The organism is Bradyrhizobium sp. Kon10 (assembly GCF_055807395.1).
In genome coordinates, this window is sequence record NZ_JBVVOZ010000015.1 from 1 (window position 1) to 56699 (window position 56699).

Sequence of the window (56699 nt, forward strand, 5' to 3'; positions counted from 1 at the left end):
GCTACCAGCAGAGCACGCCGATCAAAGGGGTCCCTTTTGGATGCCGATAGGGGGTCCCAGTCGAACGCCGATTGACATGCGGTCGGGCCGGTTGCCGTGGTTCATCTCTGTGAAGGCCATCCCCAACTCTTCCGCCGTATGCTTCGCCTTGAACTGCTCCCAACCAATCCTGAAGCGGCCCTTCGCTTCATCAAGCGAGCCGGCATCCCCATAAGGCGCCCCCGGAAGTGTCACAACGCAGGTCCACTGCCAGAGCCCGGGCGAGCGTTCGGTGGCGGCCGACTGGCTGCCGGTCCTCGTGGACGGTGTAATCATCCGTGCCGATCTGCCGCAGAGTAAGAGGCATCGTGGTTGCCATTGGCTAGCAACGAACTAAACCTCAGCAGCTGAAATTGTGCCAGCACTTCGGACCTGCTCTGATAGGAAACCGTGTGTTCGGCGGGCCGCTTCTTCTGGTCGGCTCTCCCGGACAGAGCCGGCGGAGCGGCCCCGGCGATACCCCAGCTCCCTTCAACGCCGGGGCAGTCTCTCCGGCCAGAAGACCCGAGAACCGATACGGCCTTAAGGCGGCGTTATGGCGCTCGTTCAGCTAGTGGCATTCTTGCCGGCCTTAGACACGGCTTCGATCAGGACCGGGCACTTTTCATATTCGTTGGCATCGACCTCAACGATACCGCGAAGCTCTCTGCATTCGCCGCCGTCAAAGAACCACTTCGTTCTGCCAACGGCGACGATCACTTTGCATTTGGGGCATGGCACCTGCATCCGCCAAGTATGCACGCAGAGTCGGTCTGTTTCACGGGACGAGAGTAAGCAGGCGCCGGAGTGAACCGGCGCAGGTTAGCGGGAGTTGGCCGAGGCAGCCGACTAGAGGGGCCGGCCGCCACCTGTAGGATGGCACGAAAGTGCCAGTGTGAACCGGCGCCCCCTTGCGCCCAATCACGCAATGCCACTCAGCCACTCTCCAAGCCTGTCAGAAAGGCTGTCCGGTTGCCCGGTGTATTCAACGGTGGTTCAATCTCGCGCCGGCGTTGGTCTCCTCCAAACGGCTGGCAAGGGCGGCCCCGATGCTTTGCTCCTTTGCGTGATCGGGGCCGTTCTCATGCGCACCCCATCAGATCTTTTGCCAGCGTGAACCGGCGGCCAAGCTCCTGGTCCGGACGAAATCATTTTCCGCCCTCGGCGAAATCACCGTGAAACAGAACTGTTCGAATCTAGCGACATCGAATAGCGGGGATCCCAAGATGCTAGTCCTGATGAACCTGATCTGGCGGCGCGCTGCTTACACGATGCTAGCCGGCATGCGGTCCAAGCTCGTCAGGCAATGACGCGAACAGGCCGCCAGCGTAAAGCGGCGTATTTCGTTGCCGTCCGGCGGCGTAGTTCTCTGAGATGGCTGTGCCACCGAAAAATTTCAGGTGACATCTCCGCCCCCGCTTCTGAACGGGTTTCATCTCGCCTGTGCGTTCGACCTGCACGATTTCTTCATGGCCACATCTTGCGCACCGAAACTCAATTTGCAGCGGCTGCAGCTCGTGCGGATGAAGTTGGCCGCATCGGCCAAGGATGACACTTTGGGCAATCACGTCTGGAGAGAGCACAGTCATCTCCAATAGCCTGGAACACCGCCGCTGATTGCCAACGATGTATTTTTCGGATCGTACCGATAAAAACGGCCCCAGCCAATTGGCGGCGGGCTGGGGCCGTGGGGACTCCGGTTCGCAGGGGGCTGGAGGCCGGAGCCCAGAGAGAACGGCGTGCATTTCCGTTTGTTCCCGACTCCCAAAATGCTGTCACGCTCCTATCTTTCGCCCATGCGTATGGCGTACGAGCTCTGCCTGGCCACCCCGGCAAGCAGGTCCCTTCACGACCGGAGTGGATCCATGAGGTGAAGCACGACGGCTACCGGATGCTAGTCATCCGGGAGAATGAGTGCGTGCGGCTGCTCTCGCGCAACGGCACCGATTGGACCAAGCGCTACCCCTGGATCGCCGAGGCCGCGCTGGCACTTTGTGATCGACGGCGAGCCGGTGATTTTGGAAGCACGACCATGAGGTGCAACTTTATGCGTTCGACGTGCTGGCGCTTGGCGTGGACGATCTTCGCTATCTGCCACTGCACGTGCGAAAGACAAACCTGCAGAGACTGCTAGCGCGGCGGCCGGATGGCATCACGGCGGCACCGTTTGAGCGTGGTGAGGTCGGCCCCGACCTATTCCGCGCCGCTTGCCGCATGGGTCTGGAGGGCTTGGTCTCGAAACACCGCGATCGGCCCTACGGCGGAGGCCGACAGAAGCACTGGGTCAAGGTGAAGAACAGGCAACACGCCGCCATCAATCGCGAACTGTAGCCGCGCGGCCTCTTTAACTTCCTCGCGAATCAGATTCGTATGACCTGAGGTGGAGATGAAATTCATTTTCACGGAAGCTGGCGGCAACAAGCCAGCTCGGAAGTGCGATCTTTGCTTACGGCCGATGAGGTTTTTGGGCGAACATGCGAGATCTTGGCTGTTCAGGTGCGAGGATTGCGCTCTTGTCAGCACAGACAATATTCATTCATCCTCCGCAAGCCAGCTTGGAACGGTCTCCTCGCTCGCCGCGTGCTATCTGATGGTTCGCCGCGCGACGCGTGGCATTTAAGTCTCAGGTCTTCGGCTTCGCGCAGGAATCGCGTCAGGCGGTGTTGCCTAGTCTGATCGCCCCCTGTTAGCTGCAGCGGCCGAGCATCCATTGGCCCTGGGGTTGCAGGAGGACCATGGCGCCCGGCCGCCTGGTCGCAGGCGGCTGCGACCAGGCACCATATAAGCGCGAGTCGCTGACAGATTTCGCCTTCTTGCTCCAGCAACACATTAAAATTCTGCAAAAGCCGGCCGCGCGGATCGGGAAGCGTGCGCCACGACACGCCGCCGGTAAGCCTTTGTGAGGAACGGCGTGCTCACTGCGCCGTTGGCTCACTCGCTGGCTTGCCCAAGCCGGCGGAGCGGCCCCGGTCATACCGTCCCATCCCTTCGACGCCGGGCCGTCTCTCCCTGTTCCGGAGTAAGCGTATGCGTTTCTCGCCCTCGATCGTGCCGCTGGATCGCCTCGATCGCGATCGTCTTGGAAGATTTCGGCGTGCGCGCGGGCTGCGCCTGGCGGGAGACGGACGAGCAGGACACGGACTTCGAGACGCTCATCCGCGATCTGCTGTCTGGCCAATACGCCTATCCGGTCCGTATCGTAGCCTTCAATGTGGTCGAGCGCTGGTCTCGCGATGCGACCAGTGAGGTTGCGGACGAGCTGGCCAGGCGCGACATGGGGGACGGCGAGATCGCGCCGGTGCTGCGTGCTTTCATCGAAGCGAACGCCAGCCGCCCTTTTGCTGTCCAACTGGCGCTGCCCCTGCGCGGACCTGCTTGAGCATGGCCCGCATGAACCCCGCCGACAAGATCGAGCAAAGCTATGAGCTCGCCATGATGGCGCTGGCCGACTATCTCGCCCTTGGGAATCCGCCCATGGCCGCGGACCGCACGCCAGTGTGCTGTCAGTCGATCCATTTCCGGAGGGTGGGACGAGTTTTCTAAGGCGCTAGCGATGGCTTTTGGTTTGTATTTCCCTGCCACGGCTTGGAGTGCTCGTGCTCGGCAATCCACTTGACCGCGTCGCCTTCCGTAACAAACCCCTTGATTGCTTCCGTTTCGCCGTCGGGCCACAGAATATCGACACCCCAGCCAAGTCCGGGATTTTTCCGAGCCATGAAAGTTGGTCGCTGCTCGAGCATCCGCCGAATATGCACCTATGGTGCCCAGGTTCAAGCCAGCTATCCTGCCACACCCACACTGGCCACGACGCGCAGTAGCTCGTGCGCGCTCGGAGGCCCAAGCTGTTGACGATTTGACTCGTGCCACGGTCAAGGTTCGATGGCGCCATGACCAAGGCAGAGAACCGCGCGGCTGCAAGAGCCTACCGCGACGAGCAGGAACGGAAGCGCCGCGAACTTGCGCGGGCTGAAGCCGTCAACGCGGATCTGGTCGAGCTCGAGCGGCTTCGGCGTACCTGATGTTCGGCAAGAAGGCAGGCGAACCGGCGCACGAGCTTGTCGACGCTATCGACGACTATGTGCAGAAGCTGACCGGCGATCGCACGATGCTCCACGCGCACAACCATCCCTGCGCATGAGTTGGTCCCGCGCGTTTTCCTTTTGCAGTTCGCGGAGCGGACGGCGGCGGAAAGTCAGTCTTCCGACTGCTCCACCTCCGGCGCGTGGGGGCTGGTTTCGGGGGCCTCTTCGCTCTTGGACGAAAGATCAGCTGCCTTGGAAAGAAGGCCCGCCGCAACGTCTGGACTGGTCGTGGCCTTCGCAAACTTCAATAGCGTTGCTGCTTGGTCCACCAGGTATTTCTTACTCAACACTCGTGGAGTCCTCGTCATTAACCGTGCGATTTATGCCGAGGTGTTTCGTTCCGGGAACTGTTCAAAAATGCACAGAAGGATGGCGCGCCTCCGAAAAGGCGCCTAGTTCATGTTGCGGTGGAGCTTCTCGGCAATCGGCCGCTGCTCGGCAATGTATTCTTGGACGAGCTGCCGACGGCGCGTGACGATCGGGCTGACTTTTGTATGAACTGTTGGCTCCGCTCTATGAGCAGCCGGCTTGCGTTGGACTTTATTCAAGGACAAGCGGCAAGTCCGAGAGTTCCCCGCGCTTCCCAGCGGCTTTAGACAGACCGCGGGTAACGACGATGATCATCACTACGGTTCCAGTCAATACCACCAGCGTCTCCATGTTTGTCCCGCATATAAACTCAGGCAGTCAGGTTGCTGTTCCTAAACGACAGGAACCCATTGCCGGCTATCGGGTTTTCCTGACGCCCTTCCCCAAGGGCGGCCCCGATGGGCCCCAGCTCCATCGTTCCCATTGCCCCGGAGCTGGGGCCATTTTTTTTGCGGCGGGTCGGCCACTGCAAATGCGACAGAGAACTGGCCCGCCAGCGTGAACCGGCATTCCCTCTCGCTACCGGTACGAAGCCATTTCGCACCCCGGCGAAATCCTCCTGAAACAGACGGGGTCAGCGGCATCCAAGACGGGGAAGCCAACATGCGAGTCCTGATGAACCTGATTTGGCGGCGGCTTGCCTACACAGTGCTGATCGGCATGCGGTCCAAGCTCGTCAGACCGTGAGGAGAAAGTCAGGGGGACTGACGCGGCGGGCAAGGACGGCCCCGGCCATCGGGGCTTTTGCGATTCCGGGCCGGGGCCGCTGGAGGTGCTTGGATCTGAGGAGGCCAAGCATCGCGATGCTAGGACAAATCGGTGATCAGCTGTATTCGTTTCGGAGGGAACTTGGCGAGTTGTCCCTCCGGATTCACATGGGCAAATGCAATGCGTAGCTTGCTTCATTCCGAATACTAACGAACGGCAGGGCAATTCGGAGAGTACGATCGTGAATGAGAGCGCGCGTTCACAGTCCAGGTTCTTAATACGGGAGGGAAGCGTGGGCTGGATGGTTTATGATCGAGAACGCAAGGGCCCAGCTCTGATTGAGGCCGGCGGTTGGGCGGCCAACCTTACGAGGGAGGAAGCCGAACGCCTGAAGCTGACGTTGATTGCTGAGGCCTAGCCGCTAGCCGCGGAAATTTCCCCAAAAAAACCGCCGGCATTTGCGCCGACGGGCTATTATGTCCGATCGCGAAAGGGGTGGTTGAGGAACTCTTCCCGCGATCTCTTGAGCATCGACCCTCAATCCTTGAGAAAGTCTTTCGGCTTCCCTCCCTCGCATGCCGTTCCTCGCGCTCGGCTGTATCACCGAAAAATCTCAGGTGACCATCTCCGCCGCTTCTTAACCGGCTTCATCTCGCCTGTGCTTTCGACCTGCGCGGTCTCTTCATGACCACACCTTGCGCACCGAAACTCAATTTGGGGCGACTGGCTTGGCCAGATCGGGCGGATGAAGTTGGCAGGCATCGGCCAAGCATGACAATTCGGGCAAGCACGGAGGACATGATCTGGAGAGAGCACGGGCAGTCATCTCCCAACAGCTGGAACGCCGCCGGTGATTGCCAACGATGCCATTTTGGGATGGTTCCGATAAAAAACGGCCCCTGCGTCGGGGAGGCGCAGGAGCCGGGGATCAAATACTCCGGTTTGCAGGGGGGCTTGAAGCCGGAGCACAGTGAGAACGGGGTGCGTTGCCGTTTGTTCCCGACTCCCAAAATTGCTCTCACGCTCCTATCTTTCGCCCATGCGTATGGCGTACGAGCTCTGCCTGGCGACTGCCGGCAAGCAGGTCCCATCAGGACCGGATTGGATCCACGAGGTAAAGCACGATGGCTATCGGATGCTGGTCATCCGGGAGAACGAGCGCGTGCGGCTGCTCTCGCGCAACGGCACCGATTGGACCAAGCGCTATCCATGGATTGCCGAGGCGGCGCTGAAGAACCGACAGACCCATTTCGTGATCGACGGCGAGGCGGTGATCCTCGGCATCGACGGCGTTTCCGATTTCAACGCGCTGCACTCCCGGAGGCACGACCATGAGGTGCAGCTCTATGCTTTCGACGTGTTGGCGATGGGTGGTGACGATCTTCGCAACCTGCCGCTGCACTTGCGAAAGACAAATCTACAGCGCCTGTTAGCGCGACGGCCGGATGGGATCACGGTGGCGCCGTTCGAGCGCGGCGAGATCGGCCCCGATCTGTACCGCGCCGCCTGCCGAATGGGCCTCGAGGGGTTGGTCTCGAAACACCGCGAGCGGCCATACCGGGGCGGCCGGCAGAAGCATTGGGTCAAGGTGAAGAACCGGAGCCATCCCGCGATGGGACGGGAGCTATAACCCGAACCGCGCCCAAGATCATCGACGCAACGTCCGCTCAATTTCACCGGCTGCCCAGGTCGCTACGATCATCGCGAACCGGAAGCGAGCACGACCAGCGTAGTACCGAAATAAAAATCCACCATTTTCCACCTGCTTGTTTGGGCCACCTTGCCTGTACACGCCGGAGATATCCAAAAATCGGCAAAGTCGTCCGAGACGCGAACCGCTGCGGAAGGGCGCCCCCCTGAGTCGCGGCGACGCAATGGCCGTTCAGAGTAAATATCTGTATAGGAGGCCATTGCCTTTCCGCGCCCGTTCAGGTTGAACCCTGCGAGGAGCTGCAACAATGGATTTGAGTACACTGGTCGGCCCCGCACTTGTCGCGGCGGTTGTGTCGGGGGCGTGACCATCATTGGGCACTACTTGTCGAGCGCGCGTCTCAAGTCATCAATCTCGAAAAGATCACCTCTGAGAAGGAATTGGCCGAACGCAAATTGGAGGCGGAGGCGAGCCTTGCTGAGCGCAGGTTTAGATACGAGCAGAGGCTTCATGACTACCGCCGCACCGTCGAGTTTGGTGAAGATCTTCTCGCATCGTTCTACAAGCTGAAGGATGTTGTTCGCGCCGTTCGCGGTCCATTTTCATTTGGCAATGAAGGCAAAACTCGAGAGCGGCGGCCCCACGAGGCCGAACCTGAAGCTCAGCGCCGAGATGGGTACTACGTTCCGATTGTCCGCCTGCAAAAGGAGATGGACTTTGTATCTGAGCTCCTGAGCAAGAAATACCGGGCGCAAGCCCTATTCGGGACCGATGTTCCGCGCGCATTTGAACTGATAGTGCAGACGCTTAACGCGATTCAATTGGCAAGCAATATGCTCAGGGAAAACGTCGGTCAGCCTCGCAGCGACCCTGAGTTCTGGCGGGAGTTGGAAAAGGATATTTGGGACTTGTCGAAGCCAGACAGCCCTGATCGGCGCTCTCAGGACATCCACGCAGTTGCGATCATTGAGAGCGCGGTGCGCCCCACGCTTGGTGCCCAACCTTCCCAGATGTAGCGGGTGCTGGAGAGCGCCCAAGCGTCAACGGCTGCCGATATATTGGATATGTAAATAGAGGGAATTTATGGGGGGCGAACGGGCCAATTTGCGTGAGTTTGCAGCCATCGCGGGGCTCATCCTCGATCAGCTTTTGGAGCAGCACCCGATTCGGGTGAATATCGACGATTATCCCGTGATGCTGATCATGGGGGTCAATGATCCGACCGCAAAACTAGAATCCGGTCGCATGTTCAAAGAAGTCTTTGGCGCAACGCTGCAATGGCTCAACGAAGAGGATTTTGTACATAGCGCGGGCCTTACTCCGCGCGAACGCCTCCGGTTAACGACCAAGGCACTTGCCGCCCTCAATGCTATGCCGCCGAACTTGGGCGGCAAGTCAATTGGAGACTCGATCGCGGAAGCAAAGGGCGCTGATACGTCCGAGGCGCGGAGCCGGATCGCCACGTTCTTTGGCGATTTTGTAGGCTCAGCGGCCGGGTCTTTCACAAAGTCGGTTGGTTCGGGCTAGCGGCGCGACGAGGAGCCTATGACCGTTTCACGTCTTACCTGGGTTCACGAGGACGGCCAGCAGCTCTGCATTGCTGAGCCGGGGCTCCCCATTCGCGGACATCTAGACCGGGACCCGTACAACGCCGGCACGATCAAGAAGATTGAGACGACGGACGCTGGCGCCGAGGTACATGTGACCGGGCGCGCTCAACCCATTCAGATTTTACGTTCTCAAATCATTCCTTAGGCAACTACTGCACCCCGAAGTTGGCGCGGATCAAGTCCGCACGTCAGCGTCGATATCAACCCGCTGCTGGGCTGCGCCTCCGACTTCAAACTTAATCTCCAATCTATGAACTAGCTCACAATTGCTTCCGTCCGCGGGGGCGCAAAACTCCAGCTTCAGCGGAGCAATTGAATCATGATCTATTCAAATGGAAAGCGCGTTCCGCGGCGCATTGTGATTGCCTGTTTGCTCGTCCTATCCGGAACAGCCTTGGTGATCGTGGCGCCCTCCTATCTGAACTTCCGAACCCATACTGTGGCGGACATGGCGTGCGCTGCTGATGGCTACTGCTGACGGATCGGCAGTCCACCACGAGCGTCGAGCGCGTCACCTTGAAATTTCACTGTAGTGGCGAATATGCGCGAACGTCTTCCGCGCCGGCTTCTTCGGCTTGGGCTTTTTCGCCTACTCAATTCGTGCAAGCTCGGCAGCAACGCTTGAGCCCGCTGATCCAGGCGCTACAAATCTGGCAATTGAAAATCGCAGAACGCGAAGCCTCTCAGTCATCGAAGCATTAATCATTACTGCACCGCGAAATCGGCGCGCCCGAGGTCCGCGTTGTCAGCGTCGAAATCAACCCGCGTCTGGATCTTCATCAAAAGTGTTCAGCCGATTAGAGCGGCTTGCGAAGTCCCCTGCCCTTGGTGTCGGGGGTGGTCGCAAATGGCGCATAGTTGTAGCTTGGCACCGTAGCTAATCACCCAACCCTCAGGACGAGACACGGAAATTGCAGAGCATCCAATGGGTTGGTTGTTCCGGCTCGGAGGAGCGGTGATCCGTTAGTGGCGGCCTCCCCAAATATTCGCCGCGACGCGCTCAACCTGCATTTCAACCTCATGGGCTTCTGCGATTCCCACTGCGACCAGCTGGCCGAGAACGCGGTCGATATGCACTCTTTTTGGATGGGCAGGTGCCAAGAGCGCGGGCTCCTCAAGCATTGTGGCCTCGAACCAAGCAACGACCTTCCGACCGACCCCGAGCGTGCCCCAAAGGCCGACGTCGGAGGGCAATCGCTCGAACCACGCCTCAACCGCCGCGAGCAAGAAATCTAAGTGCCTTGCTCGTGGCGCGACCATCAGCATGTTCATCGTACACAAGGCGACGAAGCTCGTTGGCCCACCGGACAAAAGTCGGCGCATTGGCTCAAGTAATGGGTCCAGCCTATCGGCGACCGCCGGTACGAGATAGCTGCGCGTACTTTGGAACGGGTCATGTGTATTGAGGAGGAGTTTCGCGACGATGCCCCCCGTATCGTAGTCGATCGATAGGTCGCCGGGCGCGTAGTTGTACTGCCAACGTCTCAACGAAATCGCTCGGGCCGCTATCCGTGTGCGCAACTCCACCGGCAGCTGTGGCGTTCGCGATGCCTGGTTAAAGTAGAGGACATCGGCGGCATGCAGGAGCGTCTCAGCGACATGGCAGAACGACTTATCCGGGAGATTCGTGACCTGCCCAAGAAGACCCTCAAAATATTGCGGTTCCCCATCCAACAACACCACGGCGAGTAGCGCATAGAACTCCGCGTTCCATTCGTTGGGCAAATGGTCCACCTCGGCGTTCGGTGGCAGCCCTGAGCCGTTTATTCTGCTGCTCCAGCCGGAGTATGCTTCAACGATCTCGGTAGCCCAGCCCACGCTCTTCCCGGCCGGCTCGTTAAGGAGCCGAAGCCATTTCGCCGCTGACTGGCTTTCGAGATGAACTCCTGCGCCGCCTTCGGCCATTTCCTCGGCAAAGTCCCCGTCGAGCTCCGGCTCCGTATCTCCCGGAACTCGAATCCGATGTGAGTTTCCTACAACCGGCTTCTCGTCTGGAAATGCCGGCCACGCCGGCTCCGCCCCACCGTCAAGCCAATCGATCTCGGCAGCAACGGCTGCCTTTGCGGTCGCGTCGCGCTCCTTCTCGAAGCGCTGCTGCACGGTCTTGTCGTCATTGTAGGGATGCCAGCGCCAGACGCAACCAGTCAACGCCGCGCGCATTGCTGCCTTTAGTAACCTAGCATCCTTGCCCACAATCATGGAAACTGCTGCGGCAAATGCCGGCGCGCAAGTCCCACCCCTATGCGCGGCAAGCGGTACCAATGTGTCGCGATCCGCTTTTAAATTGCGCCTGCGCCAAAGGTGGAGCAGCGTTAGGGTCGCGAGAGCGGAGCGATTGTAGCGCAGGCTTTCGCTGTGGCCGGAACGTCGGTCAGCTTTTTCCTCTAGAGCCAGTCTAATGACTTCCCGTACCCACACTTCATGCGCATCAAGGAGGTCATCGTCGCCATCGCGAGCGACCAGAAGCGCGGTTGCGACCAATCGGGTCGATCGGGATTTCAATGAGTCAGTATCACTACCGTTCGGCACCGCGCCGCTAGCATGCTCGACGGCGTCCCGCGCCGTCTCCAGCGTCGCATGCCCTGTTCCGTCGATAGCAAGCCCAATGCGTGCTTCAATCTCGCTTTCGCGTACCAGGCGAAGTCGGCGAACATCGAGGCTTTCAAGGTGCGCGGCTTCAACCGGCGGCGATCGATAAATGTAGCCTCGTTCAACCTTCTCCCAATTCTCCATATTGAGGACGTTCAGCGCGTAACGCCCCATGAACTCCGGGGTAGCAAAATCGGCGTGCCCATCATACGGCTCAAGCAATTCGACTGCAGCGTGTAAACGATCTCTCAACTTCCGCGCCTCGGTATCGGCGGACAGGAACGCTCGCAGCATGTCCTCAAGCGAGGCATTGCGCGACGGCTTGGCCTGTAAGTCCGCAAGCGTGACACTCCCAGAAGGCTCGACGCCTATCACGAAGCCCCCGCGGCCGCTTCCGTCAAGGGCGCGGCGCTGCCGCTCGACGGCAAGAAGCTCGGGGTTGGCGAGGAAGGGCACCAAGGCCGATCGCGTCGCCGGGAAATGAGATATCAAAACATCTACGGCAACTAGTAGGTACGCGGCGCAACTACCGACCGGGCCGAGAATGTCCCAGAGCACCGCTTCAACTGGCTCACCAGCATCCAGGCGATGATGCCCCCACGCCTCAAGTGCTTTGAGGCCAGACGCTGCCGAATACTCGCGCGCTTGGTCACGGGACCAGAAATAGGTTTGGGTCCAGGGAAAGAAGCGCGGACCATCATCGAATACGACCGTGAACCCGTTCTTGCCTGACTCTCTTGCGCCACTGTGAGATTCGACTGCTGCGCTCACGAGACGCCGCACTAGCGCAAGTCCATGCTCGGGCGACGCGAGAAGAAGATTCAAGAACGGCGGCTGAGCCGGCGAAGCCGGCAGGTAGTGGTCGTCGGCATAGCTGAAGGCGCGGCCATCCGCTGCGCCATAACGAGACTTACGGCCTCGCCTCTCGATGAGGCTATTGACTATCAGCTCGGCCAATTCGGCCGGAGCAGCCAAGACTAACGTTGTACTGAACTGCCGTATCGCCTTAACTTTGTAATTGTCACGCTGCGCGTCAATTTCGCGGAGGTAGGCTTTGGCCTCGTCCGGCGAATGCACGGACATTAGAAGTGCCATGGTCTGGAGATCTTCGACCATTCGACGTCGAACGTCGCTGTCCAACCGCTCAGCGGTCGGGTCCGTAGGAATCGTGACTGTCGCATCCCGCACGTCAAATTGACGCAGCCAATTGAACAGCATGGTCGCGGTTGGCGAAGCCAGCCGGGGCACCGTCAAGAGCAGCTGCAGCTGAATCTGGACGAGATTGACGACGGCGTGGATCGACTGGATCGGTATATTATCCGCGTGGGTCAACACCCAATGGAGCAGCCTGTAGCCTGAGCTGGTCGTGTTAGTGCGAAGCGACTTCGGGAGGGGTTTGTCGATCGCTATCTGCATCGAGGCATAGAGCTCGGCTGTCGATGTAGTCTCCACCGCAGCGATCACCGTTACGAGTTCAACGAAGAGCGCGCCACCACACCTGAGCAACTCATTGCTGGAGCGATCCAGAAGTTCTGTGGCAACTTCGGAGCGAACTATCGCGAGTAGTCCGTGCCTCCGCCAAGAGCTATGCGCTCCCGCCGCGGACAATCTGTTTAGCAGGCTTAACCATTGGGAGCCGTCGCGCGATGTCTCTAAAGCAAAACGCGCGGCGAACTCGATGCCACGCGCGACGCGCGGCGAAGCCGGCACAGTAAGATCGACTCGCGATAGCCTTGCGTGATCCTCGTGGAGTAGATGTCCAATCGCCCAATCTCGAAGGACATCGTGATAGAATCCAAGTTGATCGCGTCTGACCTCGGTGAGTGTCAGCGACCTGATAAGATGCGAGCGAGCGGCAGAATCCTCAATTAGCTCCATTAGGGAACCGCCTGCTAGGCTGATCCCCGCGAGATTGGCAATAATGCGCTGGCCAGCCCTTATGGAGCCGCTGGCCGCGTTATCTGCAGTGGACCACCAATGACTCGCAAGCGACGCCTCGGTCCGAATCTCACCGGATGCCGGTGCTTTGAGAAGCTGCGATAACCTGTAGAGATTGCGTGCGATGCTGCCAGCTGGATGTCCCGGCGCGAGGATCGACCGTAGTTCTGGTGCTTTTTCCGACAGAACTTTCACTTCTTCGTCGTTTAGCTCGCCGACAGCAACGGAACGGACCCCGCCGAACGACGCGATTACATCCTCCGCCATCCAGTCCCCCGCACCGACATCGTCATTGGCACGCGTGGTGGTGAGAATGAGGAAGCCTGGAATGGCTGCGGCATCGCGTAGAAGCTCGTTAACGGTGCGTTGCCTACCTAGATCAGCGAACATCTCTATGCCGTCGACGACAATCAAGGCGCCGCCGGTGACGGCTAAGTCATTGAGAAAATCTCTCGCTAAGCCAGGAACTCCTAATGCCTGCGCAAACCCGAGCCATCCTCCCGCCGGGGTCGAGACCGCATCGAGAACGATCAATTGACCCTCACGCCCGAAGCGCTCAGCCACCAGCCTCAGGATGCCAGATTTCCCGACGCCTGGCCCTCCGCGTAATTGTACAAACCTGTGTCCATCGAGCGCCTCGTTTAGGTTTGCGACCGCTTGATGGCGGGAAAGATTTACCCCCCTTACTGTTGTTCCGATGCCAGCTAGCGTCATCCTGGCCAGATCAGCCAACCGAGCGCGTGCCGATCGGTAGTCTCGATCTCCGGCGAGACGGTACCCGCGCTCCACAAGCTTCAGGCGCAGGTCGTTCCGTCTAATCGAACCTCCAACTTTAGCGATCGCGATCGAAATCTCAATGAGGTCGCTCCAGAGGCTCTCCACGCGCGAGACATCCTCGTCCGCGAGAACCTGTCTCGCCAGCGCAAGAGCCTGGAGGCGCGCAAGTGGCGCCGTCGATTCGAAGTCAAAAACGAGGATCGCGAAGCGCCGGATCAATTTCCAAACAACGTCGTCATCACCGACTGCACCGGCGGCGAGAAGATTCGTCTTAAACGTTGCGACGAAAACGCGCATTGGATCGCTTCCAACGCCCTTGGTCCCAATTCTCTTAAAGAAATCCTTGCCGCTTTCCGCTGCGCGCGCCCACATCAGAACGTCCTGATAAGGGCCAGTGATAGACTTGCTCTGGCGTTGGGTCGCAACAGCCAGCAGATGCCTGTCCTCCGGCACGTTCATCGCTCGACTGCGAGCGGCTTGCGCCACTACTTCTGCGAAAGTCGTATCTTTTGGGGAAAAGGTAATATCCCGCTTGGACTGGATTTCCAACAGCGCGTCGCCGGCCGAACCGGCCCCTTCAACGATCAGGTCATCCAATGCGAAGCCCCGATCGACGCCCTGAAAGTGCACGCCGACTATCTTCACACCCGACATTCCCCGAGCTTCCGTGTCGGCCAGCATTGCCAACAGATAATAGGCACCGAGCTCGCCCTCGATGTAGACTCCAGCGCCACCACGGGAGGCGGGGCTGGATCCCCTCCCCTTATCCTTTTCCTCTGTCATGGCTCGAATGTGAGAACCGACCGACCGTCTGTCAATGGATCGGCACCTTTGGGTCGCGCGGCCTGAACAAGGAATGCGCGCACGCTTTCATCGGTGTCGTTACCTCGGAGAGAAGCGGCGAGACTGTTCAGAACGAGCCCAAGCGAGGCTGCGAATCGGGTGCTGCCTCCGAACTACACCTTCTCGCGGCAGTCTAACGTGCGCGCGAAGTCTATCGGGCGACGTAAAGGAGGCATCCGACCTGCTCACCGTTCGTAAGTGACTTAGTTCCGTAGAGTTATCGCCATTGTCGAGGACGTCTTCCCACTCGATCGCAACAAACCTTCTTTGCAGGCTGCTTAGGCCCCTCTTCCTCTCGGCGGAGCACGGCGACCTATTTTGATGCCTGCAGTGAACCCGTAGTTTTGCGTTGGCTCGTAGCAATTCACCGTAGCTACTCGCGGAATCCCTCTACTCGAAGCCGAATTTGGCACAAAGATCATGCATTTAGGATCGACTGTGTGGAGGAGCCCCGTTCCGCTGCCCCTGGCGGTGGCCGGCAAAATTCTGGATCAAGCTCAAGAGCCGGCCCTGCGGTACACGCGCGGTGAGCCAAACGCACTGGCGGCCATTCTTGACAATCCGGCGTGCGCGCAGGCCGTGTGAAAATGGAGTCAGTCATCCTTGAGGAGGAGATAAGGATCGATCTTTAGGCCGCGGGCTATGCGCGCGATATTGTCGATCGAGACGTTCCGCTCAGATCGTTCAACGCCACTCAAATAGGTCCGGTTAATACCGCACTCATATGCCAAAGCTTCCTGGCTGAGCCCTCGCTTTGCGCGAAGGCGACGCATGTTCTTCGCCAAGACGTCCCGCAGCGGGCCTTTGTGTGTTCGTTTCACCCCTGTGATTTCGACGGAAGAACGCTTTTAAGGCGACCGCTTTTAAGTTACATTCGCTAGTTGCGGGGGAAGAATTCATGCGCTTTGGACGTTTCGCTTTGTCGCTAATGGTCGTGCTATGTGTCGGCTCTTCAGTGGAAGCCCAGGGCGTAGACTTCGATCCCCGCGCCGCTACGTCAAATTTGGCCAGATCGGTGACGGAAGATTACCAGCGGGAAAGGACCCGCCAAATACGCCGAGAGAACGAGGAGGAGCACGCGCCCGCGCTCGACTTTTCGCCGTTCGCAGTGCCAGCTCCTTCCGGGAAAGCTCCAGCAAGCGACGAAGGAATCACGTGCACTACTATCGGTTTGGGCGAGGGGGATAGCGTTACAACGTGCAGGTAGCGGCATGCGTGGTTTGGACCGTCCAGTGAAAAGGCGTGAGAACGCCCGGACTGGGAGCAATCCTCTCGGCTAGGCTCAAGGCGCCGCCGGAGTGCATGGATAACGCGGGAGCGGGAGAGCTGGTGTCGTGGGCGATATAGATGTTGGCTCCTTCATCGCACAATTGCGGCAGCATCTTCCTCATGTCCCACCTATCGCGGCGCGAAGATTAAAAGCCCTACACCGGGTGGGTGACTACGAGGGCATGGTGCGCCTCATCCGGAGGGCCATGAATCTCGACGTCCGTCTTCTGGTGGGCTGGGTAAACAGCGGTGGTCCCAAGGAAATGACTCAAGCTCCGGCGTGGGTCGAGATGCCAGCCAACGTGCCGTTCTACGGCAGCTCTGAGTTTACGAAACTCTCGATTAGAATGTTCCTTCGCAAGGAATTTCTCGAAGCGAACAGCTACGAGAAAGTCGCAATCGCCATTGCGCATGAACTATCGCATGTCGTCCTGGATTCGATCCATCATCCTTTGCGCGAGGAGGAAAAAGCGGTCGACCTTACGGCCATGCTCCTTGGCTTCAGCCGCCTCTACATGGTCGCAGCGCACACCTCGAAAGGCAGCCTCGGATATTTGACTCCATCGGAGCTGAGCGTTGCCGTCCGCGATTTAGTGCCAAAACGTTTCCGCATCGCGCGCGCGCTGTCTGCCTTTGTCCAAAGCTACCCAGGGCCACTGGCTGCAATTGTGATTGCCCTTTCGATTTGGGTAAGCGAAAGGATAAATTCGAAAATTGAGCTTCACAAAATCCTGCAAACTGAAGCCGCCGGCCTGCTGATACCAAAACCAATAAACTCCTACATGACCCTAGTTGGTGCGCAGGTTGGCTTTTTTTCGCTAACGAGGGAGTTCCTGGTCACGCGACCAACTCAGCTCGATTTGGCAGATCGTAAGCAGAAAGTACGCGATGCTGCATGCGCCAAGAGCCGGATAAAGATCGATGCGGGTGCAGTTTATGTCTATGAGTACCGCGACCGATCTGGCTCTCTCATCGGCAGATTCGAAGTTTCGTCATGCCTCTAGCGCGTGAACCTGCGTGCGTCCAATCGTGCTACTCGGAAGCCGCCTTACCATCTCGTGGAAAGTCAATAACTTGCGTCTATGCTTCCTCCCCCACTTCGAAGCGCTGATGTTGTTGTATCCTGTGCGAGCCTTACAGGAGCGCGCACTGTGCTGGGCAGGCTTCATTAATGATCAGAAAATTCGAGCCCGAGTATTACGTCCAACTCTGCGCGCACAGGTACGCTCAGATTTCGGAGAATATTGCGGCAAGCTCGTCAGCTGACCAGATCGCCGAAATGAAGGGTAAGCTCACGCTCATCAAAGAAGCGGCTCTCGAAGAGGCTGAAGCTGAGCGACGACGCAGAATACGGAATCTTCCAAACTTTCTGCGGTGCATCATCGAGCGACGAGGCGCACCGGAGGGGCCATTCGCGAGAGCGGACGCACTTGCCCTGGTTGATTTCTTCGCTGTACCTCCAGCAGGCACACTAGGCTTGCTGTCGAGTTCGCAGATGGAACATCTTGCCGACCAGTGCGACGGATGGGCGTGCACGGCGAATCTAGCGGAGTATGAAGCGGCGCGCCTAAACGGGATGGCAATAGGATTGCGTCGACTGGCAGAATACCTAGGGCCTGTTCACCAACCTCACGAGCCGCCCGAGTCACTTCATGGGCTTTTGGCGGGAAAAGCCTGAGGCAGTAGTGGCTGCGCGCGGCAGTTGCTCTGGGACCTAGCGAGCTTATCCGGTCCGCATCGTCGCATTCAATGCAGTCGAGGGCTGGTCTCCCGACGCGACCAGCGAGGTCGCGGACGAGCTGGCTGCGGATTCCGATTTATTCCGGCCGGGTATTCCGACTTGAAGCCGGCCACCGTTCCGATTTGAAGCTGGCCACGATTCCGAAATGAAACCGGCCGGCATTCCGATTTGAAGCCGGCAGGGGTTTTGGAAGTCGGCGTTTTCGTTTGGGTCAGTCCGGATGGCATCGATCGCGTGCGCAACCAACACCGCTACGCTCACCAAAATGAAAAGCACGGCAACCCAGCTGAGCATGCTGCACCTCCGAACCGCGAAAGTGAGCGCGCGGTCTCTGCACAGTCAAAGCTAGCCTGACTGACGCGCAGACTCCGCGTCAGATTGAGGACTTGCGGCAACAGGTGAACGCTGGTTTTAGCGGCAAACGCCACGAAAAGCAGCGCGCCGACCAGAACGGCCGCGAGAAGTAGCAATAGCATGCTGCAACCCTCGACTCAGGAGAGCATTACAGCGCTTTTTGCGTCATGTAACCGCAGCAGATTTGCTTTTTCCCCAGGCGGAATAGCCGTGTTACCTCATCGCTCGATCGCCCGCTCAATCAGGCCATGATGCAGGTTTGCCGGCAGAGGGCACCCACTCGACCCACTCGCCGGGTTTAAGCTGCAATAGATCAAGTGCTCGCGCACCAACGCCGGCACGAGAAATGATCTCGATCTCGCCAAATCTTGCCACGAGCCGCTTTTCGATCTCGGCATCGTCGTCGAGCGCCATCGTGATCTGCCGCACAACGCCTTTGCAAGCGAAGCAGATGGTATAGCCGGCGACTGTCGACATGGTTAGGTCCCCTTGACACCTTCCGGTGGGCCGGGTGGCGGCAGGCCGAGCTCCTCAGCCCGCTTCTCCGCGAGGCGGCGATATGCAAGGGCCTGTTCGAGGAGCAGGGCTTTGAAGTGTGGGTCCCGCTCATCCGCGGCGAGGTTTTCGAGCGTCACGGCGTGCTGAAGATATTCTGTTAGACGCTTCATTTTGCTGCCGCTCCGCTCACTAGCTAAGCCGCACGGCTCGCCCAAGTAGCCATTGCGGCCTCCGCCGCTGCTGGATCTTGCCTGATGCGATGGATGGTCTGCCGGCTCAGCCCAGTCGCCTGCGCCACGGCCGAGATATGCGAGCCCTGTGCCAGCAAGTCGCGGACCATATCCTTCTCCCCGTCCTCGGCGGAAGTGCAAACGAGAGCAAGTTGAACGCGATCAGGTGAGACCGGCGATTGAGCAGCCGTGACACTCGTGGCGGCATCGTTCTTGTCACGGCAGGTGTCACGGACGTTGCGCGGCTTCTCGAGGAATACTTAGAACCGAGGCCCGGAACAACGAGCGCATTATCTTGGACAGGCTGGTGGAAGTGCTCGAGCGGCCAGATATTCTTATCGCCGTTCATCGGATGCAGCGCGGCTCGTAGGTTCCCCGTTGCCGTGTCCTTGCTGGTCGGCTCGTGCTAGTTCGAGCCAGTCGTCAGCAAGTTTGAGCCACGGCTCTGCATCGATGGGCTGTCGAGCTTGGGCCGCCCGTTCCCTACACAGCTCAGCTAACTGGTGGAATCGTACATTTTCCGACATGGCGAACTGACGCGAATACGCCTACCAACCCGCCTCTACCGTACTCACCTCTCCCCGACACTGTCTGTCGATTACCTGGCATACCGAACATTGGCCGCGCGATAATCGCGAAGTGTGCCAAATAGGCAACGGCTCCGCGCAAATCGGCCATTGCCTACACAGTGATGATCAGTGCGGTCCAGACTGGTCCCGCTCCATGCGCGCGAGCTCGTCGGCGTCGTGCTGATGCCGCCCCATGCGGCGGATCAGACTCCCGATCGCCGATCGTCGTCAAGCCATGGATTGCTGCGATGCCGTGATGGTGGCCCAGACCGAGCCCTTTGCTGCCTACCCCTTCTTAGACGTAGGGTTTTCGACCGTTTGGGCTCATGTTCGGTCCTGAAGGAACTCTGGTCGAGCGCGTTTTCATGGCTCACTCTCCATCCATCGTGCCGCAGAGTGCGGCCAACCACGATGTCTACATTGTGCTTGAGGACTTTGGCGGCCGTCTCGGCCGGGCCTGGTCCGAAACGGCGGAAGAGGACGGCAATCGTGCGACTCTGCTGCGGCACCTGATCGAAGGCCATTACATTCGTCCAGCTCGCATCGTCGCCTTCAACACGACCGAGGGATGGTCGCGCGATGTGACCGCGGATATCGCGGATGAGCTGCGCCGTCGCTTCGTCGAATTCGAGGACCTGGCGCCCTCCATGCTGGAATTCCTTGAGAGAGCGGCGAAGCACTGAGCGACACGGAACGGAGCCCTCACTGAGCTGTTCCTGAGTCGCTGGCTCAAAAGCCGGCGGAGCGGCCCCAGCGATACCCCATCTCCCCTTCAAGGCCGGGGCCGCTCTCCGCCTTGACGTCGAGCTGTCTGAAGAGACAGGGTACTGTCCATTCTTGTATTTTCCTCCGAGGTGTTTCCATGGCCAAAACGAATTGTTTGATTGTCCGGGCCTACGGCAGAAAACTGGATCATCTGCGTGGTGAAGCCTCCCGCATTGCACGGGGAAGCAAGGCCGATTGGTGGGTCGAGCAAGCTGACAAGGGCACGCGATTTTGCTTCGACGATGCTGCGGCCAAGAATTCCTTCGCCTTGATCTGCGAAAACTCCGCCGTCCCGTGCCTCGATGCTTAGGCCCGCCAGCGTGAACCGGGGCTCGCTGCCGGTGAATCGGCGGAAGTAGGCCTTACTCGTCCCAGAAGCGCTTGCCGCAAGCACATTCGAACATGTGGATGATGCCTCCGCTCGCAGCGTCCACCATCGCTCGTACAAGCTTCATTTTTTTGCCGCAGGTTTGGCACGCCCTGCTTGAGTTGTCCTCGATAACGAGAACCTGCTCCGCCCGAAATATTTCCATGATTTCATCCCCCATCCGAGGTGACCGAAGGAGATTACCGGCTTAGTGAAGCTGGGGAAAATGGAAGAAGTGGGCACAAAGCCGGGCGATTGTACGACCGCGCCAGCTATCCTGACATCCTTTTTGAGTACCTCATTAGGAAGAAGCAAGTAGTGGAACGCGCCGATCGTTAATCCTCGTCAAAGCTTGGGCTGAGGTAGTCTCTATGAAGAACTGTTGCTCGTTTGGCACCATTGAACAGAACGGTGATGCCCGTCGTACGAGAGCTTATGTCGACAACGACCCCAGCCTGGCCAGCCAGCTCGGGACATCGAATCGTTCCGAGCTCGCTGAGTTTGACACGGGTGCCGACCGCAATCCCTATTCTTAAATTCATGGTTGGCCTCGCAAAGAGACAGGTCGTAACGAAACTAGAAAGTCTAATAATTGGCGGCTGCCCTTGTTGGTTCCTAGCAGACCGGCTCAGCGGCGGATGCAGGAGACAGGCCTCAGACGAGCAGCACTGAAGGGCGGTGAGCCTGATCGCCTTACCACCCGGCAAACGTCGATCGTGCGATAGCTGACGGAGCACCACCACCCGTAAATTTCCCAGGGTCGGAAGAAAACCCGCCGGCCTGGGAGCCAGCGGGTTCTCTATGCCAATGCGTAGCGCGGTACTCGTCACCAATCCGCGATAATGGATCGTACCGCGCTACCCATTGACGCCAGGTTGCCGCCTCAACCGCCGGCGGTGCGTCATCAGCCGCTGCCGGTCGCGCTTTCGGTGGATCTTGCGACGGCGCTTCATTGGTCACGCTCCGCCAGTATGCGCTTGATCTTGGCCGTCACGATCGCCTGGTCCTCCGGCGAGAGCTGCGCGTACTTGGCCACGATGGTCGCGGTGCTCGCTACAGCCGCCGCCCGCCCGCGGTGCTCGTCGACCATCCTCTTGAGGCCCTTGAGACAGCCCTCGAGCATCCAGTCGAAGCTGATGCGGTGGCGCCGGCACTCGGACTTCGCCGGAGGCACGGACAGGTCGCTCGGATTCGCGCCCTTGAGGATCTGATCCACAGGGAGAGGCGCCGAAGTGCATGTCGCCTATTTTGCTGGTCGATCAATGGTGGCCCCAACGCTTCCGGACCATCAATCTATCGTCAAAAAAACTGGGCACCGGAGAGAGAGAGACTGCTCAGCTAACGAAGAGGCTCTTATTGAGCTCCAGAACAGTCGTCCAGGAGCATCCATGGCCTTACTGAGTCCTCGGGCGATGCGCGCGATATTGTCGAGTGAGATGTTTCGCTCAGACCGCTCGACTCCGCTCAGGCAGGTCCGGTTGATGCCGCACTCATGCGCCAGCGCCTCCTGGCTCAGGCCACGCTCGGCACGCAGGCGGGGCATGTTTCTCGCCAGCACATCCCGGAGCGGTCCCTTGTGAGTCTTTTTCACAACGGGGATACCGCCAAGCGACCGCTTTTAAGGCCACCTCTTTTAAGTTACAATCGTGCGGGGGATTACTAAAGAGTGTGCGGTTGCATGGGCTTGGCTGTACTCGTTTTAGGTCGACGGTGGTGGGCCGTACAGGTCGTCGATCGTATGGGCTTGTTCGCCGGCTCGCGAAGGGCGACGGCGCTGGTCCACCTGCTCATGTGGGCAGCGAATACAAATGCCGTCGAGATGCAAGGTTTCGGCAAGAAAAGGCGTGATCAGATCCTGGGTTGGGCGATTATCATGTTTCATAACCCGACCGCTGCTGAAATGCTCGCCCGAGACGCTCGCGTTTCCAAAGAAGAAGCCCTGTCCCTCCTGCTGACTATGAAGGAAGCTGGGCGGAAACTAGCTGCTGACGAAGGGCTCGAAACGCTCGTCTACATCGCGACTGACTCGGACAATTGGTAAGATCAAGGGAGGTCCGCTGTGACAAACTTGGAACGTACCTGGGCTGGATTGCAGATGGTGATTCCAGGATGCGAGCGGCAGACCCTACCTCGGTCTACCACACGCACCGACGACACAGGCCAAGGACTGCTCGGTTTCTACCAGCCCCCAACCATGTGTGAACAGCTCAATCGACGAGCAGATGCACCGTTGCGGGCGAGTAAGGGCCAGAAGCCACCGCCTCAAACTGGCCTGTTCGGTCTGCAACCTCGCCCACAGTGAGAAGAAAACACCTTGTCCGACCGAAGCGACGCCCACGACTATTTCGCGGAATACCATTCAGCCGTTGAAGCCTATGAGCGCGAACTCAAGCGCGCGTTCGGTTTCGCCTTTTTGCCCGAATTGGACCAGCAAGGGGCAGAGGCGCTTCCCGGATCCGAACTGCGACGTGTCTACGAGATGATGGTTGAGGCAATGAGAGCGCGAGACGAGCGGCACCCACCAGGAACATGGATGGGCTGATATCTGCCCAGCAACTTGAGGCGCCAGATTATGGTTCCCGCCCCGCAGGTCCCACTAAACACTCGGCGCGTCGTAGCTGCCAGCCATGTTGCCGCCGCCCCTAGAGTGTGCATTGTCGCCTCTATCGACCGATGCACCGCCCGGTCGATCGCTCGGTCATCCGTGCGGTGTACCGCTCGGTGCTAGACGATGCCGCGGTCCCAATGCTCGGGTGTCTCACTCGCGTCCTGTCTCATTTCCATGAACAGACGCGGCCGAGTATGGCGCCCGGCGTGCCGGTCCGGCTGACCGGCACCGGCGGGCCACTGCCGGGTCAAGGGCCAAGAAGCGGAGGGGCTGTCGATCAGTGACGCGCGGGAGCTACTCTCAATCGGGTCCCATCCAGGCCGGGCCGGTGGCCTAGCCATTGGTCGCAATCGGCTTGGCCGCCGGGTCAGTGCTTGGGTTGCATGTCTCATCTCCTGTCTCACAGAGGCAAACCGGGCAAACCGAGCGTAAGTTACGGCAATCAGAGCTGGATCGCCCGTCGGCGTTGCGGCGACTGTCTCATGAGACAGGGGTGAGTCAGCGCGGTGACTCACTGTCTCGCGCACGCTTATCCGAGGGTCGCTGGCGAAACGGTCACCGTCGGTTAGTTTGCAGCTGCCGGTCGGACATGGTGATGCGCTCCTTCACGACGCGCGGATCGGGCGGTCGAGCGTTCGGACCAACCGGCTGTTGTTCGTTGCCGGCGACCGATTGGCGAAGCGCTTGCGGAGGGAAGCGGCATCAACTTATTTCGGGTTGGCGGTGACGTTGCAGCGCCCGGTCGAGCCCTTGTACCAGCGCAGGTGCGGGGCGAGCGTCCGCGGCTGGTCTTGGTCGACTAAGCCTGCCACAAAGTTGCCGGTGTCCGTCTGGACCGGCGTCTGTCTGGCCCGTGTCCAGTCGGCAGGCTGTCCGGTGGCGGGATCGGCGCCTTGGCGGTCGCGCGCCATTGCGGGATTCATCGAGCACGGCATAGGCCAGCGCGGTAGGCTCTTGGCCACACATTCGGGGCTGGCCAGTGGGGCGTCTCGTTGCCCGTAGCGCGCGTTGCCAGCCTATTTCCCGGATAAGCGCCGCGCGGCCACGGCGGACGTTCAGATGCCGCCGCGGTTTCGAGGCTCGGGTGTCTCCATAGCCACCGTGTCTCATCTCGTGAGACATCCTGGAGACCGGTGTCGGCCCAGTGACTCACTGTCTCACGCGCCCGGTGTCCGTAACGACATGGTGGATGATGATGCTGGCATCGCGCATCCGACCCGTTCACGTTCTTGAAAAGACGCCTCCTCCACAGCTCTCAGTGCCTCAGCCCCGGCGGATCCGAGATGCCCCCGCAAATGCAATAGCGTGCGGACCGCTTTTGGAGCATCCGGCTCGTCCTCATAGGGTCGCTAACTTAGCACTAAGTTATCGGTTATCTTCGCTATTGACACCGATGCCCTTTTTGTTACGTTACCGATAATGGAACTCTCAGACCAAAAGGATTACCGATGACAATCGCCAAAGAACTGATGGTGGAAGGCGGTCTCCGTCTGCTAGCTGAGGCCGGGCACAAGATCGTAGGCCACGTGGCAGACGCCCACCACAAAGCGACTGTGAAGCGTCTCTCCGACGGCAGCAGCGTTCAGGTCCGGACTTGCAACCTTCCCCAGCTCCCTATGGTCTTCACCGAGAAGGATGTTCGTGCGAACGGCATACCGGACCGACTGGAGGCGGCGCTCAGCTACACATTCGTGCTCGCAGTCATCCGCATTGCACCCAATCGACTGGCCGCGTTTCTGATCCCCTCAGAGATCGTGAAGCAATACGTGCTCGACCAGCTCGCGGCTAGAAGTAAGGATCTTTCACCTCACCTGGATCAGGACATTTGGCAGGAGTATCGACTGCAGGGCTCCATTGAGGCCGATGAATTGGAGATCGAAGAAGCAGACGCCGCGGATAGCGCCGTTGTGAACGCTTCGCTCGGCGCAGAAAGTCCCTCCAGCGCACCATCTTTGCGCGATCGAATCGATTACCACCGCAATAACATAGCGAGGGACGCCGGTGTCACTCCGGACAAAGTGCGCATAGACATTGACTTCAACTAGTCAGCTAACCCCGGGCGCGTTGGTTCACTAAGCCAGAAGCGCCGGAAGAGGCATGGAGGAGCTGCAAGACGTGGAGGTCACGATGTGCGGCCTCCTACCCTCCACCGAACTTAGAGTCATGCAGCGTATCTGCGGTGCCCAGTAGAAGCAAAACGGAATTGTCGGCCAGTTATCGCTTTCAGACGATCGCGGCACGGGCACCCTCTGGAGGGATCGAGAAGTCAGCGCTCTGGCCATAAGGGCATAGCTGCGCCCCTTTCCGCCTTCAGTCTGGAAAAGTCCCATTCTGAAGCTCCTGACGAGGGAGAAGGCCCACTCGGCCTCGCGTACTTGGTTGACCTCCGAACCCTCGTGGAGTTCGCGCGACGTTGGCCCCGCCGCGTCCGCCCGTCGCGCCTTGTGGAGGGGCACACTTGCTCCCCCATTATTCCGTAGAGTGTGCATAGGACGTCGCGCACCTGATCTCCGATTGATAGAAGCGCGCAATCCTATCGATTTCTAACCTCTGGGCAACCGCTCACGTAGAAAACCCCTCTTGAGCACGGCCGCCACGAGCGGACGTGCGATTCTGCCGTCGTGCTTCCTCCTCTTTCAGCCGACGTTCCAAATAGCTCGCGATGCTGCGCCAAGTTATGCGGCGAGAAGATCCTTGAAGATAACTTTCCAGTTCGCCGGCTGCCAAAAGTTCGTAGAGCTTAGCCCTGCCCACCTTCAGCGCAGCCATAGTCTCGTTCACCGTGGCGACGAGCGCCGGAAGGTCCCGCAAATTGTCGAAAGTTTTCTGCATCGTCCGGATCATTCTGTCTGAGTTCTAGTTTCGATGTCTGAAGGTGAGACCTGAGCGACGGGCAATAGGACGACTACCCCCGCTTTGCGCGGAGGTAGTCCCTATGCCCGCCACGATGATGTCCGCATGGAGCCGACCCTCGCTTTAGGGCGATGACCTCGCGATACTGCGGGCCATCATCGGTGCCTACTTGCGGAGCTGTGCATCGCTCCGGCGACCGCCCTCGCACCTTTCGGACCGGGCTTCGTCTTGGTCGCACCCCGCAGTAGACGATGCCCCCCTGAGGGTGGGTGCTGCTGCCGTAATAGCTCCGATCCAGCACCCTCAAGTCAGGAACAATTCGATTCCTTACCTTGCGGGCTGATTATGCGGAGGCTGATGAATGGGCGCGAACAATTACAGCTGCCCGCGCGTGAGAAATCCGATATGCACATCGTGCGATCTAAATTTAAGGCGCACAGGTTCAAAGCGATGGCGCGGAAAAGAAGCAAGTCAGCTAGTGCTTCCAAGACAATTCGGCTTTATCTGCCCAGAGAATGGGTGCGGGGAGGCTTTGATGCCGATCTGCGCTTCGAAATGTATGAAGCACTAAGCAGCGCTAGAATGATTCCGCAGGGTATAATTGAAGCTGTGAGTAGCTGCGCGTACCATTCTGAGGTTGTTTGGCACGTTCCCCCTCAGCTAGGATCTCTCACCCAAGACGGTGACTACGAGATCGATTTCCTTTTAAAGGAAGATGCAGAGAAAGGAGAGCGACTTGCGCAACGGGGTGGACAACCAACGACGACCGGTGAGGCGCTCGCGTTTTTTCTTGCCCAGGAGCTAGAAGCCCTTAGCGGAAACGGAAATGCTCCTGTAAGAACCGGCGGGCTCCTGCCTCCTTCCACGATCGCCTATATCGCATTCGACTTGCTTCAGAGCTACATCGTGGCTCCGCCTGGCCGCTACCTCCAACGTCTCATACAAGGGCTGCTTAAGTTGTCTACTGCAGCGGATGAAGCGATAAGTTCGTACATCTCTCGGGAGAAGGCCGCATATATACTGGCTCAGGCTCCAGACCTACGTTCGAGCTCGATCGCCGACTTGGTTGACGTCAATCGAACAACGGTCTCTCGATGGACTAAAGAACCGAGGTTTCAGGCTCGAGTATCTCAACTGCGCAATTGGATGAAGTCACCGGAATGGACGCAGTTCAGGCAAAAAAACGATCGTTTCGAAATTATTGAAGTACCTCATCAACCTAAACAGTAAAGGCGCTTCGGGGGAGATACTCCCTCCTCCACATTCCGTTGACCCATTAATGCTTTTTGGCGCATCCAGCGAAAACTACGGTTGTAATCCACGGTTCCATCCGAGACAGCGTGGCGCATCTGAAAAGCCTCTCAGCGTTGCGGCGACTGCGCGCGGACGGATCTTGCCATTCCTGCAGCGCTGAAAGAATTTGCGACACAGTCAATCAGGCCGCCGCACCCTTGATATGCGATCCGCAGCAGCGCTGTCGCGAACGGAGTTGTGCCTCACGTCGCGCCCGGTTCGTTCGCCCATGGGCGCATGGTCCGCCGGTGCGGGCGCGCCGCTGCCACAGACGAGCGCGCCAATGCGGATTGCTGCGCGACGTCAACGCCACGCAATTCTACCAACGTCAGCGCTGATGACCGAGGCCGAAACCAAGCTGTGAGGCTTTTACGCGCAACGCGGCGACCGTCCGCTTCAGATCCTTAGACACCACGTCAACCGGTGTCCGAGACTTCGAATGCTTCTTGAGGCCCCGCAGATCAGCGGCAGTCCACTCGCGGCGTATTTGCGTCTTCTTTTTGGCAGTAGGTTTCAACTTATCAGCTCCTCACCATTGTTGAGTCGGCCTGTTAACAACAGCGTCGCCCACTTACAACTTAAACATCGAAATACTCGATAATGCTCACCGTCAATGTAGCGTGGAGCTTACAAGTTGGGCAAGCGAGCTATTTGCTCGCGGAATACGCACGCAATTCGTGGCGCGATCGACAAATCTGGAAGAGCCGCAAGCAAGGCGGCACTCGATACCATCGCGCAAGATGCAGGTGAAAGGCGCGGTGAAGAACCCTTCATCATCAACGCTAATGGCCATCTTCCCTCGGTTTAGGCGAGCGCATGCGTCCAGAGCGGCCGAAGGCTAGTCCTGGACCGGTATCTTGCGCAGAATTGCGTTAAGCCCGGCAGACGTTGCCTGCCATACGCCGCTTTGCATCTCAATCCAGCGTTTTTGCTTGAGTCCTTCAATGGTCGCTCGCCCGACACCAAGCGGGAGTGGCAGGCCGTGGTGAAGGGCCACAATCGCTGTGCGCTCGGGGTGTGTCGGGATGTCTGGCAGCCGAGACCGCAGCCAACTTCGCCGAATTTCTATGCCGAATTCCTCGGCTCTTCGCCGAACAGTCGCTTCACTCCTCTGAAGTTCGGCGGCGATATGCTTGATCAGTTTTCCGTCACTGGCGAGCTGCCGTAGCCGCTCAGTCTCTTCGGACGCCCAAGGTCTCTGCATTGTTCTGAATAAATTTTTGCAATGAAAGTAGTGTTGGTGCTTGAAACAATTATCACCCTAAGCGAGTCGGCTCGCCGGGCCCAGCGTCAACCAGCTCAAAGGTGCAATTGGATGGCAAGAAGGGGCTCCCAGCCACGTTAGCGCGCGCCGCGACATCTTCGAAAACAGGGTAAACCTTGCGATCGAGTCAATCGAGCGGCACTATCGACGGCGAGGAACGCATAAGCTTGCTCGAAACTAGAGGCGGAGAAACGCCCCGGGCTTGCGGGGAGCTCGATGGCCGGGGCCGCTCTGTCGGCTTGGGCAAGCCAGCTATCGCCGCGTGAAGTAATTCGCGGATGGCTTCAAGACGGCCCGGAAGCTGTGCCTTGCGCGCGCCGGCACTCATCCACACCAGAATTGAAGCATCTCCTCGCGCCACTCTCCGCGCGCTCAATCTAAATCGACCAAATACACTGGCAGCCCAGCATCCGCGGATCGCGCAGCCGTCTGCTCTCGGTACCGGTTCTTTTCGTCTGAATTGGCTAGTCGAACGCGCAAGATTGCCAGACCGTCGCAAAGAGGTTTTCCGCCCGATTGCGTCGCGCTGAGTTTGGCGCGTATCCTATTGTCGGCACAGATCGCCTCGGCATCCGAATATTTTCGAGCTGGAAAAGCAATGACCGGCATTCGATCCACCTCGATCGTGAATACCGAGAGCGAAAGCTTGTCGTCGATCATGCCTCGTCCCTAAGCTTCACGCCGTTTTTCGCTGCACGACGGTCATCAGCCGCGGCACGAGCGGCGCCCTTAAAAACCGCTTCGAGGCTCTTAAGCCGCATACCTGGACGAGATATTCCTGTTTGCCGCTTGGGCACGGATGATCGGGACACTCGGGTAACTAACCACAGATCACTGCTGCAGCTGGCGCATTCATATAGCTTCAGCTCGTAGCCTTTGGCCACGGGGAAAATAGCTTTGAGCAGTCGAGCTTGGCTACAAACGGTGCATCCGGCTTCGCCGTTCACGATCGCCCCCGCGAGCAATTTGGCCGCAATAGTCGGAATGAGAACTGAGTCTCGGTTCAAGAGCAATAGCGGCTCACCGGCGGAGGCTGCTTCGATAGGACCCGCCGGTAGTCGTCCGGAGATGTAAGCGCCGGACAATCGAATTACGGTTCTCATTTTTGGGCAGACGGCAATGGCGCGCGGCGATCACACGGACAACGCACCAACCCTCATTTGCAACAGATGTCAGCGGCCGATGGATTTTCTTGCGACGCTGCCGGCAACTGCAAACCGACCCGCCGCTACGCCTACAGGTGTAGGCCGTGCCTGAGAGTTGAAACTGTGGTTCTGGGCTGAGGGAAGGCACCTCGGGCTGGGCTGTGGCGGGCCTTCCCCCAAGCACAAGGCCGAGTATGTCCTCTACAGACCCGTCTCAATCGTGGATCTTGGACTAGATGGACTAAGAAGCAGCGTGCAACCTGATCCGGCTGTCGAGCCTTGCCTCGGCGGACCTTTTGCCCCGCGCAGTGGACGTGCGGACCCCATGCTCGGAGACCGACATGATCAATGCGCGAGCTGTCGGAAAAAGCGCTTGAGCGTGATGAACTTAACCCTCGCCGCATCGACATAACTTTAGGCAATGGATGCTTTGCTGGAAACGGTCACGGCCGCTCCGTGACCGGGCCGCCATGTGCAGAACTAACCTACCCCAGGCGAGGTGCACGGCCGCCACCTGTTACCAATGCCTGCCGTGCAGCGCAAAGGGGCAGCCGTCAAATCAGCGAGGGGATGTCGCAACCACGCCTCATCGCGGTGGCCGAGGTACGCTCCATCGATGGGTATTCGGGATCGAAACTACGGCCCTAGCCATGGCCCTGCAAGTTATAAGGCGGACCGGCACGCGGCTCCATCGCCGGAGCGCCAATTGGCGCGGCTGCGAATGCGCGCACACAAGATCGCTTAACAAACTTCCCTATGCTTTGGTCGAGAACGGCGTGACACTAGTCGATGGCACCGATTTCCACGTCGACAACGTAGGCTGATCCGGCTCGATCTCAACCTCTATCCGACGCATTGGCGCGCCTTCCCGATTGCCGTCTAGTTCTCCGGCGGGTTCAATCCCATCCCAGATGACGCAACGACGCCGCGCCGGGCGCGGTTGTAACAGATATCGCACGCCGGCATGGCTGCCGGCCTCAGCAGGCGCATGACTGGCGGCGCCGGGCGCGTTTAGGTCAACTAGTGCTGCCAGCTACGGTGGGTGCACAAGCTCAGCCCAGCCTGCTTCCGTACTGTTGAGGATCAGTTACCAGTTCGGAAAAGCAATCTTTTTTCAACCGGTTCGAAAGTATTGTCAGAGGATTGATCACGAGGACGCATCTGCTTGGTTCGTGCCCGCCCTAAACGATGTTATGCTCGCCTGGTGGCGTGGATGGTGCGCGATAATCGATTGTCGGAGCCCAGCCCGCTTGCCGGCACCGATGCGGCTCGAACGACCAAACCGAATTCCCGACAAACCGCGGCCGCCAGCGCCGCCGCGCCTTTGAGCATTGCAGGCTTCGCGAATGACGAACAGTCGTACCGTGACCCGTCCTTGGTTGCCCGCCGAAGAGGCGGAGCTGCTCTCCCTCTTCGCCGCAGGCGCCACAGCTGCGGAGGCTGGCGAGCGGCTTGGCCGCACCCGGCAAGCGGTTTACGCACGCTTACAGCGGTTTCAAAAACAGCGTGGGCGAGCGAGTAGAACGAGCGGGCAGCCGTTTGCGCAGTTTTTGAAGTAAACATGTCGCTCCGCCGATCCCGAGTGCGGAGAGCGATGGCCATCCGAGACCGAGACCCGACATGCCGGAATAGAAAAGGCGAGTTCTGGCGGAGCCCGCCGTCCTCTCGTGCTTTTCCTGCACCACAGTATTTAGGAAGACCCATCATTTGATGCGGCGCAAAGCTTAGCGGTAGCGAAGATAGCAATGGCGTGCCGCTTCGGTGGCGCGTCGGGCGGCCCCGGCGCGTCCGCTGCCAGCCCCGGGGCGCCCGGGGTCGTTCCGGGCGCGACGGCTCACCATTAACATATGTATGCGCGGGAACCTGCACCGCGAGGGATGGTGAACGTACCGGGGCTGGCAACCTTTCATTCCGGATTTATTGTGACCCGGTCGGGGCCGCTGTTTAACGCAGCGGCCCTTCACTTTGGGGCCAAACCTGCTCGCGGCCCATTGGGAGCGACCTCTCGTCGCGCAGCAGAGCTTCGAGGCGCGCCCGCCGCCGCGGTGTGGACCATTGTTGATCGGCGGCGAGCAGCCGCTTCGCCGCGCGGTAGCGTAGCGCTATCTCACGTTCATCTTCTCGACGATCGCATAGAGCAGAACGAAAATCGGTAGGAAGACGAAGAACCAAACCGCTACTGGCTCGTTCCGAGATAATTCGCGGTTTGCATCTGTGTCGGTGCCGAACGGCACAGGTGGAAAAGCCCGCTTTGGACGTGAGCGTTTTCCCGCCTGCCCTAGGAGCCGTCGGATCGCTGTTTCGCTGGCGCGCGAAGTGCTTGCCACTCCGTCTTCGTCCGCCATGACGTCACAGCGCGAAGATAAGCTGGTGTTTGCGCACCAATTCAAGGTCGACATAGCCGGCCGGATTGAGCCACTCGTGCGGACAGTAAGCGAGCGAGCTTGCATCGATCTCTAAGCCGCCGCGTCTGATCGCCTCGCGCGTGCCTAGTCGGCCCGCCCATCGCCTTTTTCCGTTTGAACTAGGAAATATCGCGTCGAAGACGGCCGTGTCGTTCTTCGTCATGGCAATTTCCCAAGGTGCTGAAATCAAGCTGCGCGAAATGTACTTAGATTAACGCTCATGCTCTCTCGCCGACAAGTGACAATCGTTTTTGCAGTTGCTCACTGCGGTACCTCTAGATCGGGGTCGACCGCCTTCCTTGTCGCCGTCGCGAGCGAAGCATCTTGTCTTCGTGTGAAGGCGCCGCGCGACCCTCGCGTGCCGATCGCCGGCAGAGGGTGGACTGGATTGATCACGCTCTGTCGGCCATCGCCACGACTTCGATCGTTTTCGGATGGCGCTTCGGCGCTTGCTTCATCCGATCCCTTTTGTCGGCTGCGGCCTTGTTCGGGCGGCCGCCCTTGGGGCGGGAAGGTTTACCCGCTGCGGGTAAACCGTGAAGGTCGCGCTGAACCATTGAAAATCCCACGCCCAACGCGTTCCCGATCGCCTCCATCGTCCATTCTCGTTCGCCATAGAGGTACGCAGCGATGCGCTTGCGATTGTCGGCGGTCATCGCCTTGAAGCCGACGTTTGACGCAATCGCTATCTTCAGGCGCTCCGGTTCGACTTTCGTCCGCAGTCCGTTCCTCTTTTTGGAAACAAGTTGCCCTTCTTCGGAAAGTCTTTTCCCTACGTCTGGCTTGACAGAACGGATTGTGGCCGTAGTGGGCAGTAAGCTTTCGCTTATGCCCGACGTGTCCACAAGCCCTGCCCTCCGGAGGCTCCGCCACGGCGTTTGCGCGCGGCGGTCACCAACGAAATGGCCGGCGGGCATCACTGCCGCCGACCATCGCTTGCGCTACCGTGGCTGGGGGGCTTGATTGGCAGCGCTCCGCAAGCCTGCCGATCGCCGATTAACAACTCGCTAACCAATTCGGGCAGGCTCTGGACCGTTCAACGGCTAGAAATCGGCGAACTTGCGCCGCTATCGCCGGCGGTGCCTCCGGTTAGGCCGCCGGCCGCGCTTGGTTGGCGACGGCAGTGAATGCGGAGGGAAGAGGTCATCCTCGATGAAGACCGTGTCTTCGCAAGTTGGATTTGAGCACTTCCAATGCAGACGGTGAGCGTGCGGTCCGGTGGACGAGTTCATGGCGCGCATTGCTTCGTCGCACTTGGAGCAGCGCTTGCCTATGGGAGCCGCGGCCGTTTCAAATACGGCCTCTAATGCGGGACTGCGCGGCGTCTCTGGTGTGCGGCGTTGATGGAATTCAGCCCGGCGTGCCTCAGCCTTCGCGGCTGCCGCGAGCGCTCTCTGCCTCTGTTCATCGTACTCTCGCCGTCTCCTGGGACTATTCGCGTCCGCAAGGCCCCAGGCCGCAAATCCAACGGCGATGCTGATCAGAATCCACAGTGATCCGGCGTGAGCGACGCCACCATGATAGGAGCATGCTCCTCGTGATCCGATGGAAGGCGAATGCCAGCCGTCCGCGCACGTGGCCGCACCGCTCAATATTCCCGCTATAACGAGGAATTGCGGCCGTAATCCAGCGAAACGACACTGGTGTTATTCATCCTCGCCCTCGCCGTGCACCGTGCTTCCGTCGGCGTTTTGCTCGGTTCTTTGACCTCGGTCAGCGTGACGACCGCCAATCCGGCGGCGTTGCCCGCCCGCGAACTAGCGACGGCGTCCTTCAGGCCGGATTGCGCGAAGTAATTTTGCAGGTTGGAATCGTTGCGGGTGCCCGGACAGCTGCCATGGTGGCGATGGCGAGGGCTCGAAATAAACCTCGTTCATAATCGTTGCATTCGGGGAGCGCTATGATCGCCGCACGGTTCACGACGTGTCCGGCATCCCCTGGCAAAATGAAGGGCAAGGCGGGAGAGGACGTCACTCATCGCGCTGCTCGTAATCAGTATGCCGAACCGATCGGCTGCGGCGGCGCCGGAAGAGTGGACGCGCTCCTTTAAGCTTTACCCTGCCCTGCGATCGTTCATTTGGATCACATTACTGCCCGTGAGGAATGCGGCCCAATCCTTCATCAGGGCTCGCCGCTTTTCCAACTTGTGGCCCCGCTGGTAGGCGGCGGTGGTCTCGGTCTTGTATTTGTGGGCCAGCGCGGCCTCACGCACGCCGTCAGGATAATCGGTACATTCCTCCGCCCAGGTTGCAAACGTCGACCGGAAGCCGTGCACCGTCACGTGTCCGTAGCCGAGACGATCAAGCACCGCCAACATTGCGTTTTCGGAGAATGCTCCGCCATCAGGACTGGTGAAGATCAGTTCGTCTTGTCGTCCATCGCGCAATTCGTCAAGCACCGCGAGTGCAGGTTCGGACAAGGGAACGTAATGGTCCTGGTCCATCTTCATTCGCTCGCTCGGAATTTTCCAGGTCGAGCTTGGCCGATCGATCTCGGACCAACGCCCTTCAAGGGCCTCGTTGGTGCGGCAAGCCGTGAAGATTAGGAAGCGCAACATAGCGGCAGCACTGCCCTGAGCGCTCGCAAGAAGCGCCAAAAATGCCGGTGCTTCGGCATAGGACAAAGCGGGATGATGCCGAACGACTCGCTTGGAACGCTTTGGCAGTTTCTCGCGCATCTGTCGTGTAAGTTCGGCTGCATTGCGGAACTCGGGATCATCGATGTCGACGTTCTTTGCGATGATCGTTTCAATTCGGCCGCGGACGCGGTTCGCAGTCTCCTGCTTCTCCACCCAAATCGGCTCCAGCAGATCGTAGATGTGGCTGGGCTTGATCTCCGGGATCGTCAGTTTGCCGATCGTGGCGTAGGCATAGCGCTTGAGGGAGGACGGCCACTGATCTCGATGCTTCTCACTCCAGATAGACCAGTTCGCCCGGATGTAGGCTTCCGCGCATTCTTCGAAGGTCGGCAGCACCACCTTGGCCAGGACGGCTTTCGCCTCTTCGCGTGCTTCTCGACGTTCCTGGACGATGTCGACCCCGGCCGTGCTGCGATCACCTTTGACGCGCAGCCGTGCCGCATCCCGAGCAAGCCTCGCATCCTTCAGCGACACTTCCTTTAACGAGCCGAGACCATGCCACCGCTCTTTGCCGTCTTTCCAATATCTATAGGACCAGCTTTTCGACGTTGGTCCTGTAACAATCAAGTAGAGGCCGCCGCCGTCGGCGTATTTGCCGGGTTTTGTGAGGCGCTCTACGTCGAGTGGTTTGAGCCGGCCAGCCATTGTTCCTCCCAGTGAATCGTCCTCCGAACCCACGGTCTTCAGCTACGGTCAGCGACCCGATTAGGAAGAACACCGACGAACTGCGAAGTACAGTCTTTCGGCGTAAGCTGCTGAATTTGCTGTGGAGTTCGAACGACCACGAACAGTGGCGAACAGTATACTGGCGGAAGGGGTGGGATTCGAACCCACGGTACCCTTGCGGGCACGCCGGTTTTCAAGACCGGTGCCTTAAACCACTCGGCCACCCTTCCAAGCCGCTGTTATCATTGAGCTTTGCGGCTCTTGTCCGGAGAACGGAGCGATTCATTTCCTTCGCTTTGCTACCGGACGTCGTCGGCGCGCTTGTTTATGGCCGCGAGCAGCACTCCGTCAACAGCCGCCTCGCTTCCCTTGCATGTTCAGCCCAGATGGGAACAAATATCCGTCGTGATCGCAATGCTGGAGTGCCCAAGGCGCTCCTGGACTATTTTTGGATGAGCCTTCGGACGCGAGCATGTGGCTGGCGTTTGACGCCCGCCGCGGCCGCTCTTGGCTTCCTTCTCGCGGATGTCGCCTTGGTCGGTCTCTGCTTGGTGCTCGATCACGGCAAGCTGCTCGTCGCCGAGATCTAAGGGACGCCAGCGGAGCGCTGTGATCTCACCGCGGCGCAAGCCATATGGGCAGGCCGGCACTAGCTAGACAAATAGGCGGCGCTCCCGTGCCGCATCGACGATCGACGGCTTGAGCGGCTTTTGTGCATCGGTACGTATTTATTGAAGTCCCGCTCGACTTTCTTCCAGACATCGGGTGCGCGTCTTATCCAACACTTCGCTGATATCATTGCCCAGTGCGCGAGGAAGGCTACAATCTGACGAAGCACTTCGCTCAGAATATATCTGATCACAAGTCGCCTTTGCGGTGCCCTGCGCCAGACAGTCCTTGTGATCTTTGGCTGTTTTTTCTGAAATCCGCCTGCACGCCTGTGTCCAATTGGCAGAATAATTGGCTTCCGCATTGCTAACACAAGTTCGATATCGACGTTGAACCGCTTCTCTTGCGGCGGCCTGCCGCTCGTCTGCTTCCTGTTTCTCAGCAGCAGATCGGGCTTCAGTCTCTTGCCGCGCAGCCGTAAGTCTGGCTTGTTCCGCCTGTCTCGCGTACTCGGCCCGCGCCGCTTCTAACTTTCTATCACGATCGTGCTGAGCATCACGAGCTGGCAGATAAGCGGAATAATAATAGCCAACGCTTCCTGATGCTCCCAGCAGCGATATCGCAAGACAAATCTTTAGAAAATTGTCGACCGCTCCAGCCATCTGTTTCCCCCGGCGTAGTTTCCGGCAACCGCAGGGCGAGCGCAAGGGGGCGCTGTCAGTCAGCCTCGTAGCCGAGGCGGTGAGGCGTGAGTGCCCAGCCGTTGGGCGCTCCTTCAACCCCAGTGATCATCAATCGGAATACGAACGTTCGAGCGTGGCCAAATGCATCTTTGTAGTTTGCACCGCCCCAAATGAAGACCGCTCTTTCTCGATTTCGAATGTGCTCGAGTTCGCCTGGCTGCCAAACAGCGTAGTGGTTTACCCATGAGCTCGTATTAGGCGCGATAATCGACTTTCCGGTCCTTTCTGACTCCGGACGCGGCGGGCCGAATGGAATCTCGTCAAGGCCACGAATTTGGGGCGACATGATCCACGTGGTGAAGTCGTAACCTGGCGTAGTCCCTCCGTTCTTGAACTCGATCTGCACCTGATATCCGGGCTGATGATCTACCGTGGCGTGTACCATTCCCCCGCCAACCAGGGAGACGTATGCCCGCAACTGCCGTTCGGCATTTTGATCAGCGCCCCTCACTAGCCTCCACGTGGCGTACCAGAGGCCGAAGGTCGCGAATGAAAGAAGCCATTCTCCGGCCTTCATTCCGAGCGGCTCGTTCCAAAACCCGTTGTGTTCTGGAAGATAGATCAGCGGAAGTGCGACGAAGATCCACACTGCGACTGCGAACAGAGCGATCAATCCAACTTTATTCTCACGCACACCGTCCCCCCGGTCGACCGTCAATGCAGGCCGCCATACCATCACGATTCGTGGGACTCGGATTAGAGAAAGGGTGGTCCCCACAGCGGGGATGGACTTTTAGCCAAATCAGTGATGGGACGTCCGTGGGCTTGGAAACCCGGACCTCGAATACCCGCAATCCATCTAAGGATCCGCTTCGCCCGCCCTTTTGCCGAACACCAGCTAGCTCCGAAGCCCATCGATCTCGACCAGATACCCTTCGACGGCTTCGGCCCGCGCAATCTCGCGGCGCTCCGTTCCTGCTCCTGGTGATACGCTTTCGCACCCTCCGGTTCTCTGGCTTTGTGATGGCATCCAAACGTGGCGCCGGCGAGAGTCAAATTACCAATGGCTTGGGCGTTGGCATCCAACCAAGCCCGCGACACCTCCTGGCGTTCCTGCCGTCAACGGTTCTCGATTGGTCAACCTGCACGTGCAGCGTTGAAGCAAAGACAATCAGGCCAGTCTCGCAGACCGGCAGTTGTCCTACGGATACTGACGCCGCCTTGGGGCTGATGCCAAATCGGCTGTTCTTTCCGGGGATAGACGCGAGGACGCCGCTAGCAGCGTTCGGTCGTTTGCTACTGCCTCTGGATGATGTCGCGCGGCATAGCGGGGTCGGCCGGCTGCGGTGCCGCTTCCGTGCTCGCCTTGCGGGGCCTTGAAACTAGGTAAGCGAGACAGGTGAAGGCGCGCGCAACCGCAAACTAGCCTCGAAAATTTCGCGAACATCGAACCTTGGCGATTAAGCGTTGCAACGTCCGCGAACTTTCAACACAATCACCCCCGCGCCTCATATTGCCAGGCCTGCGGCGCGGCGAGCCTTTATTTCCGTCCTCGTCGCGCAAAATCCAGCACAGCTTGACCTTAGTACGCCATAACATAGAGCGGTAAATCCATGGAAGCTGAGCTGATCGACCGGATCTACGAGTGCGGCTTCGTGCCGGAGCTCTGGCCGCAAGTCTTACGAGATACCTCGAAAATATCCGAATCCGCTGGCGGCTCCCTGTTCGTCACCAATCCCGAAGTGACGGCCTGGACGGCTTCGAAAAACACTCGCGACATAGCTGGCCGCTTCGTCGCCGACGGCTGGTATTGGCGCGGTCGGGTTATGTCGCTCATTCATAAAAGTCGCCATCCGGGCTTCCTTCGCGAAGTTGATCTGTTTTTGCCAGGCGAACTGGATGAGGAACCGATTTTTCGCGACAGCTGGCGCAAGATGGGCCTTGGCTGGGGTGCGGCGACAGCTTTTGCGCTACCGACTGGCGAGACCCTTGCGATCGTCTTGTCTCGCACCATCGCCCAAGGGCCTGCCGACGCTGCCACCATTCAAAGGCTCGATATGCTGCGACCGCATCTCGCCCGCACGGCTGTGATGGCGGCACGCTTGCACCTCGAGCGCGCGCAGGCCGCAAGCCAGGCACTGGCGGCGCTTGGTCTAGCGGCGCTGGTGCTGGACGAGGCCGGCAAAGTCCTCGCCGCCAATGCTTTGGTCGAAGGCATGGCCAATCTCGTGCATTGGCGGTCGGCCGACCGGGTGACGCTGAAAGATCGTCGCGCCGACGAAATGCTCACGGAGGCGGTGGCGCGAATCGCGCTGAACGACAATGGCGGTGTTCGTTCGTTTCCGGTCCGGGATGCGGTCACAGATGCCTTGATGGTCGGTCACGTCGTGCCGATTCGCTATTCCGCGCGCGATATCTTCGCCCGCAGCACCGCCGTGTTCGTCCTGATGCCGGTCGCCGCGCCAACCTCGCCGCCGGTGGAGCTGGTGATGTCGCTGTTCGATCTCACGCCGGCCGAAGCCCGTGTCGCCCGGGGCCTTGCGGCCGGGAAAACGGTGGATGACCTCGCTGGCGACAACGGCGTGTCGCCGAACACCGTTCGTGTGCAAGTTCGTGGCGTGCTGGAGAAAACAGGCTGCCAGCGCCAAACCGACGTTGTCGCCTTGCTCGGCGGGATTTCCCCGATTCGCGGCTAACGCCCGCCGGCAACCGAATTGTCGGGCCCATAATTAGAATTGATGATGAAGGCAAGACAACCGCCGCCTACCAATCTGCCCAGGCAGAGTCGGGCATTTTCGACGCAGCCATTGAAAGCGCTGTGGTTGGAGACGGGCCATGCTGCCGGAAAACCTCGACTTCCTGACCTTGACCTACGGGTTTTTCAACATGCTGCGGTTGATGTCCTACGCGCCGCAATTGGTTTTGCTCGCCCAGGACAGGAGCGGCGCTAAAGCCATATCGGTTTCGAGTTGGCTGATCTGGACCGGGGCGAACTTGACCACCGCGGTTTATGCTTGGGTCCGGCTCGCCGATGTCCCGCTTTCACTACTCAACGCCTTCAATACCGGCTGTTGCGCTACGATGCTGGCATTGTTGATCTACAAGCGGACGAAGGCGGGGCTGGACTGCAGCAGAACTGACATAGGTGGCGCGCCTAGCCGGTGCCTGCATCGACCGTTTCGGCGCTCGCCTGTTTTAAACCCGAGTGGCCTAAGCCGATTTTGAGGGTGGCCCAGCTTGGCGTTCGTGTGTGACGTGCCTCACGACGGTCGCCTTGAAGCTCAGTGTATCCATTTGATCACGGCTGGCGGGAATTGTCCCTCCTCCGACGAACAGGAGAGAGACATGCATAACGACATTCGCGAACTGAACACCGGCGAACTCGATTCCGTCACCGGTGGTGATTTTGGCATCTTCGAGTGCATCGCGCTCGGCGTGGCCGGAAACGCGGTCTATGAGTTCATGAAATCGCATCAGGGGGTTTCGGACGCAATCAACTACATCAAGCAGCAGGCCGGCAAATAATTGAGATCAGAGGCTGCCTCAGTGGGCGGCCTCATTGATTGCAGACCTTTGCCGTCGTCCTACGCATTGACGCTCGCTCAGGTTCGCCCGCGCCACCACCTCAAAAAGGACCTGTCTTGCTCCGGTCCGGTCGGCTGCGTTTTGGGATGCACTGAAATGTGCCTGGCGCTCAGCAGAGCGGCAATGTCGGCGGGGGCGAACTTCCCGGTTGCCACCATCTCGTCCGTCTTGAACTCGTCCACGACGAATGGCTTGCCCGCTTGCCTGCACACCAGCTTGACCGTGCAGGCGACGTTTCCGGGGATCGCTGCCACGGTGTTCGCTTCGCTCAGCACGTTGCGTTCGCTTGCGTAGAGCGAGTCGCGGAACTCAGGGCTGAGGGCAACAAGAGCGGCCTCCTGCCGATCGCTCAGGATCAGCCTGAGCAGAAGAGCTGCGACCATCGCGTCCCGGCAACGATCCGGACCGATCCGTCTCGCAACATAGCTCGCCTGCATGCGGTTGAAAGCGACGCCGAGGCCGATCGCCAGGGCGAAAATCAAATCGAACTCGGCATTGCCGAAAATGCCGTGGCCCAACCATTGGGTGATGCAAGCGGCAAGCCCGATGCTGATGTACAACGCGGTAAACCTGGCGGGCATCGAGCGGGGGTCGAAGATCGCCCATGCGGCCCAGATCAGAAGGGCCAGCGCCGACCATTGTAGATGGCCTATGTTCGCCACCACGTTCGACCACGCGTATTGCCGGGTCGCCAGCAAATCAGGGATGAAGTCGGGCCCGAAGATCGCGACACATGCGAGAAGCCCGGCAATAGTCGCCAGGCCGCTCAGGAATGTCGCCCTGACTGCATCGCGGTTCGACGAGATGAAAAGCCAGCAGATCGCCGTTAGCGGGACACCGACAATGTTGTGCTTCCAGAATCCCGCGACGACCATGAGCAGCAGCGCGGGCACCGGAGACCGCTTCTGCTGGCAGAGCCGAAGGAAATACACGAGCCCCGCGCCCATGATCGCGAGGCCGGCAAGCTGCGGATCGTTCGCGCCGACGTAGATGGTCGAGTTGCGCGCCATGATCGCGACATACCAAAGCGCCGCAACTGCGCCGCCGAGGCGGCCCAGCGTCAAGATCCGGACCGAAAGGAATACCTCAAACGCCAGCGCCGCCAGGGCCAGCAGCGAGAGCGCGCGCCCCACAAACAAATTGTCCATATCCAGCAGCTTGCCAAGCGCGCCGATCGCGTAGAACGAGAGCGGCGGGTAGTTATTGCCGGCAAGGCTATCTGGCCCGGGGTACATCGGCCGCCACGCAGCCGCCGCGTCCTGCCAATAGGCGTTCCACGACTCCGTCGGCCAGATCTCAATCAAGAACTGCGCGCGCCAAATCGGCCAGGCGAGGAAGTAGCCGGCAGCGAGCGACAACAGCACAAGGTAAACAATCGCGCGGCTGTCCACGCGCGACAATGGTCGCGTTTCCGCGACCGCAATCGAGATAACCAAAAGGAGCCCTCGCCCAGACCCGTAAAACAATGGGCGGAAGCATGCAGGGCGGATGGCGGCGACGCAATCGGGTAAATCCCGGTGCTGGGAATATGGTAAGATAATGCCGGCAGGGAGCTGCCGACCCGGCCTGTTCCGCTTCCGATCCCGGCGGCGGGCTCATTCTGCCGCGCGCAGACCTTGCTCTGTCGGCTCATAGCGCTGGCCGTGCTGTTCGAGCCAGCCGCCTTCGACCATCTTCCGCGCCATCGCCATCGTACATATCCGCTGGTTGCCCCCCGGATGGTAGAGGCCGTCGCCGCGCTGGATCAGGAAGCCGTAGACACGGGCCAGCCGTAGCGGCTTGATCATCCCGGGAAAGAGAATGATGGATTTGCTCGTCATTGCCCGCTCCCAAACGCCGGCACAATCAATCGTTCCAGAGCGTGTTGGGCGGATCTATCGGCAGGGTCGGAACTTCACGGGCGCCGCCACTTCCGCGTAAACGGCACCGCTCGATCCGGCATGTCATGCCAGTTCGGAACGACGTTGGAGGCGCCTGCGCCGCAGGCCTGGCAGACCATGGAGCGCGCGACCTGTGCCCATGGCCGTCCTTGTGGCAGTGCGTCGAGACGGACGTCGACCATGCGGGCGCAGCCATTGCACTGGACGTTACAAGTGACGTGGCCGTCTGCGATCCAGTCGGCAGGAGTGCCGAGCGGGAAGCGGACCGACGATCCGCTGGCGCGATGCTGCATGCCACCATTGAAGGGGCTTCCCAGCAGACCGCAAATTATCCATTGCTGGGAGGCGCGAGCGACTGCGGGCTACCGCCGGTCGTGGCTGTGGACAAGCCTCTTGGCGGACCTCTTGGCGGAGCGGCTCGATTTCAGAACGATCGTATCGACCCTCCGACACGGCAGGCACCTGTAGGCATACACGGGGGGCAGGTTTACAATCTCTGGCAGCGTCGCAAGGTAGTCCATCGGGCTCCTGCATTTGCTGCAAATGAGGATTGGTGGGTTACCCTGCTCGTCGGCGCGCGTCATCCAAGTCCGTCCGGAAGCCCCGCAGGGTAGTTCCAGTTGGACGGCTGCGCATCTCCGGTGGAGTACCGGGTGCTATCGGAATTCGGAATCCTGCGTGGCTTGGCTTTCGACACCGCTCGCGCTGATGCGAGCTGATGTCGGCGCCCTTCCCTTCACCGACAGCGTTTCGGCGGCCGAAAAAGAAAACGCGGCGCTCCTGGGGAGCGCCGCGCGAAATCTTCCGCTGTGGCTAGCCTCAGTACCCGCAGGAGGCGCAGCCCGTGGCCACCGGGGCGTAATAGGAATACCCCGGCGAGACCATCTCGACGCGCTGGCGCGTGGCGTATTGCGGCGGGATGCGCTCGTACTGGACGCTCGGCGGCGCCACCATTACCGTCTGCGGGACCATCACGGTGCGATACTGCGCCGGCGCACGATGGGCGATCGTGGCGCCGGGCGACACCATCACGGTCTCGTCGACGGTGCGGTATTGCGGCTGCACATATTGCTGCTGATAGCAGGTCGTGCACGGCGGCGGCGTGTAGCAATTGTAGCAGCCGGCGGAAGCCGCGCCCGTCATCGACATCGCGGCGACGGCCGTTGAGAAAACGACAGCAAGAGTACGAGACATTGTGGTGGCGCCCCAGTTGCCCGAAATGGATTTGAAGGTCGCAGCATTATACGCCGCGAAATCCCAGGCTGCCGAAGTTCGTCGGGGCATCCTTAATGCGAACGCGAAGCCGCGGACCATCGATAAGGATTCATTGACCATGCATGCCGCGCCAGCGTTGCCGGACGCGTAGCCCGGATGGAGCGCAGCGCAATCCGGGGGCCGATCCTCCGCTCTCGCACTTGCCCCGGATCGCACCAATGGGCGGCGCTTTGCGCCGACCATTGGCTCCATCCAGGCTACAAGCAGTCTACTTCACGCGCCGCTTCACTTCGCGCACCGCGCCGCGCGCGGCGCTGGTGGTGAGCGCCGCATAGGCCTGCAGCGCGGTCGAAACGTTGCGCTTGCGATTCTGCGCCTGCCAGGCGGCATCGCCCTTGGCCTCTTCCGCCGTGCGGCGGCTGGCGAGTTCCTCGTCGGAGACCTCAAGGCTGATGCTGCGGTTCGGAATGTCGATCGCGATGCGGTCGCCGGTGCGCACGAGGCCGATATTGCCGCCTTCGGCGGCTTCCGGCGACAGATGGCCAATCGACAGGCCGGACGAGCCGCCCGAGAAACGACCATCAGTGACGAGCGCGCAGGCTTTGCCGAGCCCCATCGATTTCAGATAGCTGGTCGGATAGAGCATCTCCTGCATGCCGGGACCGCCGCGCGGGCCCTCGTAGATGATGACCACGACCTCGCCGGCGACGACCTTGCCGCCCAGGATGCCCTCGACCGCTGCGTCCTGGCTTTCGAACACGCGGGCTGGGCCGGAGAATTTCAGGATCGAGGCGTCGACCCCGGCGGTCTTCACGATGCAGCCGTCCTGCGCGAGATTGCCGTAGAGCACGGCAAGCCCACCGTCCTTGCTGAAGGCGTGCTCGAGATTGCGAACCACGCCCTTCTCGCGATCGGTATCGAGCTCGTCGTAGCGGCGCTCCTGGCTGAAGGCCACTTGCGTCGGGATGCCGCCGGGCGAGGCGCGGAAGAAGGTGCGCACCGCTTCGCTCTTCGAGCGCTTGACGTCCCAGCGCTCCAGCGCGTCGCTCATGGTCGGCGCGTGCACGGTCGACACGGAGGTGTCGATCAGGCCGGCGCGGTCGAGCTCGCCGAGAATGCCCATGATACCGCCGGCGCGATGCACGTCCTCGACATGCACGTCGGCGACTGATGGTGCGACCTTGCACAGCACGGGCACGCGGCGCGACAGGCGGTCGATGTCGCGCATCGTGAACGCGACCTCACCTTCATGGGCAGCCGCAAGCAGATGCAGCACCGTGTTGGTCGAGCCGCCCATCGCAATGTCCAGCGTCATCGCGTTCTCGAACGCCTTGAAGTTGGCGACATTGCGCGGCAGCACGGAGGCATCTTCCTGTTCGTAGAAGCGGCGCACGATATCGACGATGGTATGGCCGGCCTCGACGAACAGACGCCTGCGATCGGCATGGGTCGCCACGACCGTGCCGTTGCCGGGCAGCGCCAGACCCAGCGCCTCGGTGAGGCAGTTCATCGAATTCGCCGTGAACATGCCCGAGCAGGAGCCGCAGGTCGGGCACGCCGAGCGCTCGATCACCTTGACGTCCTCGTCGCTGACCTTGCTATCGGCTGCGGCAACCATCGCGTCGATGAGGTCGACGGCCTTGGTCTTGCCCTGGAGCTTGACCTTGCCGGCTTCCATCGGGCCGCCGGAGACGAACACCGCAGGGATGTTGAGGCGCAGCGCGGCCATCAGCATGCCGGGCGTGATCTTGTCGCAATTGGAGATGCAGACCAGGCCGTCGGCGCAATGGGCGTTGGCCATGTACTCGACGCTGTCGGCGATCAGCTCGCGCGACGGCAGACTGTAGAGCATGCCGTCATGGCCCATGGCGATGCCGTCGTCGACCGCGATGGTGTTGAACTCCTTGGCGACGCCGCCGGCCTGCTCGATCTCGCGGGCGACGAGCTGGCCGAGGTCCTTGAGATGGACGTGGCCGGGCACGAACTGGGTGAAGGAGTTGACCACCGCGATGATCGGCTTGCCGAAGTCGCCATCTTTCATGCCGGTCGCGCGCCAGAGGCCGCGGGCGCCCGCCATGTTGCGGCCGTGGGTGGTGGTGCGGGAGCGATAGGCTGGCATGGCGGTTTCCGTCCTGGGTTTGGCTGGCCGGGCGGGAAATATCGAAGCCGCTCAGGCCTTTCCGGCCGGATAGCGCACGGGGTGATCAGGCGCAACGGGAACTTGGCCCCGACCGGGCCGGATCGGCCTGTCGCAGGCCTCCCCTGCTCCGGGCGCGGGCTATGGCGATGTCGGTTGCCAGAACCGGTTCGCACCGGTCCGGATCAGGCGTTAGCGCTTTGGCTTTGGATTGGGCTTCGGCTTTGGCTTGGACTTTGGATCGGGCAGCACCATTCTGCCCTGAGACTCAGTCTCGCCCCACTTGGCGGACCACGTGATTTCCGAGGCCGAGGATGGCGCGATGCCTGCCGGACCTCGCGTACCCTGCAATGCAAACAGGGCGCCCTGGGGATCGACGCATCGCGCGATCCAGCAGCCATCGGGCAATTCGATCGGCCCCTGGAGAATCCGTCCGCCGCCAGCATTCACCTGCTTCGCCGCAGCGCCGATGTCGTCGACGTTGAAGTAATGCAGCCAGCTCGGCTGCGCGACACTCGGAAACTTCGTCAGCATGCCGCCGACGGTCTGCCCACCCGCGGAAAACAATTGATACAAATCCGCCGGATCGGTTTGGGCGTCGGCCTTCTGCCAGCCGAACAGCTCCTTGTAGAAATCGAAGATCGCGGTCCGGTCGGCGGCCAGCAGCTCATGCCAGCCAACGCGTCCCGGCTCGTCCGGCCGGCCTGATTTCCGGTCGCCATATGTGGGTTGCGCGATCAGCCCGAACGTCGCTTGCTGCGGATCGGCAACGACGGCTATTCGGCCGATATTGGTGTCGGTCGGCGGCACCATGATCGCACCACCGAGACGCCCGATCCGCGCGGCGATCCCGTCCAGATCGTCGACGGCGACGTAACCCATCCATCTCGGCGTTGCCCCCATCCGCCGCCCCTCTTCCGGCAGATCCATCAATCCGCCGACCGGCGCGCTGCCGTTACGAAGCACCGTGTAGGCCAGCTCCGACGTTGACTCGTCCTTCAAAGTCCAGCCAACCACCTCGCGATAAAACGCGCTGGCGGCCGCAACGTCTGTGGTCAGGAGTTCATACCAAGCGAAGCGCTCTGGCTGATCCACGCCGATCTCTCCGTTCACGCTTCCGTCTTGCGGCACTGCACCAAGCAGCACCAACGCAACGCGCCGATACTGTTCACGAACATGAATGTCATGAAGATGAATGCTTCCTGAGCGTGCGGCACAATGTTTTTGTCCGCATCATTGTTGCTTGCCTCATTTTCAGGGCGTAGACTTACCGCGGCTGGGATGCTTCTTGCAATGCTCGGAGGTTCGACCATGCGGCAGGCGAAGCAGAGTTCTAAAGCGAAAAAGCGAGTGACCAAAGTCGCCGTGCCGGCATTCGGAGCCGCAGGGTTGACGTTTTCGCTGGCGGGAAGCGCAATGGCGTCCGCCGTGCCTACCCCCGATGTACGGCAATTGCCGAACTTCGGATCGGATCAGGCCATCACCTTCGGCGAAGAGGAAATGGCCGACGTCAGCCTCGCCACGTTCCACCTGTTCGACAAGGAAGACGTAGCTGGCCGCGTGCAGGTGGCTTACCGTGGATGCGGTGGTTGTCGCGGATGCCGTGGCTGTCGGGGATGCCGGGGCTGCCGATGTGGCGTCGGTTGCCGAGGCTGCGCCGTTGGCGTGGTGGGATGCGCCGTGGGGTGCGCCGGTTGCTGCGCATCGTGGGGCCGTTGCCGCTGGTGCTAGACTCCGGCGCGTTCCGAATGGCGTGTCGAGAATCCGATAGATCATTGGCCGGCCCCGAGAACGGGTCCGGCCAATTGCTTGGTTTCGCGACCGCGCTTGCGCCGGCGATCCGAGGTAACGGCAACAGGATCAGCGTGCTCACTCAATGACGGCCAATCGCAAGACCCGCGTTGCGCGGCAGAGCCGCAAAGACATTCTCCGATTTGCACCGAACTTCACCGCCTACGAACTACCTCCCGATGCGGTTTGCCTCTATTCCGAGGATCGCAAGTTTTTCCTGCATGGCGAGCTCTATTGCGCCTTGGCCAACGCCATCGGACAACATGGCAGGACCAGGCCGGAGATCATGCGCCGGCTTTCGAAGCGCTTCCCGGCCGACAAGATCGAGGAAGCAATCAAGCGGCTGCTCAATCGCCGATATGTCATTGCGCGGACCTCGCAAGCTTTCAACGAGACCGTCGGCGGTTTCTGGGCAAGCCTCGGCCTGTCTCCGCAGATCGCGGAACAGAATCTTCGCGGCTGCTCCGTGCAGGTCGAGGCGATGGACGTCAAAGGCGCCAAGGAGCTGACCGCTGCCTTGAGCAAGCTCGGCGTTCAGATCGCAAACCGCGCGCCGAAGCTCACGATCACGCTGGTGAACGATTATCTTGATCGACGGCTCGGCGATCTGAACCAGGAGCGTGTGACCGGCAAGACCCCATGGCTGCTGGTGCAGCCCTCCGGCGCATTTCCACTGGTCGGACCCGTGTTCAAGCCTGGCGAGAGCGCCTGCTGGATCTGCCTGTTCGATCGCATGATCCGCAACCGCGAGATCAAGGGGTTTCTCGACCGGGGACCGGCGCGTGCGGTCGCCGTATCGCCGCTCGTCAGCGAAAGCGTCGGACAGAGCGCAATCCATTTCGCAGCTGTCGAGATCGCGAAAGCAATCGCCTCGGGCTTTCGCACCGATCTGCGCGATCACATCGCAAGCTTCGACCTGCCCGGTGCCGTCATCGCCAAGCACTACGTCGCGCGACGCCCGCAATGCCCGACGTGTGGCAGCAGGAAGCTGAACAACCCGCGCCGGCCTCCGATCCCCGTCGAGATCGGCGAAGGCAAGAAGCTCGTCATGACCAGCGGTGGATATCGCACCGTGACCTCTAGGGCTACGGTGTCGCGCTTCCGCAAGCATGTGAGCCCGCTCACAGGCGTGGTGACCAGGCTCGAGCGGATCGACGCCGATCTGCCGATGAACACCAATTATTTTGCCCAACATAATTTCTCCGCGCCGGCCCACAGCATCGACCAGCTCCGGTCCGGATTGAGCGGCGGCAGTTTCGGCAAGGGCTCGACCGCCGAGCAGGGCGAGGCCAGCGCGCTGATGGAGTCGATCGAGCGTTATTCGGGCATTTTCCAGGGTGACGAGATCAGGACGACGCGCAGCTTCGGCGATTTCGCGCCGGGCGACGCAATTCTTCCCAACGATATTCAGCTGTTCAGCGACACGCAGTTCAACCACAGGTTCCTCCAGCAGCCGGACGATTCCCATCCGGTGCCGGAGCCGTTCGATGTCGCGGCGAAGACCGAGTGGTCGCCGGTCTCATCGTTGCGCGACAAGCGCTTCAAATACCTGCCGACCGGCCTGCTGTACTTCTTCTATGGCGGCTTCCACACGGATTCCAACGGCTGCGCGGCCGGCAACACCCGCGACGAAGCCATCGTCCAGGGCTTCCTCGAGCTGATCGAGCGCGATGCCTATGCGATCTGGTGGTACAACCGGGTGCAGCGCGCCGAGGTTGATCTCGCGCAGTTCGACGATTTCTATGTCCGCGACCTCCAGAGCCAATTTGCGGAAGCCGGGCGCAAGCTGTGGGTGCTCGACATCACCAGCGATCTCGGCATTCCAACCTACGTGGCCATCATGCACTGGATGCAGAATGGACACGAGAATATCGAGTTCGGTTCGGGCGCGCATTTCGATCGACGTATCGCGCTGCTGCGCTCCCTCACCGAGCTGACCCAATTCATGTCCGTCGGCATGATGGGCGGTGCAAGCGGCGAGAAGCCGAGCCTCGACGGTGTCACGCCGCTGCGCCTGGAAGATTATCCGTTTCTGATACCGAGTGAGCGCCCGATCGTCCCGCCGGCGCCAAGCCTCGATCTGCACAGCAATACGCGGGACCAGGTCATTGCCTGCGTCGAGATCGCCGCCCGTGCAGGCTACGATTTCCTCGTGCTCGACCAGACAAGGCCTGATGTCGAGGTTCCCGTCGTCAGGGTGCTGGTGCCGGGCCTGCGTCATTTCTATCGCCGCTTCGCGCCCGGCCGCCTCTACGACGTGCCGGTAAAGCTTGGATTGCTGGAGCGGCCGCGATTGGAAAGCGAACTGACGCCGTTTCTTCCGCACACCTGAAGGGCTGCTGTTTCGTGCACGCTCCCCGGAAAAAGTCGACCAGGAAGACCGCGCCGGAGATTGCTGCTCGACTGAGCCATCGCTTCTCGCTTCAGATGCAGATGGACGGAAACGTCGCCGCCTCGCTGGGAGACTATTCCGTCAGCCTCGGCCAGTTCAGCCAGGCCGCGACGGTTCGCGCCCGCGACCTGAGCACCGGCCTTTCGCTCGCGTCCTTTGCAGGGAAGAGCGTGCTCGCCAGGGAAGTCGACGCGCTCGTGCGTCGGTTGGCCCGGCACGGGCTTCTGGAATACCGCCTCTCCTCGCCGCGTCATGAACAGGACCTCGTGATCATCGAGCCCCAGATCGCCGACTACTGGCCGCGACGTGCGAAGCTCGGCAGCCGTGACACCGTCGTGTTGTCTCGCTTTGCCTATCTGCGCCGGCGCGGCAACGAGATGGTGCTGGAATCGCCGCGCGCAGGCGCGCTGTTCCGGATCGGCGACCCCGCCATCGCCACGACCCTTGCCGAGCTGTCGCAGCCTCGGAAGATCAGCAAGCTCAACCTGCGGGCGGCGTCGTCCACGCTGTGTCTGCTCGAACTGTTGCTGGACAGCCAGATCTTGATCAAGCTCGACGCCAAAGACGGAGACGGCCTTCGGGTGGATGAAGGCGACGGCAATCTCGTGCTCTGGGATTTCCACGATCTGGTGTTTCACACGCGCAGTACGGAGGGCCGCCAAGCCAATCCTGTCGGCGCCGCCTTCACCTATGCGAACGCCGTTCCACCGCTGCCGGCGGTGCGGCCGCCCTGGCCCGGCAGCAAGATCGACCTGCGCAAATTCGCCCGCGCCGAACCGAACTCTCCCTTCCCGAAGCTGTTGCGCGAGCGCCATTCAACACGGGATTTCGACGACAAGCATCCGGTCACGCTCGGCGAGCTTGCGCAGTTTCTCGACACCACCGCGCGCGTCCTGTCCGAATGGAAGAGTGGCTCGTATTTCGAGGGCGGGACCGACGTCACCTACAGCACGCGGCCGTATCCGTCAGCCGGCAGCGCCTACGAGCTGGAATTGTACCTGACGGTCACGAATTGCGAAGGGCTGGCGCGCGGCCTCTACCACTACGATGCAGCGAGCCACGCGCTGGTCGCGATCGGCGCTTCCACTCGACAACTCCAGGCGCACGCGGCGGCCGCCCAGTTTGCCATGGATGCCCCTGGTCAGCCGCAAATCCTGATCACGATTGCCGCGCGCTTTGGCCGGATCTCCTGGAAATACAGCGCAATCGCCTACTCGCTGATCCTGAAGGATGTCGGCAGCCTCATTCAGACATTCTATTTGACTGCGACCGATATGGGACTCGGCGGCTGCGCCATCGGCAGCACCAACATCGATCTGTTCGCGAGGATGACGGAGCTGGAATTCCATGCCGAGGGCCCGGTTGGCCAATTTGCGCTGGGGCGCGGCAGGAACTCGGACGTCCAAGGCTAGCAGCAGCGCGTGCAGGCGCATGGTCATCGCGCGGAATCAAGCACGTTCGAATCCGTAGTGATCCGGAATGGAGTCCTATTCTGATGTCGCGTACATCGCGCATATCGATCGGCGGCCTTCCAAGGGCATCACCCTCTGATCGCGCTACATGGGGTTGGGGGACCACGTGGGCGGGGGATCAAAGGCTGGGGCAAGGTTACGAGGTCCGGACTCCTAGGCACTCCGGACCTCGTGCTTTTGATATTGAAAGCGATCACGCGCCGCCCGGCTTTCCAGCCTGGCGGCGCGTTTTCGTGCGTTGGGCGCTCAGCGCGTCTGCGGCTCGATCGTCACGGTGCAATCGCCCTGCCCTTGCGTGGCGACCACGATGTCACCGGTCGGGGCTCCGAGCGCGATCGGTGCGGACGAGCCGCCGCCGGGCAACTGAACAGTCACGCTCAACGAGTCCGTGCGGGCGCTCGAGCCGACCGTTGACGGTTCTGCTTCGGTGACGTTGCCGGACGCGTCGCGCCGCATGATGCGGCAGTTCACGTTGCTGGTCCCGCTGCTACCACTGGCTGCCGCCATGCTCGACCCGCCACGATCGTTCATTTGCGCCCGGGCGCGCGAGGGATCGCGCGGCACCTCGCTGACGATCCGATGCGTCTGGGGCTCTACAATGACGACGTCGTCATCGGTCGCGAAATATTCGTAGTCGCGATATTCGGGCTCGATCGAAACGATGTCGGGCGGCAATCGGTGAAGACGGACGCGCGGCGGAATCGTCTCGCCGACGCGGATCGAGATGTTCAGGTTGCGCTCGGGTTCGATGCGTTCGCGGCTCAAGGTTTCGGAGATCCGCACCTGCTTTTCGGGATTGATGCGGGTCTGCTGGCTGACCTGGGTGTTGGTCTGAGTTGATTGATTGGCTTGATTGGTCTGCGTGCCCGTTTGAGAGGGCGTCGTCTGTGCATTGTTGGTCGCAGGGGTCCGGTTGGTGTCGGTTGCCGTGGCCGGACGGTTGCCCTGTTGCGCAGGCTGCTGCTGCTCGGCGGCGTTGCGCGGTGGTTGGTTCTGGTTCCGCTCGTTCTGGTTCGCCGCCGTGCCCGCGCGGTCATTGTGCTCGCCAGCTGTTCCCGCCTTTGATTTCTCGGACTCGGCCGTCGACTTCTGCGGTGCCGACTTGTCCGGCTTCGTCTCGGCGCTGCTCTTGCCGCTCTCGTTCTTGCCAGCGTCGCTCTTGGCAGTGTCGCTCTTGGCAGTGTCGTTCTTGCCAGTCTCGTTCTTCCCACTCTCACGGCCCTGCTTGGCGCTTTCCGCCTCGCGGTTGCGATCTCGCCCCGGCTCGCGGGATTCCTGCGCCTGCTCTTTCGCGTTGGGTTGATTGCGCTCGGAAGCCGCCGCGGGCCGGTTCTTCTCTTCGCTGGCCTGGCGATTGGCGCCGCCCTTATCTTCCCGTCCGGCCCCCTGCATTTTCTCCTGGCCGCCTTGCGCGCGTTCCGGACCGCGTTCCTGAGTCCGTTCCTGGGCCGATCCACGTTCGTGCTGCTGCGCGGCGCCTTTCGCCGGCTCCTCGGTACGTTTCGGTTCGTCTTTTCGCTCACCGGGCGCCTGAGCATAGGCCAGGCCCGATGCGAGCATCAGCCCGACGGCGGCAGTCGACAACATCAAATGCTTGCGCATATCCCTCTCCTCGTCATTTTTCCAACAGAGGCGAACGTCGCGCTCGCGTGAAGGTTCCTGAAGGGGGAACGGCGGGACGCGCTCATCGGCGCGCCGGATCAGATCGCGCTCACATCGCGTCCTTCAGCGTGAGCCGCGCCGTGAACGTTACGCTGGTCTTGCCGACCAGCGCCATGCCTTCAACCTCGGCGCGGTCGGCGGAGTAGTGGCCCGAGAAGCCGCAGGTCACCTCTCTGCCGCCGAAGGCGAGTGTCTTGCCGACGGCCTCGGTGTGCTGATTGACGGTCATGTCGCCGCGCCACTTGCCGTTCCGGAAGGTGTAGCTGCCGGTGTAGTAGAAATAACTGTCGCCGCCCATGATGCGGCCATCGCAGAGCACGACGACACCTTTGGCCTGGCCGCGCTTGCCATCGCGCATCTCAATTTCAAAGATGTAGAGGCCATTGCGAACGCTGTTCTGGACGTCGCCCCGCTCGGACGCATCACCGGTCGACATGGCTCATCCCCTGCTCAAACCGGCACGTTTCGTTCCAGATCCTCAAGCCATGCCGCTGCGCTCGAATCCGAGGGCGCGCGCCAGTCGCCACGCGGCGACAGCGAGCCGCCGGCCGAAACCTTCGGTCCGTTCGGCATGGCCGATCGCTTGAACTGGCTGAAGGCGAAGAAGCGGCGCAGAAACACCTCGAGCCACCGACGGATTTCGGGAAGATCATAGGCCTTGCGCCGGTCGTTCGGGAACGCCGGCGGCCACTCGCCCTTCGCAACATCCTTCCACGCCTGGAGCGCCATGAACGCGATCTTGGAGGGCCGCATGCCGAACCGCAGCGTGTAGAACAGGTTGAAGTCCTGGAGTTCGTACGGCCCGACCGCGGCTTCGGTGCTTTGCGGCTTCTCGCCGGGCTTGGCCGGAACCAGCTCCGGCGAAATCTCGGCCGACAGGATCGATGCAAGGGTCCGGTTGACGTCGTCGCTGAACTGTTTCGAGGCGATCACCCAGCGGATCAGATGCTGGATCAGCGTCTTCGGCACGCCGGCATTGACATTGTAATGCGCCATCTGGTCGCCGACGCCGTAGGTGCACCAGCCGAGCGCGAGCTCGGAGAGGTCGCCGGTGCCGATGACGAGGCCGCCATGATGGTTGGCGAGCCGGAACAGATAATCCGTGCGCAGGCCCGCCTGCACGTTCTCGAAGGTGACGTCGTAGACCATCTCGCCCTTGCCGAAGGGATGGCCAATGTCCTTCAGCATCTGCGTGGCCGTCGTGCGGATATCGAGTTCCTGCCAAGTCGTCTGCAACGACTTCATCAGCGCGAACGCATTGGTCTTGCTCTCGGTGCCGGTGGCAAAGCCCGGCATGGTGTAGGCGAGGATGTTTTCGCGCGGGAGGCCGAGCAGGTCGACCGCCTTGGCGGCGACGATCAGGGCGTGGGTGGAATCGAGCCCACCCGACACGCCGATGACCACACGCTTGGTGCCGGTGGCGCGCAGGCGCTGCACCAGGCCGGCGACCTGGATGTTGTAGGCTTCATAGCAATCCTGTTCGAGCAGGCTCTCGTCGCTCGGGACGAACGGAAAACGTTCGACCTTGCGCAGGAAGCCAATATCGGCGGCCGGTGGCTCAAGGGCGAACGTGATTTTGCGGAAGAAGCCATCGCGCTGGCGACGGTTGTCGTCGAACGTCCCCATCAGCGCGCGTTCCTGTCGCAGCAGGTCGAGATCGACGTCCGCAAGCGTGATCTGCCCGCCCTGCCGGAACCGCTCGCCCTCGGCCAGCAGCACGCCGTTTTCGTAGATCGAAGTCTGGCCGTCCCACGCCAGATCAGTGGTGGATTCCCCTGCTCCGGCGGCAGAATAGACGTAAGCCGCAAGGCAGCGCGCCGAGGTCGATTGGCACAGCAATGCGCGCGAGCGCGCCCGGCCGATCGTGATCGGGCTGCCCGAGAGGTTGATCAGCACGCTCGCGCCCGCGAGCGCCAGCTCCGAGGCCGGCGTCACCGGGATCCACATGTCCTCGCAGATCTCGAGGCCAATCGTCAGGCCAGGAACGTCCTCGGCCGCAAACAGCAGATCGACCCCGAAGGGTGCGCGTAGCGCGCCGATCGCGATCACCTCTCCGACGATCCCAGCGCCGGAGGCGAAATGCCTCCCTTCGTAGAATTCGCGATAGGTCGGCAGGTAGCTCTTCGGCACGATGCCAAGGACGTTGCCGCGGTGAATGACGACCGCGCAATTGTAGATGCGGGCCCCGAAGCGCAGCGGCGCGCCGACGATGAGAACGGTCATCAGGGCCGAGGAGGCCTCGACGATCGTGGCGAGCCCCCGCTCGACCGCATCGAGCAGCGGATCCTGCTTGACGAGGTCTTCGATCGCATAGCCGGACAGGCACAGCTCGGGAAACACGGCGACCGCCACCGACTGCTCGTGGCAGGCATGCGCCGCCGCCAGAACCGCCTTGGCGTTGGCGGTGGGATCGGCCACATGGGACGTCGTGACGCAGGCCGCGACGCGCGCAAATCCGTGGGCGTAAATCGAGTGAAAACTCATCGAGCGCAGTACCTTCGATCTCTTCGCGACCGGAGGTGATCCGGCCGCCATCGGCTCCGACTGTATTTAGCCCATCGACGCCGCCCCGTGCAGGCCATTCGCCGTCATGCATAACGGAATTGCAACTCGCCTGCCCCGCCCCGCCGGCGGTGTCAGGCGCTGCGCGCCAGCACGCCGGGCCGATCCTCGCGCAGCCATTCGGTGATCCGGACCCAGGCATAGGCATGCGTGCGTGCGCCCATGAACAGACCGAGATGGTTGCTGGGCTCGGAGGCCGCCGCAATGAACGCCGGCGGCGTGCCGAGGAGCTTGGCGGTGGCGAGCGCTTGCGCGGCCGGCACCACCTCGTCGTCGAGGCCCGCCAGCAGGAACACGGGCGTCTTGACGTCCTTCAGATCAATCGCGCGCCCGAGTGCCGTGAACTGGCCGCTCGCAATGCGGTTCTCCCGGAAAATCCAGTTGACGATCTGGAGATAGTAGGTGCCGGGGAGATTGAGCGTTTCGGTGTTCCAGCGGTCGAAGCGCGCGAGCAGTGCCGCGCCTTCCTCGCCGGCGAGATCCCTCTGCAAGGCCGCCGCGATGTCGTCGTGGCTTGGCGCTTTCGACCAGACACGCAGCATCTCCTCGCCGCTGACATTGCCGCCGCCACGTGCGACGAGCTGGTCGTAGACCATTTCAGGCGCATTGCGGGCAAGCCGGCACAGCGACGAGTCGATCGCGAGATCGACCGGAGCGCCAACCAAAACCAGCCGCCGCACCTTGGCCGGAAAACGCGCTGCGTAGAGCAGCGACAACCATCCGCCCTGGCACAGGCCGACGAGATCGACGGGCGGACCGATCGCGTCGACGGCGACATTGAGGTCGGCGAGATAGCTGTCGATCGAGAGATAGCGCATGTCCGGCGCGGCGGAGCGCCAGTCGGTGAGATAGACCCGGTCGATGCCGCCATTTTGTAGCGACTGCACCACGCTGTGGCCGGGCGCGAAGTCCGCGATCAGCGCGCGATGCAGCGCATAGGGTGCACAAACCAGGGCTGCGTGGCCTGACCGCGCCCTGGTGCATTCGCGCAGGCGCATGGTCGCAAGCTCCAGCGCCACGGTGTTGGGGGTGGCCCACGGCAGGCTGCTTTCGTCCTGCTCCGCCGGGCGGTGCTCCAGCCACCAGAAACAGGCATCCATGGCAAGACGAGCCGCTTCAAACGGCCACAGCAGCGCATCCTGCGACACATGCGCCGCTCCCTTCGGGTGTTTGCCGCTGTTCTCTGCCACGACTACCTCGCGATCTTCACTGGAACGCCTCGCTGCTCATGACGGAAACGCCAAGGTCCCGAAAACTCTGATGGGCCGCGGCGATCGAGCCGAGCAGATCGAGGCCGCGGCAGGCGTCCTCGATGACGGCCACCTCCAACCCTGCCTTGCGGGCATCCTCCGCGGAAAAGCGAACGCAATAATCGAGCGCGAGCCCGGCGACGAACACCGTCTTCAGCTCGCGCTCGCGCAAATATCCGAGCAGGCCGGTCGGCGTCCGGTGATCGTTCTC

Annotated in this window: 51 protein-coding genes, 1 tRNA gene and 2 pseudogenes (1 of these 54 running past the window's edge); 24 read left to right on the top strand and 30 right to left on the bottom strand. The window is 60.6% G+C overall.

Annotated elements, in window-relative coordinates; translation table 11 throughout:
• Window positions 1–1292 precede the first annotated feature (1292 nt).
• On the bottom strand, window positions 1293–1607 hold the full coding sequence (locus AC0L2O_RS21050) for a hypothetical protein (RefSeq protein ID WP_473371037.1): 315 nt from the start codon (window positions 1605–1607) through the stop codon (window positions 1293–1295).
• A 302-nt stretch (window positions 1608–1909) separates the two neighbouring features.
• Here AC0L2O_RS21050 and AC0L2O_RS21055 point away from each other — a divergent pair, with 302 nt between their 5' ends.
• From AC0L2O_RS21055 to AC0L2O_RS21075, 5 genes and pseudogenes are all read left to right on the top strand, one after another.
• Complete coding sequence (locus AC0L2O_RS21055) at window positions 1910–2152, top strand: hypothetical protein (RefSeq protein ID WP_473371134.1); 243 nt, start codon at window positions 1910–1912, stop codon at window positions 2150–2152.
• Window positions 2092–2349, top strand: coding sequence for a DNA ligase-like domain-containing protein (locus AC0L2O_RS21060; protein WP_473371135.1), 258 nt, complete (start codon window positions 2092–2094; stop codon window positions 2347–2349). Before AC0L2O_RS21055 ends, AC0L2O_RS21060 begins: the two co-directional genes overlap by 61 nt.
• A gap of 696 nt (window positions 2350–3045) precedes the next feature.
• Window positions 3046–3397: pseudogene (locus AC0L2O_RS21065) on the top strand (hypothetical protein).
• Between the two features lie 11 nt (window positions 3398–3408).
• Entirely contained in the window at window positions 3409–3561 is a 153-nt protein-coding gene (locus AC0L2O_RS21070) for a hypothetical protein (RefSeq protein WP_473371038.1), read from the top strand.
• A gap of 344 nt (window positions 3562–3905) precedes the next feature.
• Window positions 3906–4037, top strand: coding sequence for a hypothetical protein (locus AC0L2O_RS21075; protein ID WP_473371039.1), 132 nt, complete (start codon window positions 3906–3908; stop codon window positions 4035–4037).
• 173 nt (window positions 4038–4210) lie between these two features.
• On the opposite strand, the gene AC0L2O_RS21080 is transcribed toward AC0L2O_RS21075, so the two are convergent.
• A complete protein-coding gene (locus tag AC0L2O_RS21080) occupies window positions 4211–4387 on the bottom strand; it encodes a hypothetical protein (protein ID WP_473371040.1) in 177 nt (58 codons plus the stop codon).
• Window positions 4388–6312: 1925 nt separating this feature from the next.
• Here AC0L2O_RS21080 and AC0L2O_RS21085 point away from each other — a divergent pair.
• The 4 genes from AC0L2O_RS21085 to AC0L2O_RS21100 all read left to right on the top strand — a co-directional run bounded on the left by AC0L2O_RS21085 (window position 6313) and on the right by AC0L2O_RS21100 (window position 8583).
• The gene (locus tag AC0L2O_RS21085) at window positions 6313–6807 is read left to right on the top strand and encodes an ATP-dependent DNA ligase (protein WP_473371041.1); all 495 of its coding nucleotides are present in this window, start codon (window positions 6313–6315) and stop codon (window positions 6805–6807) included.
• Window positions 6808–7268: 461 nt separating this feature from the next.
• The gene (locus AC0L2O_RS21090) at window positions 7269–7844 is read left to right on the top strand and encodes a hypothetical protein (protein ID WP_473371042.1); all 576 of its coding nucleotides are present in this window, start codon (window positions 7269–7271) and stop codon (window positions 7842–7844) included.
• Window positions 7845–7911: 67 nt separating this feature from the next.
• The gene (locus tag AC0L2O_RS21095; protein WP_473371043.1) at window positions 7912–8355 is read left to right on the top strand and encodes a hypothetical protein; all 444 of its coding nucleotides are present in this window, start codon (window positions 7912–7914) and stop codon (window positions 8353–8355) included.
• Window positions 8356–8373: 18 nt separating this feature from the next.
• Window positions 8374–8583: a hypothetical protein gene (locus tag AC0L2O_RS21100; RefSeq protein ID WP_473371044.1), complete on the top strand. Its 210-nt coding sequence runs from the start codon at window positions 8374–8376 to the stop codon at window positions 8581–8583.
• An 818-nt stretch (window positions 8584–9401) separates the two neighbouring features.
• Here the strand turns inward: AC0L2O_RS21100 and AC0L2O_RS21105 are convergent.
• Both AC0L2O_RS21105 and AC0L2O_RS21110 read right to left on the bottom strand, forming a co-directional pair.
• Entirely contained in the window at window positions 9402–14525 is a 5124-nt protein-coding gene (locus tag AC0L2O_RS21105; protein WP_473371045.1) for a hypothetical protein, read from the bottom strand.
• 653 nt (window positions 14526–15178) lie between these two features.
• A complete protein-coding gene (locus tag AC0L2O_RS21110; RefSeq protein WP_473371046.1) occupies window positions 15179–15358 on the bottom strand; it encodes a helix-turn-helix domain-containing protein in 180 nt (59 codons plus the stop codon).
• A 561-nt stretch (window positions 15359–15919) separates the two neighbouring features.
• Here AC0L2O_RS21110 and AC0L2O_RS21115 point away from each other — a divergent pair.
• Entirely contained in the window at window positions 15920–16858 is a 939-nt protein-coding gene (locus AC0L2O_RS21115) for a hypothetical protein (RefSeq protein ID WP_473371047.1), read from the top strand.
• Between the two features lie 1328 nt (window positions 16859–18186).
• Here the strand turns inward: AC0L2O_RS21115 and AC0L2O_RS21120 are convergent.
• Genes AC0L2O_RS21120 through AC0L2O_RS21130 form a run of 3 tightly spaced genes read right to left on the bottom strand, consistent with a single transcriptional unit; the run spans window position 18187 to window position 18787 of the window.
• On the bottom strand, window positions 18187–18426 hold the full coding sequence (locus tag AC0L2O_RS21120; RefSeq protein ID WP_473371048.1) for a hypothetical protein: 240 nt from the start codon (window positions 18424–18426) through the stop codon (window positions 18187–18189).
• Between the two features lie 2 nt (window positions 18427–18428).
• Window positions 18429–18617 carry a hypothetical protein gene (locus tag AC0L2O_RS21125; RefSeq protein ID WP_473371049.1) on the bottom strand — a complete coding sequence of 63 codons (189 nt, stop codon included), beginning with the start codon at window positions 18615–18617 and terminating at the stop codon, window positions 18429–18431.
• Window positions 18618–18640: 23 nt separating this feature from the next.
• The gene (locus AC0L2O_RS21130) at window positions 18641–18787 is read right to left on the bottom strand and encodes a helix-turn-helix domain-containing protein (RefSeq protein WP_473371050.1); all 147 of its coding nucleotides are present in this window, start codon (window positions 18785–18787) and stop codon (window positions 18641–18643) included.
• Between the two features lie 824 nt (window positions 18788–19611).
• Here AC0L2O_RS21130 and AC0L2O_RS21135 point away from each other — a divergent pair.
• Both AC0L2O_RS21135 and AC0L2O_RS21140 read left to right on the top strand, forming a co-directional pair.
• Window positions 19612–19929 carry a hypothetical protein gene (locus tag AC0L2O_RS21135; RefSeq protein ID WP_473371051.1) on the top strand — a complete coding sequence of 106 codons (318 nt, stop codon included), beginning with the start codon at window positions 19612–19614 and terminating at the stop codon, window positions 19927–19929.
• Window positions 19930–20108: 179 nt separating this feature from the next.
• Complete coding sequence (locus AC0L2O_RS21140; protein WP_473371052.1) at window positions 20109–20321, top strand: hypothetical protein; 213 nt, start codon at window positions 20109–20111, stop codon at window positions 20319–20321.
• Window positions 20322–21327: 1006 nt separating this feature from the next.
• Here the strand turns inward: AC0L2O_RS21140 and AC0L2O_RS21145 are convergent.
• Together AC0L2O_RS21145 and AC0L2O_RS21150 are read right to left on the bottom strand one after the other, a co-directional pair.
• The gene (locus AC0L2O_RS21145) at window positions 21328–21594 is read right to left on the bottom strand and encodes a hypothetical protein (RefSeq protein WP_473371053.1); all 267 of its coding nucleotides are present in this window, start codon (window positions 21592–21594) and stop codon (window positions 21328–21330) included.
• Window positions 21595–21666: 72 nt separating this feature from the next.
• Window positions 21667–21921, bottom strand: coding sequence for a helix-turn-helix domain-containing protein (locus AC0L2O_RS21150; RefSeq protein ID WP_473371054.1), 255 nt, complete (start codon window positions 21919–21921; stop codon window positions 21667–21669).
• Between the two features lie 195 nt (window positions 21922–22116).
• On the opposite strand from AC0L2O_RS21150, the gene AC0L2O_RS21155 reads away from it, so the two are divergent.
• Window positions 22117–22419 carry a hypothetical protein gene (locus AC0L2O_RS21155; protein ID WP_473371055.1) on the top strand — a complete coding sequence of 101 codons (303 nt, stop codon included), beginning with the start codon at window positions 22117–22119 and terminating at the stop codon, window positions 22417–22419.
• Window positions 22420–22692: 273 nt separating this feature from the next.
• The gene (locus AC0L2O_RS21160) at window positions 22693–22920 is read left to right on the top strand and encodes a hypothetical protein (protein WP_473371056.1); all 228 of its coding nucleotides are present in this window, start codon (window positions 22693–22695) and stop codon (window positions 22918–22920) included.
• Window positions 22921–23693: 773 nt separating this feature from the next.
• Here AC0L2O_RS21160 and AC0L2O_RS21165 read toward each other — a convergent pair.
• Window positions 23694–23897, bottom strand: coding sequence for a hypothetical protein (locus AC0L2O_RS21165; RefSeq protein WP_473371057.1), 204 nt, complete (start codon window positions 23895–23897; stop codon window positions 23694–23696).
• A 537-nt stretch (window positions 23898–24434) separates the two neighbouring features.
• On the opposite strand from AC0L2O_RS21165, the gene AC0L2O_RS21170 reads away from it, so the two are divergent.
• A complete protein-coding gene (locus AC0L2O_RS21170) occupies window positions 24435–25031 on the top strand; it encodes a hypothetical protein (RefSeq protein ID WP_473371058.1) in 597 nt (198 codons plus the stop codon).
• A 517-nt stretch (window positions 25032–25548) separates the two neighbouring features.
• Here the strand turns inward: AC0L2O_RS21170 and AC0L2O_RS21175 are convergent.
• Window positions 25549–25818: a helix-turn-helix domain-containing protein gene (locus tag AC0L2O_RS21175; RefSeq protein ID WP_247442095.1), complete on the bottom strand. Its 270-nt coding sequence runs from the start codon at window positions 25816–25818 to the stop codon at window positions 25549–25551.
• A 378-nt stretch (window positions 25819–26196) separates the two neighbouring features.
• Here AC0L2O_RS21175 and AC0L2O_RS21180 point away from each other — a divergent pair, with 378 nt between their 5' ends.
• The gene (locus AC0L2O_RS21180) at window positions 26197–27069 is read left to right on the top strand and encodes a hypothetical protein (RefSeq protein WP_473371059.1); all 873 of its coding nucleotides are present in this window, start codon (window positions 26197–26199) and stop codon (window positions 27067–27069) included.
• 391 nt (window positions 27070–27460) lie between these two features.
• Here the strand turns inward: AC0L2O_RS21180 and AC0L2O_RS21185 are convergent, their stop codons facing one another.
• Together AC0L2O_RS21185 and AC0L2O_RS21190 are read right to left on the bottom strand one after the other, a co-directional pair.
• Window positions 27461–27649, bottom strand: a complete 189-nt coding sequence (locus AC0L2O_RS21185; RefSeq protein WP_473371060.1) for a hypothetical protein — start codon at window positions 27647–27649, stop codon at window positions 27461–27463.
• 1119 nt (window positions 27650–28768) lie between these two features.
• Complete coding sequence (locus tag AC0L2O_RS21190; protein WP_473371061.1) at window positions 28769–29056, bottom strand: hypothetical protein; 288 nt, start codon at window positions 29054–29056, stop codon at window positions 28769–28771.
• A 1424-nt stretch (window positions 29057–30480) separates the two neighbouring features.
• Between AC0L2O_RS21190 and AC0L2O_RS21195 the strand changes: the two are divergent.
• A pseudogene (locus AC0L2O_RS21195) lies at window positions 30481–30621 on the top strand (transposase); the annotation flags it as partial.
• A 266-nt stretch (window positions 30622–30887) separates the two neighbouring features.
• Window positions 30888–31100: a helix-turn-helix domain-containing protein gene (locus tag AC0L2O_RS21200; protein ID WP_473371062.1), complete on the top strand. Its 213-nt coding sequence runs from the start codon at window positions 30888–30890 to the stop codon at window positions 31098–31100.
• 790 nt (window positions 31101–31890) lie between these two features.
• Here AC0L2O_RS21200 and AC0L2O_RS21205 read toward each other — a convergent pair.
• The 4 genes from AC0L2O_RS21205 to AC0L2O_RS21220 all read right to left on the bottom strand — a co-directional run bounded on the left by AC0L2O_RS21205 (window position 31891) and on the right by AC0L2O_RS21220 (window position 35480).
• The gene (locus AC0L2O_RS21205) at window positions 31891–32109 is read right to left on the bottom strand and encodes a hypothetical protein (RefSeq protein WP_473371063.1); all 219 of its coding nucleotides are present in this window, start codon (window positions 32107–32109) and stop codon (window positions 31891–31893) included.
• Window positions 32110–32338: 229 nt separating this feature from the next.
• Complete coding sequence (locus tag AC0L2O_RS21210; RefSeq protein WP_473371064.1) at window positions 32339–32791, bottom strand: hypothetical protein; 453 nt, start codon at window positions 32789–32791, stop codon at window positions 32339–32341.
• 1208 nt (window positions 32792–33999) lie between these two features.
• Window positions 34000–35229 carry a tyrosine-type recombinase/integrase gene (locus tag AC0L2O_RS21215; RefSeq protein WP_473371065.1) on the bottom strand — a complete coding sequence of 410 codons (1230 nt, stop codon included), beginning with the start codon at window positions 35227–35229 and terminating at the stop codon, window positions 34000–34002.
• A gap of 161 nt (window positions 35230–35390) precedes the next feature.
• Window positions 35391–35480 (bottom strand) — tRNA-Ser (locus AC0L2O_RS21220).
• Between the two features lie 222 nt (window positions 35481–35702).
• On the opposite strand from AC0L2O_RS21220, the gene AC0L2O_RS21225 reads away from it, so the two are divergent.
• Complete coding sequence (locus AC0L2O_RS21225) at window positions 35703–35840, top strand: hypothetical protein (RefSeq protein WP_473371066.1); 138 nt, start codon at window positions 35703–35705, stop codon at window positions 35838–35840.
• A gap of 138 nt (window positions 35841–35978) precedes the next feature.
• Here the strand turns inward: AC0L2O_RS21225 and AC0L2O_RS21230 are convergent, their stop codons facing one another.
• Window positions 35979–36521, bottom strand: a complete 543-nt coding sequence (locus tag AC0L2O_RS21230) for a hypothetical protein (protein ID WP_473371067.1) — start codon at window positions 36519–36521, stop codon at window positions 35979–35981.
• Between the two features lie 55 nt (window positions 36522–36576).
• Entirely contained in the window at window positions 36577–37215 is a 639-nt protein-coding gene (locus tag AC0L2O_RS21235) for a hypothetical protein (RefSeq protein ID WP_473371068.1), read from the bottom strand.
• Between the two features lie 940 nt (window positions 37216–38155).
• On the opposite strand from AC0L2O_RS21235, the gene AC0L2O_RS21240 reads away from it, so the two are divergent.
• The 3 genes from AC0L2O_RS21240 to AC0L2O_RS21250 all read left to right on the top strand — a co-directional run bounded on the left by AC0L2O_RS21240 (window position 38156) and on the right by AC0L2O_RS21250 (window position 40067).
• A complete protein-coding gene (locus AC0L2O_RS21240) occupies window positions 38156–39238 on the top strand; it encodes a helix-turn-helix transcriptional regulator (protein WP_473371069.1) in 1083 nt (360 codons plus the stop codon).
• A gap of 139 nt (window positions 39239–39377) precedes the next feature.
• Window positions 39378–39767 carry a hypothetical protein gene (locus tag AC0L2O_RS21245; RefSeq protein WP_369723577.1) on the top strand — a complete coding sequence of 130 codons (390 nt, stop codon included), beginning with the start codon at window positions 39378–39380 and terminating at the stop codon, window positions 39765–39767.
• 120 nt (window positions 39768–39887) lie between these two features.
• Entirely contained in the window at window positions 39888–40067 is a 180-nt protein-coding gene (locus AC0L2O_RS21250; protein WP_369723578.1) for a hypothetical protein, read from the top strand.
• Window positions 40068–40144: 77 nt separating this feature from the next.
• On the opposite strand, the gene AC0L2O_RS21255 is transcribed toward AC0L2O_RS21250, so the two are convergent.
• From AC0L2O_RS21255 to AC0L2O_RS21280, 6 genes are all read right to left on the bottom strand, one after another.
• Window positions 40145–41527, bottom strand: coding sequence for a hypothetical protein (locus tag AC0L2O_RS21255; protein WP_409188792.1), 1383 nt, complete (start codon window positions 41525–41527; stop codon window positions 40145–40147).
• A gap of 195 nt (window positions 41528–41722) precedes the next feature.
• Window positions 41723–41947, bottom strand: coding sequence for a hypothetical protein (locus AC0L2O_RS21260; RefSeq protein WP_369723580.1), 225 nt, complete (start codon window positions 41945–41947; stop codon window positions 41723–41725).
• 74 nt (window positions 41948–42021) lie between these two features.
• A complete protein-coding gene (locus AC0L2O_RS21265; RefSeq protein WP_409188793.1) occupies window positions 42022–42300 on the bottom strand; it encodes a hypothetical protein in 279 nt (92 codons plus the stop codon).
• 526 nt (window positions 42301–42826) lie between these two features.
• Entirely contained in the window at window positions 42827–43150 is a 324-nt protein-coding gene (locus AC0L2O_RS21270) for a hypothetical protein (RefSeq protein WP_369726755.1), read from the bottom strand.
• 340 nt (window positions 43151–43490) lie between these two features.
• A complete protein-coding gene (ilvD, locus tag AC0L2O_RS21275) occupies window positions 43491–45341 on the bottom strand; it encodes a dihydroxy-acid dehydratase (RefSeq protein ID WP_473371070.1) in 1851 nt (616 codons plus the stop codon).
• Window positions 45342–45551: 210 nt separating this feature from the next.
• Window positions 45552–46454 (bottom strand): VOC family protein, encoded by a 903-nt coding sequence (locus tag AC0L2O_RS21280; protein ID WP_473371071.1) that lies wholly within the window; start codon window positions 46452–46454, stop codon window positions 45552–45554.
• A gap of 781 nt (window positions 46455–47235) precedes the next feature.
• Here AC0L2O_RS21280 and AC0L2O_RS21285 point away from each other — a divergent pair.
• Both AC0L2O_RS21285 and AC0L2O_RS21290 read left to right on the top strand, forming a co-directional pair.
• Complete coding sequence (locus AC0L2O_RS21285; protein WP_473371072.1) at window positions 47236–49482, top strand: TOMM precursor leader peptide-binding protein; 2247 nt, start codon at window positions 47236–47238, stop codon at window positions 49480–49482.
• A 95-nt stretch (window positions 49483–49577) separates the two neighbouring features.
• Entirely contained in the window at window positions 49578–50954 is a 1377-nt protein-coding gene (locus AC0L2O_RS21290) for a SagB/ThcOx family dehydrogenase (protein WP_473371136.1), read from the top strand.
• A gap of 306 nt (window positions 50955–51260) precedes the next feature.
• On the opposite strand, the gene AC0L2O_RS21295 is transcribed toward AC0L2O_RS21290, so the two are convergent.
• From AC0L2O_RS21295 to pncA, 5 genes are all read right to left on the bottom strand, one after another.
• Complete coding sequence (locus AC0L2O_RS21295) at window positions 51261–52616, bottom strand: DUF1236 domain-containing protein (protein WP_473371073.1); 1356 nt, start codon at window positions 52614–52616, stop codon at window positions 51261–51263.
• 109 nt (window positions 52617–52725) lie between these two features.
• Window positions 52726–53112 (bottom strand): GrlR family regulatory protein, encoded by a 387-nt coding sequence (locus AC0L2O_RS21300; protein ID WP_473371074.1) that lies wholly within the window; start codon window positions 53110–53112, stop codon window positions 52726–52728.
• 14 nt (window positions 53113–53126) lie between these two features.
• The gene (locus AC0L2O_RS21305) at window positions 53127–55160 is read right to left on the bottom strand and encodes an NAD(+) synthase (protein ID WP_473371075.1); all 2034 of its coding nucleotides are present in this window, start codon (window positions 55158–55160) and stop codon (window positions 53127–53129) included.
• Window positions 55161–55312: 152 nt separating this feature from the next.
• Window positions 55313–56428 carry an alpha/beta fold hydrolase gene (locus AC0L2O_RS21310; RefSeq protein WP_369723586.1) on the bottom strand — a complete coding sequence of 372 codons (1116 nt, stop codon included), beginning with the start codon at window positions 56426–56428 and terminating at the stop codon, window positions 55313–55315.
• A 16-nt stretch (window positions 56429–56444) separates the two neighbouring features.
• Window positions 56445–56699: the end of a bifunctional nicotinamidase/pyrazinamidase gene (gene pncA / locus AC0L2O_RS21315; protein ID WP_473371076.1), read on the bottom strand. The gene runs 384 nt beyond the window's last position; only the last 255 of its 639 coding nucleotides appear in the window; its start codon lies beyond the right edge, outside the window; the stop codon is at window positions 56445–56447.

Coding starts and splice junctions, on each gene's coding strand:
- AC0L2O_RS21055 (WP_473371134.1), top strand. CDS start 1,910: ATGCTAGTCATCCGGGAGAATGAGTGCGTGCGGCTGCTCTCGCGCAAC.
- AC0L2O_RS21225 (WP_473371066.1), top strand. CDS start 35,703: ATGAGCCTTCGGACGCGAGCATGTGGCTGGCGTTTGACGCCCGCCGCG.
- AC0L2O_RS21180 (WP_473371059.1), top strand. CDS start 26,197: ATGAATGGGCGCGAACAATTACAGCTGCCCGCGCGTGAGAAATCCGAT.
- AC0L2O_RS21150 (WP_473371054.1), bottom strand. CDS start 21,921: ATGCCCCGCCTGCGTGCCGAGCGTGGCCTGAGCCAGGAGGCGCTGGCG.
- AC0L2O_RS21085 (WP_473371041.1), top strand. CDS start 6,313: ATGCTGGTCATCCGGGAGAACGAGCGCGTGCGGCTGCTCTCGCGCAAC.
- AC0L2O_RS21295 (WP_473371073.1), bottom strand. CDS start 52,616: ATGCGCAAGCATTTGATGTTGTCGACTGCCGCCGTCGGGCTGATGCTC.
- AC0L2O_RS21205 (WP_473371063.1), bottom strand. CDS start 32,109: ATGACGAAGAACGACACGGCCGTCTTCGACGCGATATTTCCTAGTTCA.
- AC0L2O_RS21130 (WP_473371050.1), bottom strand. CDS start 18,787: ATGGTCCGCGACTTGCTGGCACAGGGCTCGCATATCTCGGCCGTGGCG.
- AC0L2O_RS21190 (WP_473371061.1), bottom strand. CDS start 29,056: ATGATCGACGACAAGCTTTCGCTCTCGGTATTCACGATCGAGGTGGAT.
- ilvD (WP_473371070.1), bottom strand. CDS start 45,341: ATGCCAGCCTATCGCTCCCGCACCACCACCCACGGCCGCAACATGGCG.
- AC0L2O_RS21265 (WP_409188793.1), bottom strand. CDS start 42,300: ATGCAGCATCGCGCCAGCGGATCGTCGGTCCGCTTCCCGCTCGGCACT.
- AC0L2O_RS21155 (WP_473371055.1), top strand. CDS start 22,117: ATGGGCTTGTTCGCCGGCTCGCGAAGGGCGACGGCGCTGGTCCACCTG.
- AC0L2O_RS21110 (WP_473371046.1), bottom strand. CDS start 15,358: ATGCGTCGCCTTCGCGCAAAGCGAGGGCTCAGCCAGGAAGCTTTGGCA.
- AC0L2O_RS21100 (WP_473371044.1), top strand. CDS start 8,374: ATGACCGTTTCACGTCTTACCTGGGTTCACGAGGACGGCCAGCAGCTC.
- AC0L2O_RS21240 (WP_473371069.1), top strand. CDS start 38,156: ATGGAAGCTGAGCTGATCGACCGGATCTACGAGTGCGGCTTCGTGCCG.
- AC0L2O_RS21050 (WP_473371037.1), bottom strand. CDS start 1,607: ATGACTGTGCTCTCTCCAGACGTGATTGCCCAAAGTGTCATCCTTGGC.
- AC0L2O_RS21135 (WP_473371051.1), top strand. CDS start 19,612: ATGGCTCACTCTCCATCCATCGTGCCGCAGAGTGCGGCCAACCACGAT.
- AC0L2O_RS21075 (WP_473371039.1), top strand. CDS start 3,906: ATGACCAAGGCAGAGAACCGCGCGGCTGCAAGAGCCTACCGCGACGAG.
- AC0L2O_RS21095 (WP_473371043.1), top strand. CDS start 7,912: ATGGGGGGCGAACGGGCCAATTTGCGTGAGTTTGCAGCCATCGCGGGG.
- AC0L2O_RS21290 (WP_473371136.1), top strand. CDS start 49,578: ATGCAGATGGACGGAAACGTCGCCGCCTCGCTGGGAGACTATTCCGTC.
- AC0L2O_RS21070 (WP_473371038.1), top strand. CDS start 3,409: ATGAACCCCGCCGACAAGATCGAGCAAAGCTATGAGCTCGCCATGATG.
- AC0L2O_RS21300 (WP_473371074.1), bottom strand. CDS start 53,112: ATGTCGACCGGTGATGCGTCCGAGCGGGGCGACGTCCAGAACAGCGTT.
- AC0L2O_RS21215 (WP_473371065.1), bottom strand. CDS start 35,229: ATGGCTGGCCGGCTCAAACCACTCGACGTAGAGCGCCTCACAAAACCC.
- AC0L2O_RS21200 (WP_473371062.1), top strand. CDS start 30,888: ATGACGAACAGTCGTACCGTGACCCGTCCTTGGTTGCCCGCCGAAGAG.
- AC0L2O_RS21270 (WP_369726755.1), bottom strand. CDS start 43,150: ATGACGGGCGCGGCTTCCGCCGGCTGCTACAATTGCTACACGCCGCCG.
- AC0L2O_RS21230 (WP_473371067.1), bottom strand. CDS start 36,521: ATGGCTGGAGCGGTCGACAATTTTCTAAAGATTTGTCTTGCGATATCG.
- AC0L2O_RS21170 (WP_473371058.1), top strand. CDS start 24,435: ATGACAATCGCCAAAGAACTGATGGTGGAAGGCGGTCTCCGTCTGCTA.
- AC0L2O_RS21105 (WP_473371045.1), bottom strand. CDS start 14,525: ATGACAGAGGAAAAGGATAAGGGGAGGGGATCCAGCCCCGCCTCCCGT.
- AC0L2O_RS21305 (WP_473371075.1), bottom strand. CDS start 55,160: ATGAGTTTTCACTCGATTTACGCCCACGGATTTGCGCGCGTCGCGGCC.
- AC0L2O_RS21245 (WP_369723577.1), top strand. CDS start 39,378: ATGCTGCCGGAAAACCTCGACTTCCTGACCTTGACCTACGGGTTTTTC.
- AC0L2O_RS21165 (WP_473371057.1), bottom strand. CDS start 23,897: ATGGCGCGCGACCGCCAAGGCGCCGATCCCGCCACCGGACAGCCTGCC.
- AC0L2O_RS21140 (WP_473371052.1), top strand. CDS start 20,109: ATGGCCAAAACGAATTGTTTGATTGTCCGGGCCTACGGCAGAAAACTG.
- AC0L2O_RS21260 (WP_369723580.1), bottom strand. CDS start 41,947: ATGACGAGCAAATCCATCATTCTCTTTCCCGGGATGATCAAGCCGCTA.
- AC0L2O_RS21175 (WP_247442095.1), bottom strand. CDS start 25,818: ATGCAGAAAACTTTCGACAATTTGCGGGACCTTCCGGCGCTCGTCGCC.
- AC0L2O_RS21120 (WP_473371048.1), bottom strand. CDS start 18,426: ATGTCGACAGTCGCCGGCTATACCATCTGCTTCGCTTGCAAAGGCGTT.
- AC0L2O_RS21250 (WP_369723578.1), top strand. CDS start 39,888: ATGCATAACGACATTCGCGAACTGAACACCGGCGAACTCGATTCCGTC.
- AC0L2O_RS21285 (WP_473371072.1), top strand. CDS start 47,236: ATGACGGCCAATCGCAAGACCCGCGTTGCGCGGCAGAGCCGCAAAGAC.
- AC0L2O_RS21125 (WP_473371049.1), bottom strand. CDS start 18,617: ATGAAGCGTCTAACAGAATATCTTCAGCACGCCGTGACGCTCGAAAAC.